The sequence below is a fragment of the Streptomyces sp. NPDC048603 genome, from assembly GCF_043199475.1.
Lineage (GTDB): Bacteria > Actinomycetota > Actinomycetes > Streptomycetales > Streptomycetaceae > Streptomyces.
Map to the genome: position 1 here is coordinate 392,462 of NZ_JBICVY010000003.1, position 55,773 is coordinate 448,234.

The following is a 55,773-nucleotide window of genomic DNA, read 5'->3' on the forward strand; positions in this document are numbered from 1 at the left end:
GAGGGCACCGTTGGGGTGATCCGGGCAGCCCGTGTAGCTCTTGGCCGGGGCCAGCCCCGCGGCGGTCCGGAACGCCGCGTACAGCGCGTCGGCCACACCCTCGTACTCGCTCGGGTGCGCTCCGTCGTACAGGTCTTTCACCTGGTCGCCGAGGGCGCCCAGGCCCGCCTGGAGCTCCTTGAGGGCGTACGGGCGACCGGTCGGGACGGAGTATCCCCGGCTGTGCTGCTGCTCCTGTGGACTCATACCTACGAGCGTCCCATGGATGACTGACAACCGTGACCGACGGCTGTGGCCGGACCCCCGGTACGGAGGGGTCCGGCCACAGCCTCGTACGTACGCCGCGTACGGACGCGGGTCCGCCGACCGTCTAGAAGACGGCCTCGTCGAGCTCCATCAGGGAGTTGTCGACGGCCTCGGCGAGCTGCCGCGCGACCGCGACGCCCGGCAGGACCTGGGAGGCGAAGAACTTCGCCGCCGCGATCTTGCCCTGGTAGAACGCCACGTCCTTGCCGGCGGCGCCGGCCGCGAGCTTCTCGCCGGCCACGGCGGCACCGCGGAGCAGCAGGTAGCCGGTCACGACGTCGCCGGAGGCCATCAGCAGGCGGGTGGTGTTCTGGCCGACCTTGTAGATGTTCTTGACGTCCTCGCCGGTGGCGGTGAGGTCGGTGATCATCTGGCCGACGATGGCCTCCAGGTCCACGGCGGCCTTGGCGAGCGCGTCGCGGGCGCCGGCCAGCTCCTCGCCGCCCTCGGCGGTGGCGAGGAACTTCTTGATCTCCTCGGAGAGGAGGTTCAGGGAGGCGCCCTGGTCGCGGACGATCTTCCGGAAGAAGAAGTCCTGGCCCTGGATGGCGGTGGTGCCCTCGTACAGGGTGTCGATCTTCGCGTCGCGGATGTACTGCTCGATCGGGTACTCCTGCAGGTAGCCGGAGCCGCCGAAGATCTGCAGGGACTCGGCGAGCAGCGCGTAGGAGCGCTCCGAGCCGTAGCCCTTCACGATCGGCAGGAGCAGGTCGTTCAGGCCGATCTCGGCGGAGGCGTCCTCGCCGGCCGCCTCCTTGAGGGCGATGGAGTCCTGGACGGCCGCGGTGTAGAGCACCAGGGAGCGCATGCCCTCGGCGTACGCCTTCTGCGTCATCAGCGAGCGGCGCACGTCGGGGTGGTGCGTGATGGTGACCTTGGGCGCGGTCTTGTCCATGAAGTTCGCCAGGTCCGGGCCCTGCACGCGCTCCTTGGCGTACTCCAGCGCGTTGAGGTAGCCGGTGGAGAGGGTGGCGATGGCCTTCGTGCCGACCATCATGCGGGCGAACTCGATGATCATGAACATCTGGCGGATGCCGTCGTGCTTGTCACCGATCAGCCAGCCCTTGGCGGGGTGCTGGTCGCCGAAGGTCATCTCGCACGTGTTGGAGGCCTTCAGGCCCATCTTGTGCTCGACGTTGGTGGCGTAGACGCCGTTGCGCTCGCCCAGCTCGCCGGTCTCCCAGTCGAAGTGGAACTTCGGGACGAGGAAGAGCGACAGGCCCTTGGTGCCCGGGCCGTGGCCCTCGGGGCGCGCGAGGACGTAGTGGAGGATGTTCTCCTCCATGTCGTGCTCACCGGAGGTGATGAAGCGCTTCACGCCCTCGATGTGCCAGGAGCCGTCCTCCTGCTGGACCGCCTTGGTGCGGCCGGCGCCGACGTCCGAGCCCGCGTCCGGCTCGGTGAGGACCATGGTGGAGCCCCAGCGCTTCTCGACGGCTATCTGCGCGATGCGCTTCTGCGTCTCGTTGCCCTCGGCGTGGAGGATGCCGGCGAACGCCGGGCCGGAGGAGTACATCCAGACGGCCGGGTTCGAGCCGAGCAGCAGCTCCGCGTAGGCCCAGATCAGGGAGCGGGGCGAGGTGGTGCCGCCGATCTCCTCCGGCAGGCCGAGGCGCCAGTACTCCGAGTCCATGAAGGCCTCGTAGCTCTTCTTGAAGGAGGCCGGCACCGGGGCGGTGTTGGTCTCCGGGTCGAAGACCGGCGGGTTGCGGTCGGCGTCGGCGAAGGACTCGGCCAGCTCGTTCTCGGCGAGGCGGGCGATCTCGGAGAGGATGCTCTTCGCGGTCTCCGCGTCCATCTCCTCGAACGGGCCGGTGCCGTACAGCTTGTCGCGGCCGAGCACCTCGAAGAGGTTGAACTCGATGTCGCGGAGATTCGACTTGTAGTGCCCCATGGCGACGGCTCCGTTAAGCGCTCGGGAGACAGGTTCCTCGTACGTACCAATCGGTAACGTCATTTTGCTACCCACCAGTAATAAGAATCAACCCCTGCCTGTGGACTGTGACCAGCATCGCCAGGCGCGGTCGGTAGTCTTTTCCCATGTACGGCTACGACCAGCAGCAGCAGTACGCCGCCCCGCAACAGCAGCAGATGCCGGGCGGGTACGCCGAGCAGCCGCTCTACCCCGAGCCCTCGCCGCCGTCACTGGCCGACGCGGTCCGGGCCTTCACCACGGGCTCGCTGTCCGCCGAGGACTTCCAGCAGATCTTCGCGACCTCCCGGGTCTTCTGCCCGCGCGGTGACACCCCGGGCTTCCTGGCGCTGCACAACACCCAGCAGCCGGTGATCCCGATGTTCAGCACGCTGAAGGAGCTGCGCCGGTACGCCGGCAAGGAGTCCAAGTACTTCGTCATCACCGGCGCCGAAGTCATCGACCTGCTGCCGACGGGGTACGGCTTCGTGCTGGACATGGAGGGCGACCACCGCATGGTCTTCGACGCGAAGGCCGTGGAGCAGATGGTCGACTACGCCATGCGCCGCATGTACGGCTAGACGCCGCCGCAAGGCGGGCGAGCGCACCGACCGGCTCGGGGCGTTCGCCCGGCGGGTCGTCGCCGGCCCGCTAGCCCGTCGCGGTGGAGAGGGTGCCGCGGTGGGTCCACGCGGCGTACGCGCACCAGATCGCGGCCGCGAGCACGACCGCGGCGGCGCCGGCCGCGACGACGCCCGGTCCCGGATCGAAGCCCACCGCCAGCCGGGCGCCGAAGGACACGAGGACGAAGCCGACGCGGCCGGGGCCGTAGACGGGGATGCGGGCGGCGGTCGCCCGCAGTGCCGCGACCGCCACCAGGCCCACGGCCGCGCACACGCCGAGCATCGGCCAGAGGGAGCCGGGGGCGGCCCGCGGGATGCCGTACTCCTCGGGGCCCAGCCGGAAGGACGAGGCGACCCAGGCGAAGGCGATGGCGCCGGCGGTCACGCCCAGGACCCAGAGCGTGTGCCGCCACCACGGGCCGGGGCGGACCTCGCCCTCTTCCTCGCCGTCGGGGATGTCGCCGCTGTTGATGATCTCCATCATGACCGGTAGGACGCAGTGCGACCGGCAAAGGTTGGCCCCGGGAATGCCCCCGGGGCCTCTTCTGTTCTGCAGGTGTGGCAGAAAGTTCGAGTTTCAACTAAACTCGACGCAGAAGGAGGTCCGACCATGCCTGCTGTGACCGTGGAGAACCCGTTGACGCTCCCGCGCGTCGCCGAACCCCAGACGGCCGTGCCGCGCAAGGTGCTCGCCGTGACGACCGCGCCCGCCGGGTTCGAGGGCGAGGGATTCCCGGTGCGCCGGGCCTTCGCCGGGATCAACTACCAGTACCTCGACCCGTTCATCATGATGGACCAGATGGGCGAGGTGGAGTATCAGCCAGGGGAACCGAAGGGGACCCCGTGGCACCCGCACCGCGGCTTCGAGACCGTCACGTACATCATCGACGGGATCTTCGACCACCATGACTCCAACGGCGGTGGCGGCACCATCACCAACGGCGACACCCAGTGGATGACCGCCGGCTCGGGCCTGCTCCACATCGAGGCCCCGCCGGAGCACTTGGTGGTGTCGGGTGGACTCTTCCACGGCCTCCAGCTGTGGGTGAACCTGCCGGCCAAGGACAAGATGATGGCGCCGCGCTACCAGGACATCCGCGGCGGCAACGTCCAGCTGCTGACGTCCCCCGACGGCGGCGCGCTGCTCCGCGTCATCGCCGGCGAGCTGGACGGCCACCAGGGCCCCGGCATCACGCACACGCCGATCACGATGATCCACGCGACGCTGGCGCCGGGCGCGGAGATCACCCTGCCGTGGCGGGAGGACTTCAACGGCCTGGCGTACGTCCTGGCGGGCCGCGGCTCGGTGGGTGCCGAGCGCCGTCCGATCCACCTTGGCCAGACCGCCGTCTTCGGCACCGGTTCCTCGCTCACCGTCCGAGCGGACGAGAAGCAGGACTCCCACGCACCGGACCTGGAGGTCGTGCTGCTCGGTGGGCAGCCGATTCGTGAGCCCATGGCCCACTACGGTCCGTTCGTCATGAACAGCCAGGCCGAACTTCAGCAGGCGTTCGAGGACTTCCAGAAGGGCCGGCTGGGCACGATTCCGGCCGTGCACGGGATGTCCGAGGGCGGAATGTAGGACTCGCGCCGGTCCATGTACGGACGAGTCCGGTCCGGAGCCCTCGTGCACGAGGGCTCCGCGTGTGACCTGAGGGGGATTTCCCCGCCCCTATTGCCAGCCGTCGAGGGAAACCTCTGCTCCCCCGCGAGGTAGCGGTGTAGGGCGCTGGCGGTGGTGTCGACGAAGGCATCGGGAATGGCGTTTGCCGCCGCCTCCACTGGCCCAGGAGGGGATCAGACCACTATGGCGAGCTCCTCTTCGCGCCCGGGAAGTCTCAGTTCCATCGCTTCGATCTCCTCCTCCTCGGTCAGCTCCGGCTGTACGAACTCGACCGTTGCGCGTTGCTCCACCGGCGTCGACTTCCCCGCCCCGCCCGCCTTCGTGACCGTGATCCGGCGGACGAACAGCTTCACGAAGTCCCGGCGCTCCTGCGTCGTTGCGGTCTCCCACCACGATCCCTCGCCCACCGGGTCCACGTCTCTCGCACCCACTGGCAGCCACAGGTGGATCGGGAGCGTGGGTGTCGCCGCCTCCTCCAGTTCGGCAAGCCGTGCCTCCGCCCGCTCCATGCGGCCGAGGAGCCGTTCGCGGCGCTCGCGGAAGCGCCGACGGCCGACCGGATCGTCGTAGTCGCCGGACTCCTCACGGTCGTACAGCTCCTCCAGCGCGTGCTTGGCGTCGGCGCGCTCGGAGACGAGGCTGCGCTGTTCGCCCACGATCTCGGGCTGCTCGGTCCGGGCCGCGTACCGGCGTGCCGCCTCGGCGAGGATGATCGCCGTGTCCGGGTCGTCCTCGACGGTCTGGATCAGAGCGAAGATCCGTCGAGCCACGTACAGGTCCAGGGTCTTCATGCTGACGGTGCACTCGCCCTCGTGCTGGCCCGGCAGTGCCTTCCGGCGGCGGCACCGGTAGGCGGCTTTGTTCGGGGTGGGCGCCCGGTGTGAGGTCATGACCGCGCCGCAGTCGCAGAACAGGACGTCCAAAGCGGAGAGGACGGCGTGCCCGCGCGACAGGCCCTTGCCTTGGCCCCGGCCGTCGAGCCACTCCTGGAGTTCGTGCCACTCGGCGGGCGGGATGATCGGCGGGTAGACCGCGACCGGTTCCATCGTCCCGGGATCGCGCTCGATGCGGTAGCTCTCGATGGTGCTGGTCAGCTTGCCGTCCTCGCGGCGCTTGTAGACCGGGGTGGCGGCGTACCCCGCGATGCGCGGGTCCCGGAGGATGCGCATGGCCGTCTTCGGGTCCCAGACGCTGTCCTTCGTCTTCTTGCCGACCTTCTGGCCCTTGGTCGGCACCCCGTCGGCGGTCATCTGGGCACAGATGCCCGTCAGCGATCCGAGGTGCCGGCGTCCGGCCCCCGGCGTGTACGGCATGTCTCGGTGCTTCTTGATCCGCGCCCACATGTCCCGGATCACCGGCACCTCGTCGGGATCGTGCTCCAGCACCTGAATGACGACGGGCCTGCGTTCGAGCGTTAGGCGCGTCTCGGGGACCATGCGGAAGCCGTACGGCGGCTTGCCGCCCAGATATCCGCCGAGCTCGGCGGCGGTCTTCTTGGCGGCCCGCACGGCGTCGCTCTTGTTCTTGCTCTCGCTGTGGGCCGCGTCGAGCCGCAGGATCAGATGGATCAGGTCCATCAGGTTGCCCTTGCGGAACTCGCCCTCGGTGAGGCTGACGATCGTCACGCCGAGGTTGAGCAGCTCCGTGACGATGGGGATGGCGTCCAGTGGGTCCATCCGCGACAGGTCCCCGTCACACGCAGGCCCCCTGCCCGGTTCGACCGGGAAGGGGGCCTGTGCCTGCTTTCGGGGCCGCGCCCTCAGCCCTGCGGCGCGGGCTCGGCCCCCGGGCCGGCGTCGGGTGTGGTCCCCGGCCCGGTCCCGGCCTCGGGCAGGGGAGCCGCGTAGCGGGCCCGGAGTTCCGACAGAACGCCGAAGGCCGCCGCCGTCAGCGGTACGGCGAGCAGCATGCCCAGGATCCCGGCGATGCTCGCGCCCGCGGTGATCGTGAGCATGACCGCGGCCGGGTGCATCTGCACGGTCCGGCTCTGCACCACCGGCTGCAGTATGTTCCCCTCGATGACCTGCACGGCCAGGACCACGCCCAGCGCCCACAGGCCGACCGTCCAGCCGCCGTCGGCGAAGGCCACCAGGACCGCGACGGCGCCGGAGAGGAAGGCGCCGAGGTAGGGGATGTACGCGGTCACGAAGACCAGCGCGCCCAGGCCCACCGCTCCGGGCACCTTGAGCACGAGCAGGCCCACGGTGATGAGGACGGCGTCGATCAGGGCGATGAAGGTGGTGCCGCGCATGAAGCCCTCGACGGCCTCGTAGGCCCGGCGGCCCATCGCCTCGATCATGTCCCCGGAGTGGCTGGGCACCATGGAGCGCAGGGTTCCCGCCGCCCGGTGCGAGTCGCGCAGGAAGAAGAAGACCAGGATCATCGCCAGCAGCGCCGTCGCCAGCATCTGGCCGACCACGCTGAGCCCGGTGATCACGCCGGAGGCGGCGGTGCCGCCGAACTTCGAGAGCAGGTCCTTGGAGTTCTTGGCGAGGTCCTCCAGCGAGGTGCCGGCCGCCCCGAAGTGCTCGGCGATGTCCCGGCCGGCCTTGCGCAGCGAGTCGACGATCTCGTCGCCCGTCTGGACCAGCGCGAGCCCCACGGCGTACGTGGCGCCGCCGACCAGGGCGACGACGGCGAGGCAGGTCAGCGCGGCGGCGAGGGAACGGTTCACCCGCATCCGGATGAGCCGCCGGTGCATCGGCCCGAGCAGGGCCGTGCCGAGCAGCGCGAGCAGCGCGGGCGTGACGGCGGCCTTGAAGGTGATGCACAGCCAGATCAGCACCGCCGCCACGCCGGTGACGAGGAGGAAGACGGCGCACCAGGCGGCGAGCCGCCGGACCGGTTCGGGGAGAAGGGAGATCGACACGGCGTCATCCAACCACGTGCCCGGCCGGGTCCGGCCGGGTCCAGCCGGGTCCGGCCGAGTCCGGCGGTGTCCGGCCGGGTGCGGACACGGGCAGGTCAGCCGGCCGCCGGCCCCGGCTTCGCCTGCTCGTACAGCTCGAACCAGATGGACTTGCCCGCGCCACGCGGGTCCACGCCCCAGCTGTCGGCGAGCATCTCCATCAGCAGCACCCCGCGTCCGCTGGAGGCCGTCTCGCCCGGGTGCCGCTTGTGCGGCAGTTCATCGCTGGAGTCGGCGACCTCGACCCGGAACCGGCGCTCGCCGAGCTCGCCGACCGCCTCCGCGACCAGCAGGGCGTCCCCGTCGGTGTGCATCAGCACGTTGGCGAGCATCTCGGAGACCAGCAGCACCGCCGAGTCGACCTGGTCGGCGTCCGCCCAGTCGTGCAGCAGCTCGCGCACCTGGCGGCGGGCGCCCGCGATGCGCTGGGGCTCGGCCTGCGCCACCGTCAGCATGGTGCGGCGGGCCGGCCGTACGGGGTGGGCGAGCGCGTCGCCGCAGCCGCGGCCCGGGCCCTCCCGGCAGAGCAGCACCACCGCTATGTCGTCCTCGCGGCGGTCCGCCAGCGGGCCGGTGGTGTGGTGCGAGGACGGGCCGTGCACGGCGGAGACCAGCAGGTCGGCGAGCTTCTCCAGGTCCACCGCGTCGTGCGACCGGTCCTCCAGGATGGCCCGCAGCCGGGCCCAGCCGGTGTCCAGGTCGTGTCCGCCGGTCTCGATGAGCCCGTCCGTGCACAGCATCATCGTCTCGCCCGGTTCGAGGGTGAACCGGGTCGTCGGGTAGTCGGTGTCGGGGACGATGCCCAGGGGGAGCCCGCCCGCCGTGGGGCGCATCAGCACCGTCCCGTCGGCCATCCGGACCACCGGGTCGGGATGGCCGGCCCGGGCCACCTCCAGCGTGCCGGTCTCCGGGTCGCACTCGACGTACAGGCAGGTGGCGAAGCGGGGGCCGGACGCCTCCTCGTCCCCGTCCGCGCCGTCCGCCCCGTCTTTCCCGGGCCCGCCGTACGCGCCGTAGGAGTCGGTCAGTCCGGCGAGGAAGCGGGAGGCGCGGGAGAGCACCGCGTCCGGCCGGTGGCCTTCCGAGGCGTACGCGCGCACCGCGATCCGGAGCTGGCCCATCAGCCCGGCCGCCCGTACGTCGTGGCCCTGTACGTCGCCGATGACCAGCGCGAACCGGCCCGACGGCAGCGGGATCATGTCGTACCAGTCGCCGCCTACCTGGAGGCCTCCGCCGGTGGGCACGTAGCGTGCGGCCACCGTCATCCCGGGGATCTCCGGGCCGAGGGTGGGCATCATCGACCGCTGCAGGCCGGTGGTGAGCTCCCGCTCGGACTCGGCCACCCCGGCCCGCTGGAGGGCCTGGGCGAGCATCCGGGCCACGGTGGTCAGCACGGACCGCTCGTCGGGGGAGAAGGACACCGGGTGCCGGAAGGCGGCCATCCAGGCGCCCATGGTCCGCCCGGCCACGATCAGCGGAACGAAGGCCCAGGACGCCCGGCCGAAGCGGCGGGCGAGCGGCCAGGCGGCCGGATAGCGGCGCTCGTACTCCTCCGGGCTGGGCAGGTAGATCGCGCGGCCGGTGCGGACGACCTCCGCGGCCGGGTAGTCCGTCTCCACCAGCATCTCGGTGAACGGGCCCTCGTCCCCCGGATTGTGCCCGTGGTGCCCGATGATCGACAGCCGGTCGCCGGCCGAACCGAACACCGCGAGTCCGTCCGGGGTGAAGCCCGGCATGGACAGCGAGGCCGCGACCCGCAGCACCTCGGCGGTGGACCGGGCCTCGGCCAGCGCGCGTCCGGCGTCCAGCAGGAAGGCCTCCCGGGAGCGCCGCCAGTCGCCGGTGATCGCGGTGTGCGCGGCGACGGCGAGGTTCACGATGCCGTTGATCTCGTTCCAGTCCACCGGATGGAAGCGGGAGCGCACGGCGACCTCGGGCAGGTCGACGCGGGCGGCGGGCAGGCCGAGCAGCCGGGCGGCCTCGCCGTCGAGGGTCACGATCCCGGAGGCGTTGTCCCAGCGCCACATGCCCGTCGCCGTGGCGGCCAGGACGTCCTCGGGTGCGCATTACGTCATCTTTACAGGCCGTCGGCGGGAGCGGCCTGTCCGAGAGCGGTTGTCCACAGGGCAGGTACGTCGGCGGTCCCGTCCCGACCCGGACGGTAACCTTGGTGGGGTTGTATCCCACCTGCTATCGCGAAGAACTGGATGAATGATGCATCGGTACAGGTCCCACACCTGCGGCGAGCTCCGTGCCTCTGACGTCGGCGCCGACGTCCGGCTGAGCGGCTGGCTGCACAATCGTCGAGACCTGGGCGGCATCCTCTTCATCGATCTGCGCGACCACTACGGCATCACGCAGCTCGTCGCCCGTCCCGGCACCGCCGCCGCCGACGTCCTGGACAAGCTCTCCAAGGAGACCGTGGTCCGGGTCGACGGCAAGGTCGTCTCCCGTGGCGCGGAGAACATCAACTCCGAGCTGCCCACCGGCGAGATCGAGATCGAGGCCGCCGAGGTCGAGGTGCTCGGTGCGGCCGCCCCGCTGCCCTTCACGATCAACACCGACGACGGTGTGAACGAGGAGCGCCGCCTGGAGTACCGCTTCCTCGACCTGCGCCGCGAGCGCATGCACCGCAACATCATGCTGCGCTCGGCCGTGATCGCCGCGATCCGCCACAAGATGGTGGCCCTCGGCTTCAACGAGATGGCGACCCCGATCCTGACCGCGACCTCCCCCGAGGGCGCGCGTGACTTCGTGGTGCCGTCCCGCCTGAACCCGGGCAAGTTCTACGCGCTGCCGCAGGCTCCGCAGCAGTTCAAGCAGCTGCTGATGATCTCCGGCTTCGACCGCTACTTCCAGATCGCGCCCTGCTTCCGCGACGAGGACGCCCGCGCCGACCGTTCGCCGGGCGAGTTCTACCAGCTCGACGTGGAGATGTCCTTCGTCGAGCAGGAGGACGTGTTCCAGCCGATCGAGAAGCTGATGACCGAGCTCTTCACCGAGTTCGGCAACGGCCGTGAGGTCACCTCCCCGTTCCCGCGGATCCCGTTCCGCGAGTCGATGCTCAAGTACGGCAACGACAAGCCGGACCTGCGCGCCAAGCTGGAGCTCGTCGACATCACCGACGTCTTCGAGGGCTCGGAGTTCAAGGCGTTCGCCGGCAAGCACGTCCGCGCCCTGCCGGTGCCGGACACCGCCGCCCAGCCGCGCAAGTTCTTCGACGGCCTCGGCGACTACGCGGTCTCCCTCGGCGCGAAGGGCCTGGCCTGGGTCCGCGTCGGCGAGGACGGCTCGCTGACCGGCCCGATCGCCAAGTTCCTCACCGAGGAGAACGTCAAGGTCCTCACCGAGCGTCTGGGCCTGGTGGCGGGCCACGCCGTCTTCTTCGGCGCGGGCGAGTTCGACGAGGTCTCCAAGATCATGGGCCCGGTCCGGGTCGAGGCCGCCAAGCGCGCCGGCCACTTCGAGGAGAACGTCTTCCGGTTCTGCTGGATCGTCGACTTCCCGATGTACGAGCGGGACGAGGAGACCGGCAGGATCGACTTCTCCCACAACCCGTTCTCCATGCCGCAGGGCGGCATGAAGGACCTGGAGGAGAAGGACCCGCTGGACATCCTGGCGTGGCAGTACGACATCGTCTGCAACGGCATCGAGCTGTCCTCCGGCGCCATCCGGAACCACGAGCCGGACGTCATGCTGAAGGCCTTCGAGATCGCCGGTTACGAGGCGGAGACCGTGGAGCGCGAGTTCGCGGGCATGCTGCGCGCGTTCCGCCTCGGCGCCCCGCCGCACGGTGGCATCGCCCCGGGCGTCGACCGCATCGTGATGCTGCTGGCCGACGAGCCGAACATCCGCGAGACCATCGCCTTCCCGCTGAACGGCAACGCCCAGGACCTGATGATGGGCGCGCCGACGGTGCTGGAGGAGGCCCGCCTGCGCGAGCTGAACATCGCCCTGCGCAAGCCGGCCGAGGTCAAGGCGGCGGACGCGAAGCCGGCCGACGCGAAGCCGGTCGCCGAGGCGGTCCACCCGGACGCGGCGCGCTGAGCGGACTGAACATGCCGGAAGGGCCCGGGATCCATGGGATCCCGGGCCCTTCCGGCATATGGGCGCCCGGCTCGGTGGAGGTCATCCGCTGAGGCGCGGGCCCGTGCCGGGGGCGACGGCGGCCGGGTCGGGCGCGGTGTACTCCGGCCCGTCATGGCCGTGGCCGTAGCCGCTGTTGTAGGCGTCGCCCTTGCGGACCTCTTCCGAGTACGCGTCGTTCAGCGCCCAGAACGCCCAGCCGGCCATCAGGACCGGCACCACGACGGCCAGGGTGCCGAGCGCGATACCGGCCCTGGCCGGACCGGCGGCAGGGGCGAGACCGCGCCGGGTGCGGGAGCGGGCGACGATCCCGCACACGACCGCGGCGATGCCGGGCAGCGGGGCGAGCAGCGCCAGGGGCATCAGCACCGGGTGGACCAGGGGCGCCGTCAGCGCCGTCAGCCCAGCCCCGCCGAGCACCACCGCGGCGGTGCCGGCTCCCGTTCCCTTGTTCTCGTTGGCGTCCATGCCCGGCACGCTATGTGCCGGGCGGACTCCGCCGCGTCGGGCCGGATACTCAAACCGGTCTGAGTACGGCCCCATCTGCCCCGCCGTACCCCCTAGTACCCGCCGAGGACGCCCTTGAGCAGGGCGGCCGAGGTCAGTTCGGCCGGGGCGGGGCCGGCGTGGAAGAAGCCGGCGTTCGGGGCGTCCAGCTTCCTGAGGAAGTCGAACGCCTTGTTGTCGGTGTCGCCGAAGGCGACGAACTGCCAGTGGATGTCGTGCCCGGCCGCGTCGGCGAGCGCCTGCTTGGCCGGCTGGCGGTTGTCGGGCGCGCCGTCCGTCTGGAACACGACGTAGGCCGGGCCCTCGTACTGCGACTTCTCGTAGTGCTCGACGACGGCCTCGACGGCGCGGTGGTAGCTGGTGCGGCCCATGCGCCCGAGTTCGGCGTGGGTGCGCTCCACCCAGCCCTCGCTGTTGTCGAGGGTGAGGTCGGCGGTGCCGTCGATGTCCGTCGAGAAGAACACGGTGTGGACGGTGGCGTCCTCGTCGAGGTGCGCGGCGAGGGCGAGCGCGTGGTCGGCGAGGTGCTGGGCGCTGCCGTCCTTGTAGAACGGGCGCATGGAGCCGGACCGGTCGAGCACGAGGTACACCTTGGCCCGGGTCCCGGCGCGGCCCTTGCCGCGCAGCACCTGCCCGGCGGCCTTGTACGCCCCGGCGACCTCAGGCGCCCGCCGCTTCACCGCGGCAAGCGCCACCGCCGGCCCGACCTCGGCCGGAGCGTCCTCCGCCGGGGCGTCTTCCGGCGCCACGGCGACGGGCTCGGCGGCGGTCTCCGGCTCGGCCGGGCTGTCCTCGGTCTGCGCGGCGACGGGCTCGGGAGCGGTCTCCGGCTCGGCCTCGACGGCCGGGGCTTCGGCCTGCGGCTCGGCGGGAGCCTCCTCCGCCCGGGCGGCGACCGGCTCGTCGGCCACGGGCTCCGTCACGGGCTCGGCCTGCACCTCGGTGACCGAGGGCTCCGCCGCCGTCTCGGCAACGGGCTCGGCAACGGCCTCGACCGGCGCCTCGGCCGCCTCGGCGGCGACGGGCTCCACCTCGGTGGCCCGCGGCTCCGGCACGGCCTCGGCGGCGGGAGCCTCGGGCTCGGGCCCGGACTCGGCCGCGTCGGCGGCCACCGGCTCGGCGGGGGCGTCCTCCGCCTGCACGGCGACCGGCCCGGCAACCTCGGGCTGTTCCTCGGCCGCCTCGGCGTTGACCGCGGCAACCTCGGGCTCCGCCGGAGCCTCCGGCTCGGCCGCTGCGGCGGCGACGGGCTCCACCGCGGGCGCGGCCTCGCCGGCCACCGGCTCCGCAGCCGTCTCGACGGTGTCCGCGGTATCGGCCTCGGCCCTGGCCGCCTCGGCGGCCACCGGCTTCGGTGCCGCCTCGGCCGCGTCAGCGGCCTTCGGGGCCGGAGCCGCCTCGCGGCGGGCCTCCGGGACCGTCGGGTCCGCGGCGGGGGCGGGGGCGGTCAGAAGGGTGCCGCGGTCGCGCGGAGCGGACTGCGGCGGGACGGTCGGGCTGTCGAAGGACGCGGCCACCAACGCTTCCGCCGCGTCCAGCGGCGTCCGCTCGGCTGCCTGCGCCGGAAGGGCGGGCTGCTGGGTGGCAGTGGGATCGGTGGAGGTCTCCGGAGCCGCCTCCGAAGAGCGTCCGAACACCTTGCGCAACAAGCTCCGAATACCCATGGGCGAGCCTTTCGCATGATTAGCGTGCGTCATTTGTCCGTCCTGCGCGGAAGATCCCTGCCCACAGTGGACACGTAAGGTTATCGGCCCCTTGGCTGGATCTTCGGGAGGGGCGCCCTTTCGGGGTGCCTGCCGTAAGGGCCCGGAGCCACGGGAGTGAACTCCCGCTCTGACCTATCGCGTTCATGCAGTGTTCATCCACGTGCTGCCGTAGTGGCGCAACGCCCACTTACCGTCACCGCTGGATTCGTTCCGACACGGTGTCGGCGCAGGGGGCGTCGCCGTGTACCTACCCGGAGGACGTCGTCGTGCGCAAGCTGCTGCCCCTTTTGTCCAACAATCACGGGGGCAACCGTTCTGCCCTCACCTGCCGTTACCGCTGCGGTGACGCCTGCTTCCACGAGGTTCCCAACACCAGCGACAACGAGTACGCCGGCGACGTCATAGCCAAGGCCTACTCCCGCCGTTCCATGATGCGCGCCGCCGCCGTGGTCACCGTCGCCGGTGCCGTCGGCAGCTCCGTCGCGCTGAGCCAGAGCGGTGGCACCGCCGTTGCCGCCGAGGGCGACGCGGCCGCCGCCGGCGCCGAGTCGGCCGGCCAGGCCGCCCGTGGCCTCCGCTTCGCCCCGGTCGCCCCCAACACCGCCGACCAGGTCACCATCCCCGAGGGCTACGCGCAGAACGTGGTCATCAAGTGGGGCGACCCGATCCTCCGCGGTGCCCCCGGCTTCAACGCCGACAAGCAGACCGCCGCCGCCCAGGCCGGTCAGTTCGGCTACAACAACGACTTCCTGAGCCTGCTCCCGCTCGGTGGCGGCTACGAGCGCCAGCAGCTGCTCGTCGCCAACCACGAGTACACGGACGAAGTCCTGATGTTCAAGGGCTACGACGCGGCCAACCCGACCAAGGAGCAGGTCGAGATCGCCTGGGCCGCACACGGCCTGTCCGTGGTCGTCGTCCAGGAGGACCACCGCAGCGGCAAGCTGACGGCCGTCAGCCGCCACCAGCTCAACCGCCGCCTCCACACGACCAGCGAGTTCCGCATGACCGGCCCGGCCGCCGGCAGCGCCCTGCTGAAGACCTCCGTGGACCCGTCCGGCACCAAGGTGCTCGGCACCCTCAACAACTGCGCCGGCGGCACCACCCCGTGGGGCACCACCCTCCACGGCGAGGAGAACTTCAACCAGTACTTCGCCAACGGCGGCTCCGTCACCGAGCCCGTCCAGGCCGCCCGCCTCAAGCGCTACGGCATCACCGGTGCCGCCTCCGAGCGCAAGTGGGAGCGTTTCGACAAGCGCTTCGACGTCGCCCAGGAGCCCAACGAGGCCAACCGCTTCGGCTGGGTCGTCGAGCTCGACCCGTACGACCCGAACTCCGTGCCGCGCAAGCGCACCGCGCTGGGCCGCTTCAAGCACGAGGCCGCGCAGCCCCGCCTCACCGAGGACGGCCGTCCGGTCGTCTACATGGGCGACGACGAGCGCTTCGACTACTTCTACAAGTTCGTCTCCAGCAAGCGGATGATGAAGGGCAACACCCGCGCCGCGAAGGAGCACAACCTCACGCTCCTCGACGAGGGCACCCTCTACGTCGCCAAGCTGACCGGCGACTCCCCGGCCGACCAGATCGACGGCAGCGGCAAGTACCCCTCGGACGGCCAGTTCGACGGCACCGGCCAGTGGATCCCGCTCGCCACCGGCAACGTCTCGCACGTCGAGGGCTTCACCGCCGAGGAGGTGTACATCTTCACGCGCCAGGCCGCCGACAAGGTGGGCGCCACCAAGATGGACCGCCCCGAGGACGTCGAGCCGTCGCCGCGCACCGGCCGCGTGTACGTCGCGCTGACCAACAACACCAAGCGCGGCACCGCCGGCTCGCCGGCCGCCGACGAGGCCAACCCGCGCAACGCCAACAAGCACGGCCAGATCCTGGAGCTCGCCGAGAGCTTCGACGACCCGGCCGGCGACGCCTTCGCCTGGCGCCTGTTCCTGGTCGCCGGTGACCCGAACGACCCGGCCACCTACTTCGCGGGCTTCCCGAAGGACAAGGTCAGCCCGATCTCCTGCCCGGACAACGTGGCCTTCGACCCGCACGGCAACCTGTGGATCTCCACCGACGGCAACCAGCTCGGCTCGCACGACGGCCTGTTCGGCGTCGCGGTCAGCGGTGAGCGCCGCGGTGAGCTCAAGCAGTTCCTGACGGTCCCGCGCGGTGCCGAGACCTGCGGCCCGCTGATCCAGGACAAGCGCGTCCTGGTGGCCGTCCAGCACCCCGGTGAGCTCGACGGCGCCTCCGTCGAGAACCCGCAGTCGGTGTGGCCCGACGGCCCGGGCAAGATCGTCCGCCCGGCGGTCGTGAGCGTCTGGCGCAAGGACGGCCGCAACATCGGCGTCTGAGACGTCTGAGACGTCTGGCGGTTCACTCTCCCTCGTCGGGGCGTGAGATCCCTTCGTCGATGGGCAGGACGAGTTTCGTCAGCGCGCCGCCGTCCGGCGCGTTGGCGAAACCCAGTCCGATCTTCAGCACGGCGGCCTGGCCCACCACGATGGTCAGGCCCAGTCCGTGACCCCGGCCCCGCCCCGGATCCCCGGTGCGGAACCGCCGCGGGCCGCGTTCGATCAGTTCGGCCGGATAGCCCGGCCCGTGGTCACGGACCGCGACCTCCGGCCCGTCCACGGTCACCTCGACCGGTGGACGGCCGTGCCGGTCGGCGTTGACCAGCAGGTTCGCCAGGATCCGGTCCAGCCGGCGGCGGTCGGTGAGCACCACCGCGTCCCGTACGACGGTGACCTCGGCGGTGGTGACGCCGGCGGCCGTTCCCGCCGCGACGATCCGGCGTACCGCCGGGCCCAGTTCGAGGGGTTCCAGGTCGGCGTGCTCCACCCCGGAGTCGAGCCGGGAGATCTCCAGCAGGTCCTCGGTCAGCAGGTGCAGTGCCCGCAGCCGGTCGTTGATCATCTCTTTGGGCCGGCCCTCGGGCAGCAGCGATGCCGCGGCGAGCGACCCGGTCAGCGGGGTGCGCAACTCGTGCGCCACGTCCGCGGTGAAGCGCTTCTCCGCCTCCAGCCGGGACTGCAGGGACTCGGCCATGGTGTCCAGGGCGACGGCCACGTCGCGGACCTCGTCCCGGTGACCGCGGCCGTCGCGGGTGTCCTCGGCCGGGAAGCCGACGCGGGCGTCGAGGTCCCCCGCGCTGATCCGGCGGGCCACGGCGGCGGTGGTGGCCAGCCGGCGGCTGATCCGGCCGGCGAGGAACAGACCGGCCAGCGTGACCAGGGCGGCGGCCAGCGCGGAGCACGCGAGGATCGCCGCGTCGAGGTCCCGGAGCCGGCGGCGCGTCTCCTCGTACGGCGCCCAGACCGCGAGCGGTCTGCCGTCGGCGGGGCCGGCCGCCCACATCACCGGCTTGCCGTCGCGGTCGCCGGTCATGCTGCCGGTGTCGCCGCGGGCGACGAGGCGGCGCAGCGGTGCGGGCAGGCCGGGCGGGTCCAGAGCACCCCTCCCGTCGTCGAGCACGGTGCCGTACTCGTACGAGGCGAGCGCGTGGTCCAGTTCGGTGCGCAGCTCCTTGCGGACCTCGCCGACGACCTGCCGCGCCACCACGTTGTGCACGAGGATGCCGAGGACGGCGGCGACGGTGCAGCACACGGCGGTGGTGATGGCCGCGATCTTCCACCGCAGACTGCCCATGTGCCCGCCCCCGTCAGATCTCGCCCTGGGGGCAGGGCTCGGAGTCCTGCCCGCGTTCGGGGCAGTCGTCGAGGCTGAGCTGGGCCAGCTCCATGGTCCCTGCGTCCGGGTCCCAGACGTAGTCGGAGACCGCGACGAGACCTCGGTCGGAGGTGGGCTCGCGGACCGCGAGGTGCTCGGCGGCGACCTCGACGCCCTCCAGGACGGCCCGGCGGGACAGGACCCGGGTGATCCGGCCGTTCCGCACGCTGTAGACGCGCAGTTCGCTGAGCCTGCCGTCCAGGTCCAGGGCGGTGATCAGGTCCTCCTTGCCGTCCCCGGTGAGGTCGTGCAGCACGGCCGGGCGCACGGGGCACCCGGCGCCGGCCTTGCCGCCGCTGTCCACAGCCTGTGTACAGAGCGCGAGCCGCCGCAGGGCACGGGGGTCGACGAGCCGGCCGGTGCCGCCGTCCCGGCGGGCGGCGGCGGTGATGTCCGCGCGGACGACGGCGAGGGGGTCGACCCCGCGCATGCTGCCCGAGGGCACCGCCGGAAGGCCGGGGACGGCGGCGGGCACGCCCGGGTCGTCCCCGGGCGGCGGCGGTGACGGCCGCAGGCCCTTCCACAGCGTGAGCGGGGCGTGGGCCTCGCCGAGGTCGCCGTCGCTCTGCAGACCCTCGATGTCGGCACAGCCGGCCGTCGCCGCGAGGAGGGCGCTGAGGGCTGCGAGGGCCGGGCGGTGCCGCATGCTCCGATGCTCTCCTGCCCCGGCGGGACCGGCCCGGTCCGGCAGCCGTCCGGGGGACACTGCGGCTGCCGGACCGGGCGCTCCGGTCAGGACGGGGACGTGATGGCGCGGGCGGCGGCGACCTCCTGGCGGAGGGGGGAGAGGACGCCCGGTTCGTGGGTGTCCAGGGCGGCCTGGACCGCGTAGGGCTCGGAGCTGTTGCGGATGCCGTCGGCGAGGCCGTGCAGCTCGGACACGACGGCCGTGACCTCGTCGGCCGCCGGCGCCGGCGCGCCGTGGTTGACGCGGACCCGGGCCGCGGTGGTCGCGTCCACGATCCGCTCCACCGCCACCACCAGCGGCCACCACGCGGCCGCCCGCGCCCCCGTCGGCGGCGGCTCCGTCAGCGCCCGCTGGAACTCGCAGCGGACCGACGACAGATCGCGGTAGATGCGGCGCCGGGCCTGGAGCCGGGCCGTGCGGGCCGCCCGTACGGCCGCCTCCGGGTCCGCCCCGGCGCCCGGCGGCAGCGGCCCGAAGGCCCGCTCCACGTACCGCGCCGCGTCGTCCACCGCGTCCGCCAGCCGGTCGCCGATCCGGGTGTGCCAGCTCTCCGGCCACAGCAGGTAGCCGGCGACGAGCACGATCCCGCAGCCGATCAGGCTGTCCAGCAGCCGCGGGAGGATCAGGTCGAAGCCGGCGTGGTTCAGCAGGTCGGACAACAGCAGGATCACCGGGGTGATCGCCGCGGTCTGGAAGGCGTACCCCTTCACCGAGAAGGCCGGGATCAGCGCCCCCAGCACCAGCATCACCGGCACGTCCCACCAGCCGCGCGGCACCTCGCCGAGCACCGCCGCCGCGATCACCAGCCCGCCCGCCGTGCCCAGCGCGCGCAGCACCGCGCGGGAGAAGACCGACCCGAAGTCGGGTTTGAGGACGAAGGTGACGGTCAGCGGCACCCAGTACGAGTGCTCGACCTCGACCACCGACACCAGCGCCTGGGCGATCCCGATGCACAGGGCCAGGCGCAGGCCGTAGCGCCAGGAAGCGCCCGAGAGGAGCACCCCGCGGGCGGCCCGGCGCACCCGGATCCGCAGGGCCGCGGGCCGGCCGAGCCGGTCGTCGATGTTGTGCCGGTAGGGGTCCCGTTCCGTGATGACCTCGGCCGCGTGCCGCAGCCCGGTGTCGATGGCCCGCGCGGACTGCACGCCCGCCGGCGGCTCGGGCAGTTCCAGGACCACCCGCCCGGCCCGCCCCGACTCCACGGCGTCGGCGAGCCGCCGTACCGCCGCGGGGATCTCCGGCGGCAGCGGCCGACGCCGCAGGTGGGCCGCGGGTGCCGCCTCGACCAGCGGGATGACGGCGTTGAGCCGGGCCAGCATCCGCGACAGCGACGGGTTCTGCCCGTGCACCCGGGCCCGCCGCCCCAGCAGCAGGTCGTACGCCTGGTCCAGCGCCTGGGTGACGGCGTGCCGGTGCTCCTCGTACGCGGCGGGGGGCCCGCCCGCCGCCTCCAGCAGCCCGGCCAGCGAGCGGTACGTCGCCGCCACCGCGGCCCGCTCGGGCTGCCGCCCGCGCAGCGGCCAGCCCAGCAGGGTGAGCAGCAGGACGAACAGGCCGCCGGCGGCGAGCAGCACGGGCGCGGTCCACCAGGGCTCCGGCATCGGGAGCCCGGCCCCGACCACGGCGTTGATCAGGAGCAGCAGTCCCGCCACGGAGGCGACCGTACCGATCGTGGAGATCATTCCGGAGACCAGCGCGACCAGGGTGAGCGCGCCGACGGCGAGCCAGCCACGGCCGTAGACGAGGGCGCCGAGGGCCACGCCGACCGCGCCGAACAGCTGTGGCACGGCGATGTTCAGGATCCGCATCCGGTACGCGTCGGCGGTGTCGCCGATCACCCCGGACAGGGCGCCCATGGAGACGAGCGCGCCGTACTCGGGCTCGTCCACCGCGAAACCGGCGGCGAGCGGCGCGGACAGGGCGATACCGGCGCGCACCACGGCGGCCCAGGGCACGGGCGCGGAGCTCGGGCGCAGTCCCTTGAGCAGCCAGCCGGGCGGGGCGAGCGCACTCCGGCGGTGCCGGTCCGGGCCGGCCGCCGAGGCCCCGGCCCCGGGCGGAGGTGGCGGAGGCGGTATCCGTTCCGTGTTCATGCCTTTCCGTGCCGTTTCCTGGCTGTTTGGACGCCATCGCTCGTGAAGCGGTTCTTCTGTCCCTTCTGCGGATGATCCGAGCTTATGGGGTGTCCGGGCGGCTGCGGGTGTGGCCGGTGGTGCGGCGCAGGCGGCCCGTCAGCCAGGCGGCGAGTGCCACGGCGAGCCCGACCGCCAGCACCACCCAGGCGGTGGTGCGCAGGAACGCGGTCAGCGCGTCGTACACGGCCTCGGCCGCCGGGCGGTCCACGTCGGGCGGCAGGTCGCGCAGGACCATCCGGCGGCAGACGAGCACCGCGATCCACAGCAGTCCCGCCCCCGCGGCCAGGCCCAGACCCGTCGCCAGGACCGCGCGCCGCCGGCGGACGGCGACCGCCACCGCCCCGGCGGCGAGCAGCAGGGTCAGGACGGGCAGCCAGACGCCGGCGATCTGCAGCATGCGGAAGACCCTCCGGAGGGCGCCGAGGTTGTCGTACTCGACGACCTCGATCTCGGTGTGGGTGACGGGGATGTGGTCGGCGAAGGGCACCCCGTCGGCCACCAGCTCCCGCTTGATCTGCTGCACGACCGGGGCGAGGTCGAGGGTGACGGCGTTGCCCTCCCCGGTGGTCAGCGCCTTGAGGAAGGCGGCGTGCGCGGCCCGGTTCGCGGTGTCCCAGGCGGTCCGGTAGGCGGGGGTGCCGGTGAAGGAGCCCAGGGCCTCCGCGAGCAGGGTCTCCACCCCGCCCTGGAACGGTCCGGCGTCGATCTGTCCGGAGATCGCCCTGGTCGCCTGGGTGACGACCACGCCCTGGACGGCGGGGTCCCCGGCGAGCGGGGACATGGCGGCGGTGTAGCGGTTGACGTCGCCCAGCTCGCGGTCGGCCCAGTACGCGACGGCGCTCAGCGGTACGAGGAGCGCCATGAGCGCGATGAGGACGGCCGAGACGAAGGTGCGCACGGCACCAGGGAACGACAGGGGCCGGGCGTGCCGCGACCGGGCGTGCTGCGTGCGGGTGCCCGACACGGGCGAGAGGGCTTGATCGCAGTAATCTGGATATGTAATATCCAGATTATGAAGATGAGCGAGGGCGTCGAGTGGGCCCTGCACAGCTGCGTGAACCTGGCCTGGAGCGGGGACCGGGCGGTCTCGGCGGCCCGCCTGGCCGCCTGGCACGAGCTGCCCCCGGCCTACCTGAACAAGCAGCTGCAGGCACTGGCCCGGGCGGGGATCGTCACGTCCACCCCGGGTCCGAAGGGCGGCTTCCGGCTCGCCCGCCCGCTCGACCGCATCTCGCTCATGGACGTGGTCGCCGCGGTCGAGGGCGCCGAGGAGGCCTTCCGCTGCGCCGAGATCCGGCAGCAGGGCCCGGGCGGCGGCCCGGCCGCCTCCTACACGGCCGACTGCGCGATCGCGCACGCGATGAACCGGGCCGAACTGGCCTGGCGCCGCGAACTGGCGGCGCAGACCCTCGACCAGATCCGGCAGCAGGCCGAACAGCAGGCCCCCGAGGCCCCCGAACGACTGCGGGCCTGGCTCGCCGCCGGCCGGTAACGACACCTACGGAAGACATGAGGAGTTCGCAATGACGCGCAGCATCATCAACCCGGCCGGTCTCCACAACCCCACCGGCTTCGGCTACAGCCACGTGGTCTCCGCCCCCGGCGAGCAGGTCTTCATAGCCGGGCAGTACGGCTCGGACGCCGAGGGCCACGTGGTCTCCGAGGACTTCGAGGCGCAGGTCGAGCAGACCTTCGCGAACCTGCGCACCGCCCTGGAGGCGGCCGGCCTCGGCCCGTCCGACGTGGTCCGCATCGGCACGTACATCGTCGAGCACGACCTGGGGAAGCTGGAGGTGCTCCTCAAGCACCTGCACGCCACCTGGGGCACCGAACTGCCCGCGCAGACCCTGATCGGCGTGGCCTCCCTGGCCCTGCCCGGGATGCTCTTCGAGATGGACGCCGTCGCCGTGCGCGGCTGATCAGCCTCGATCGGCCCCCGATCGGGCTGATCGGCCGCGCTCCGCACCGCGTTGATCCAAGTTGCCCGGGGCGGGTGCCGGGTGTGCCCTGGATGACGGGGGAGAGGGAAGGAGCCCCGTCATGGCACAAGCGGTACCCACCGCCCCGCGGCGGCACGCGGCGGAGCGGGAGCACCTCAGAACGAGCGCGTACGTCGGCCCCCTGCTGCTGGGACTCGTCTACGGGATCTACGCGGCCTTCATGCAGCGCCAGATGGGCCCGGTCGACGCGGCCAACGTCTTCTACGGGATCCTGTGCGGTGTGATCTTCGCGGGTGCGCTGTTCGCCCTGGACCGGATGGGCAGGCGGGTGCCGCAGGAACTGCGCGCCACCTCCTACGGCGCCTTCGCCGGCATCGCCATGGGGTACCTGTACAGCCTCACCGGCGACAGCATCCTGCGGTCGGCCGTGATCGGACTGCTGACCGGCGCGTTCGTGGGCGTCGTGGCCTTCTACCGCTACCACGTCCGGGAGCCCTGATCCTCGGGCGGCGGGCGCGGGGCGCCGGTTCCCGGTCACGGCACGGGAACCGGCGCCTTCGGTCAGTGCGTTTCCCGGGCCGGTACCGCCGGCTCCGGATCCGCCTGCAGTGGCGCCTCCTGTGGCGCCTGCCCCGGCGCCTGCGCCGGCGTCTCCTGCTGCGCCTCCTGCGGCGCCGCCTGCCGCGACGGCTGGGTCTGCGGTGACGAGGCGGACGGGGAGGCGGGCGGGGGCGGGGGCGGGGAGAAGCGCGCGGCTTCGGCGCGGATCATGGCGTTCAGGGCCGCGAAGGGGTCGATGGGCATGACGGCACCTCGGGGTGTCGGCGGGTGTGAGGGGTGGTTCTCCGCTGCTCGGCGCCGTCAGCAGCGCAGCACCACACTCCGTACCGCCGTCCACCGGGCTCCGCCCGGCTCACCGCGGGTGTCGCGTCCGCACGGGAAGTACCGGACGGCCGGGTCCGTGCCCGCCCGCCCGCCGGGTACGGACGGCTGCCCGACCGGCGTCCCGCGGGCGGCCGTCCGTACCGCTGCCCGCGGTTCCGGATCCGCGGACGGATCGGGTTCGGCGGGGGCGGGGGCGGGGGCGGAGGAGGCGGACCGCGGCTCCGCCGCTCCGGCGACGGCCGCGGAGGCGGCACCGGCGCCGGGGGCGAAAAGGGCGAGCAGCACCACGCAGGCCACCGTCAGGGCCTTCGTCAGTGCGTACCGCGGACCGCTCATGCGGGGGCTGTGCCCCGACACGCCGGGAGGATCTCCATCGGGTCCGCAGAAGCCCCCGGGCGGCGGATGGAAACGCCCCGGGTGGCCGTACCGCCGGCCGGGTGAGGGGTACCCCGTCAGCCGTCAGCCGTCAGCCGCCCGCAAGCCGTCAGCCCGTCAGACCGTCACCAACGCCACCGCCGCCGCGCCGAGGAGCGCGGCGGCGGTGTGCACGGCAGGGTGGCCGTAGTCCCCGGACCAGTAATGCCGGAACAGTCCGCCGAGGGCGGCCATGGCCGTGATGACGGCGATCTGCGCGGGCAGCGGCCCGCTGGTGAAGGGGATCAGGGCCAGCATCCCCGTGTTCAGCCAGAGAGGGCCGGCCCCGGTCCAGCCGCGCCACTGCCAGATCGCCGCACGCGTCATGTCCCGGCCCCCGCCCCGCCGTCGGGCCGACGTCAATTCGTCGGCTGCACCGCCTCCTTGACAGCTTCACGGGAGGCGGCCGCGGGGACAAGCAGGCGTTCGGCAAGAGCTCCGAAGACCAGGCCGAAAGTCGCCCACAGGGTCGCCTGGATCGCCAGGGACACCAGCCGGAACTGCCAGATGAGGGTGGCGGGGAAGTCGGAGGGGACCTCGTCGATGCCGGGCAGGAAGACGTACGCGAGGGCGACCGCGGCGACGAAGGCCCCACCGCCCGCCACGCTCGCGTTCCAGTGGCCGAGGGCGGGCGCCAGCCGCCGGCCCAGGATCACCGCGCCGGCCGCCAGCAGCACGCTCAGCGCGATCATCAGCAGGTAGAGGGCGGTACGGCGGCCCGCGGTGTCGGGGTCCCCGACCGCCGGCGGGTTCGCCGGGTACTTGAAGAACGGCACGAGGGTCACCGTCACGAACAGCGCGCCCGTGGTGAGGGCGGCCGTCGCGCGCGGCGAGAACCGGCCGATACGGCCCAGCGCGAAGGCGAAGACGAGCGCGGCGATGCCGCCGAGCGCGACCCCGTAGAGCAGCACGCCGGTGCCGAGCCCGGCCGTGGCCTGGAGGGCCCGGCTGACCGGGGCCTCCTCGCCGTGGTCGTGGCCGTGGGCGGCGGCCTCCTCGATGGCGATGGCCGCGTCCACCTTCGACTCACCGATCAGGTAGGCGACGAGGAAGGCGGCCGCACCGGCCAGCAGGCCGGCGAGCATGCCCCGGATCAGCAGAGCGCGGGGTGAGATGGCGTTCACAGTGGTTCCCCTTGGTTCCGGAAGCTCAGGGGCTCAGTGGCAGGGGAAGCCGAGGAGGTGGCGGCCGTCGTGGAGCCACTCGTGGATGGTCTCGCCCTCGAAGACGGCGGTGGCGCCCTGCTCGGCGCCGACGAAGTAGAGCAGGACCAGCATCAGGACGCCGGTGAACACGGCCCAGGGAGCGAGGGCCTTGAGCGAGATGGGGGCGACGATCACGGGGGATTCGGTCGTCGCGGGCACGGCGGAGTGAGCCATGGCAATACCTCCAGGGGAACACGCGTCCCGGTCAGTGGTGCACTTCCGACGGAGAGCGGGTCTGACTTTCACAGTGGCGCGACCGTGCCGGATTCTCACCGGTACTTCCGCCGTTCCGTCGTCTTGTGTTGTTGTCGTCCGAGACCGTACCGCGCTTACGCTGCCTTTATGAACCCCTCTTCGGTACGAGTTCTGCTGGTCACCCCGCCTCTTGACGCCGCCATGAGGGAACACCGGTTCGGCCCGGAGTACGGGGAGTGGGCGGGCCGGACCCTGGACGAGGTCGCCGCCGAGGACCCCGGGGCCGTCCGGAGCTGGCTCACCGACCCGGCGTACGCGCCGCCCGGCGGGGAGTCCGTGCTCGACCTCGTCGGGCGCGCGGGCCGCTGGCTGGACGGGCTGGCCCCCGGCACCCACCGGATCACCGCCGCGCAGTCCTTCGTACGGGCGGCCGTGGTGCACGCCCTCGGGCTGCCGGCCGCCGCCTTCTGGCGGCTGGACGCGAAACCCCGCACGCTCACCGAACTCAGTGGGCGTGCGGGGCGGTGGAACCTGCGGCTGGGCGGGCCCTGCGGGGAGGCAGAGGAACCCGGAGCCGTGGCCGTTCGCGGGGAGGCTTAGGCCACGATCCAGTCGCTGGTCGCAATCACGGGCTGGACACCGTCACGGTGGATGGTGCCCTCGATCAGACCGTACGGGCGGTCCGCGGCGAAGTAGACCTCGTTGTCGTTCTTGAGGCCGAAGGGCTCCAGGTCGACGAGGAAGTGGTGCTTGTTGGGGAGGTTCAGGCGGACCTCGTTGACCTTCGGGCAGTTGTCCAGCACCCGCTCGGCCATCTGGTTCAGGGTCTGCTGCAGCGAGAGGGAGTAGGTCTCGGCGAAGGCCTCCAGCAGGTGCTTCCTGACCTTCTTGTAGGAGCCGTCCCAGTCGTAGTCGGCGTCGTCGGCGGCGAGGGCCGAATGCGCCCAGCGCGAGGTGACCTTGGTGGCCAGGATGCGGTCGTACGCCTCCTGCAGGGTCGTGTACTTGTCCTTGATGTAGCCGTGGAACTCGGAGTTGGTCGAGTTCATCACGGTCAGGTCCTTCAGACCCGAGATGACCTGCAGGCCGGTGGACTCGCTGTAGGTGATCTGCGCGGTGCGCACCTCCTGGCCCTTGCGGACGAAGGAGTGCTGCTCCTTGCGGGTCGGGACCGGGATCCGCTCCCAGGCGAACTCCTCGACGCGGATCTGCGCCTCGCGGATCGGGGTCTGGGAGGAGACGAAGTGCTTGGCGAGGTGGATGGCGAAGGCCTCGGGGGAGGAGACACCGTGCTCCTTGCCGAACGCGTACACCGTGTTCTTGGTGGTGTCGGTCGGCAGGCAGTTGGTGTTGTCGCCGGTCAGGTGGACGTCGCGGAACTCGCCGCGCAGCGCCACGGAGACGTTCAGGTCGCGGATCTCGTGCCAGGAGCCGTCACTGCCCTTGCGGGAGACGACGACGATACGGTTCTCGGCCTTGCCGTACTGGTTCTGGCCCAGGACGTGCTTGCTCATGCCTGACTTCCTTCGGGTACACGGGTCCGGGTGACTGGATCCGTACGCCCGGCGTCCGGCGACGCGCCCCGGAGCCCAATCCTGGCGTGCCGCCCCCCGCCGTTCGGTCCCGAGGCTCGTCGTCGCGAACCAGGACCGCCCCGGGACTGACGTGCATCCCGGTCCGTAGGTGCTGCTTCGGATTGCAGCATGTTTACGTCCCGTTAGGAATGGGACGAAACCTCCGAGAGCGGCACCGCGGAACTGGACCAAACGCCATGCCGTGTCAGTCCATATGGGCGTCTGCGACGGTGAGGGCCTCGTCGAGGATCTCCAGACCCCTGGCCACGTCGGCCGCGCCGATGGTGCACGGGGGTGCGACGTGCAGCCGGTTCCCGGCCGCCAGGGGCCACAGGCCGCCCTTCTTGCAGGCCTCGGCGAAGGCGGCCATCGGGGCGTTGTCGGCGCCGGAGGCCGCGTACGGGACGAGCGGCTCGCGCGTCTGCCGGTTCCGTACGAGCTCCAGCGCCCAGAAGGTGCCCAGGCCCCGCACCTCGCCGACCGACGGGTGCCGCTCGGCCAGTTCGCGCAGGCCCGGGCCGAGCAGTTCCGCGCCGGTGCGTGCGGACTGCTCGACGATGCCCTCCTCGGCCATGGTGTTGATCGTCGCCACGGCGGCGGCGCAGGCCAGCACGTGCCCGGAGTACGTGAGGCCGCCGGGGTAGGGGCGGCGGGCGAAGGTGTCGGCGATGGCGTCGGAGATCGCCACGCCGCCGAGCGGCACGTAGCCGCTGTTCACGCCCTTGGCGAAGCAGAGCAGGTCGGGGGTGACGTCCCAGTGCTCGGCGGCGAACCACTTTCCGGTCCGGCCGAAGCCCACCATGACCTCGTCGAGGATGAACACGATGCCGTAGCGGTCGCAGAGCTCCCGGACGCCGGGGAGGTAGCCCGCCGGGGGCACCAGTACGCCGGCGGCACCGACCACCGGCTCCAGGAGGATCGCGGCGATGGACTGCGGGCCCTCGAAGACGATGGTGTCCTCGAGGTGGCGCAGGGCGCGCTCGCACTCCTCGGCCTCGGTGCCGGCGTGGAACGGGGAGCGGTAGAGGAACGGCCCCCAGAAGTGCACGACGCCCGCGGTGGCCGAGTCGTTGCCGAAGCGCCGGGAGTCGCCGGTGAGGTTGATGGCCGCGGCGGTGGCGCCGTGGTACGAGCGGTAGGCGCTCAGCACCTTGGGGCGGCCGGTGTGCAGACGGGCCATGCGGACGGCGTTCTCCACGGCCTCGGCGCCGCCGTTGGTGAAGAAGATCTTGTCGAGGTCGCCGGGGGTGCGCTCGGCGATCAGCCGGGCGGCCTCGGAACGGACGTCGACCGCGAACCCGGGCGCCACCGTGCACATTTTCGCGGCCTGCTCCTGGACCGCCGCGACGACCTTGGGGTGCTGGTAGCCGATGTTGGTGTAGACGAGGGCGCTGCTGAAGTCCAGGTAGCGGTTGCCCTCGTAGTCCCAGAAGTACGAGCCCTCGGCCCCGGCCACGGGGAGCGGGGCGATGAGCTCCTGTGCGGACCAGGAGTGGAAGACATGCTTCCGGTCTGCCGTTCTGACGGTCTCGACATCTGCGTTCATGAATCGAGAGTAAGCGTCCGCGATGTGGACACCGAGAAGTCCTGCCCGACGTTGTCAGTCCGGCCGTGCCGCGTATGAGGTTCTTGCGGTTCTCGCCGGTCTTGTGGTGATTGCCCGCGGGGCTCGCGGGTAGGCGCGCAGCTGACGACACGCACGCGGGGGACGGGAGCGGGGCTGGAGGTCGTGGTGGGTAAGGAGATGTGGGCATACGCCGACAGCGGCGGCAGCGGCAGCGGCCATGTGGCGGGCGCGGATCTCGCCGGCTTCCGGGTGGACGCGGAGGACGGGCACATCGGCCACATCGACAAGCACTCTCTCGGGGCCGCCCGCGCGTACATCGTGGTCGACACCGGTCCGTGGATCCTGGGGCGGCGGAAGCTGATCCCGGCGGGGCTGGTGAAGGACGTCGACCTGGTGAACGAGACGGTGCACGTCGCCGCGACGAAGGAACGGATCAAGGCGAGCCCGGACTTCGAGTCCGGGCAGTACGAGGACGAGGACCTGGCCTCCATCCGGATCACCGAGCAGCACCACGCGTACTGGCACAGCTGACGGCGACTGCCGGTGCGGCCGATCGGGGCGGCCCGGGTGCAGGGGTGTGAGGCAGAGGCGATCGGGGGTGAGGGGAGTGGACGTGAGGGGCGTGGAGCAGACCCGGCGGCTGCTGCTGGGCGGATCCACCGCGGGCGTGGTCGGGCGTTGCCGGGACTTCACCCGGCAGGCGCTGGCCGACTGGCACTGGACGTACGCGGGGACGTACGCCGAGGGGTATGCCGAGGAGGGCGCCGAGGGGTGCGCCGACCCGGATCGGGAGGAGGCCGCCGAGGACGTGTTGCTGCTGGTGTCCGAGGTGGTGACCAACGCCTGTATCCACGCAGGCGGCCCCAGGGAGCTGGTGCTCCGCTGTACCGCCGAACGGCTGCGGATCGAGGTCACCGACGGGAACCCCGAGCCCCCGCGGAAGCGCCGGGGCACCGGCCCCGCCGGGGCGGGAGGGCCGGAAGGGCGGGGAGGGCCGGGAGGACACGGGCTGATCGTCCTGCAGCGGCTGTCCCGGAGCTGGGGCACGGCGCCGAGCGACGACCCGCGCGGCGGGAAGACGGTGTGGGCGGAGGTGCCGTGTCCGGCGGGTCCCCGGGGCTCGTGGAGGGCGTGGGGGGCGCAGGGTCCGCCGACGGCTCGGGATCGGTCAGAAGCCCGCTCCGGAGCCTCGTGAGCGTACGGGTGAGCAGCCGGGACACGTGCATCTGGGACAGGCCGAGCACATGGCCGATCTCGGACTGGGTCAGCTCGCCGCCGAACCGCAGGGACAGCAGGGTGCGCTCCCGTTCGGGCAGCTCGGCCAGGAGCGGCTTGAGCGCCTCCATGCACTCGATCCGGTCGTAGGCGGCCTCCTCCTCGCCGAGCGAGGGCGTGGTGGCGTACGCGTCGCCGTCCTCCTGCACCGGGGCGTCCAGGGAGCGGGTCGAGTACGCGTGGGCGGCCTTGCGGCCTTCCGCGATCTCCTCCTCCGGCAGGCCGAGGCGTTCGGCGAGCTCGGCGTCGGTGGGGCCGCGGCCCAGGATCTGCTCCAGCTCGTCGTAGGCCTTGGCCGTGTCGATGCGCAGTTCCTGCAGGTGGCGGGGCACCTTCACGGCCCAGCTGGTGTCCCGGAAGAAGCGCTTGATCTCACCCGTCACCGTGGGCATGGCGAAGGTCGTGAACTCGACCCCGCGCTCCGGATCGAACCGGTTGATCGCCTTGATCAGGCCGATCGTGCCCACCTGGATGATGTCCTCGGCCGGCTCGCTGCGGTTGCGGAACCGCCGGGCGGCGTACTTCACCAGGCTGAGGTTGAGCTCCACGAGGGTGTTGCGGACGTACGAGTACTCCGGGCTGCCCTCCTCCAGGGCCTTCAGCCGGCGGAACAGGGCCACCGAGAGGGTGCGGGCCTCCGCGGTGCTGGCCCGCAGGGGCTCCTCCGGGATCTCCGGCATCCCGGGCATCTCCGGCGCCGCGGGATTCCCGGCGGCCCCGGGGGTCTCAGGGGTCTCGGTGGTCCCAGGGGTCTCGGGAGCCCTGGCGGCCTTCTCGCAAGCGCGGTCCGTGTCCATCTGCGATCGCTCCTCCGACGGTGGGGGTCACGCCGCGCGCGGCGCGGCGAGGCCGTCGTGAGCCGTTCCTTTTGGATGTACCCCAGGGCAGCGCGGGTACCCCGTGACGTGGCCCGTCACGGAGCGCGCTGCCCTGGCTTGGCGCACACGGTCATTTTAGGCGGATCCGGGTCGGTATGCGGAGTGGCCGAGGGCAGGGGCGGGCCCGGGCCGCCGCCGTCGGCGCGGTTCCGGGGCGTCGGACGCGGGTGTCGTCACGGGACGGCGATAGGGTCTGTCACGATTCGGGTGTTACGGTCAAAACGGATCTCGAAGGGTGTCGTGATCGATGTTCGCCAGGCTGAGCACGTACCAGGGGTCACCGGTTCCGGCGGAGGGGGACGTCACCGGCAATTCGGCGGCGATCGTCCAGCAGGTCCGGGGTGTCCCCGGTTTCCGGGGCGTGTACTACCTCGTCGACCGGGCGTCCGGGAAGGCCAAGTCACTGACCCTGTGGGACACCGAGCAGGCCATGCGGGACAGCGAGGAGCTGGCCTCCCGCATCCGCGGGGAATCCGCTCAGCGGGAGGGCCAGCGCATCGTGTCGGTCGAGCACTTCGAGGTGGGCTTCAGTCACATGGAGCAGTGACCGCTGCCGGGCGGCGGTCTCAGTGGCCGTGCGCGTCCCCGCCGTGTCCCTGCTCCTGCTCCTTCTCCCGGCCCTGCCCCTTCACGGGGGCGGGCGCGGAGGAGGGCGTGCCGGTGCCGGTCGGGCCGGCGGCCGGACCGGTGCCCGGAGCGCCGGCGGGGGCGGAGGAGGCGGGGGCCGCCGGACCGTGCTGGTGCCCGCCGCTCTCGGCAGGGCCGGCGGACGCCGCGACCTGGCGCAGCCCCAGGAAGGCGAGCGCCGCGATCACGAGCACGGCCGCCCCCACCGGGCCGAAGACGCGCCGCCACGAGGTGTCCGCGTCCTTCAGGACGAAGGCGACGAAGGACACGACCAGCCCGAGCGGCACGAGGACGGCCCCGCGCGCGGGGAAGTCCTCGAAGTGCTGGAGTCCGCCACTGAGCATGCCGATCCCGAAGGACAGCATCAGCGAGGCGCCGATGACCGTGCACGCGCGGCGCAGCCCGGGCCGTTCACGGCTGATGACGAACTCGTTGAGGACGGTGGCGGCGAGGAAGACCAGGACGCCGTAGCCGGCGATCCGGGTGTAGCGGGCGGGGTCGAGCGGGTGGTGCACGACCGCGCCGCTGATCAGGCCGGCGCCGACGAAGTAGCCGACGTAGCCGAGGTAGCGGGCGGGCAGGGAGAGCCGCCGGGCCCGGCTGTTGCGGGCCCGGCGCAGGGCGGCCCGGGTGGGCGAGGGGTGGCCCGGGGAGGGGGAGGGGCCGGGGCGGTCGATCAGGTGCTGCGTGGACAAGGGAGGGAACTCCTCGGTCGGCGCATGGCGGAGCGGCCGGACGGCGCGTCACGCCACGTCAGGAAGAAGGCATGGAAGGGAATGACTTCGTGCTTCGACCGGCGGACCTAGATCCGCTGCACCACTGAACGTGCGGAGTAGTCACCCGGCGGGAGGGCGGCGGGCAGCTCCGGGCCCGGCACGGGCGCGGCCGTACGGTCTTCCGGGCGGTGGCAGGCCCAGGCGAGCAGGACCGGCGCCGGGATCTCGGCCCCGGCCGCTTCCGGCGGCTGCCCGGACACGCACGTACCGGCCGGATGCGAGCCGCCACCCCGCCCGTCTTCGTCCCCGCCCTCGTCCTGACCCTGGCGGTTGCCCTCACCCCGGTCTTCGTGACCGTGCGGGGCGGCGTCCGCGGCCGCCGCCCGGTGGTCCGTCACCACGACGGCGTGGCCGGCCAGATGGCTCGCCGTGGTCTCGGCGTTCACGCCGTGCGTGTAGAGGAAGCCGAACAGCAGCAGCGCCGGCCACAGCAGCCGCAGCGAACGCGGCAGGGGCCGCGCTCCCGCCGGCCGGCGGGACCGCGCCCTGCCGGGTGACGTGCGGAGCGTGGCCATGCCGGCGAGCGTATCGCCCGCCGGCATGGCCACGGGCACCGCCTCCGCGGCGGGACCGATCCGCAGTCCTTGGTTGGGCACCGGCCTCTCCGGGAGGACGGCGGAGCTATGCCCGGTCGGGTCCCGTCCCCTGTTCGCGCGCCTCGGTCAGCAGGGCGAGAACCTCGCCGATCCGCTCGCGGACCTGCGGATCGGCGATGAGTCCGTCCGCGCCGACCATCCGGGAGGCCACCGGAATCCTGGCGCAGGCCGGCTCCACCACGGCGGCGCCGGTGTAGCCGAGTACGAGGCGCAGCGTGGCCTCCGCACCCTGACCACGGCCGGGGGCGGCTGCGTTCACCCAGGCCACGGGCTTGTCGCAGATCTCGGTGCCGCCGACCGTCCAGTCCAGCAGGTTCTTGAACGAGCCGGGCAGGGTGCCGGCGTACTCCGGAGCGCAGATCAGCACCGCGGCCGCCTCGCCGATCGCCGCCCGCAGCCCGGCCACAGGGGCGGGCAGCGGATCGGTGTCATGGTCGGGGTTGAAGTGCGGAAGCGCGGCCAGCCCCTCGTACAGGTGAGTGCGCACCCGCGGGGTGGCCATCGCCTGCGCGGTGCGCAGCACCGCCTCGTTGGACGAACCGGCCCGAAGGCTTCCGGACAGCAGGAGGATCAGAGGTTGCTCGGACATCTCGTCACCCTACTCACCCCGTCCTCACCGTCCTCGAGCGCGAGCTGACCGATACCCGCCCCCGGGCCGGCCGTACCGTCACCCGCCCGGGGGCATCCGGGTGGATCGAGGGCTGGCGCAACGTACGAAGGACGCACCGCCGGCTCGGCTGCCGGGCACGTGCCGGTATCGCGCCGAGCTGCGAGGTCCGCCCGTCGCGCCGATGGTGTCCGTCGAAGCGGAACCAGATCCCTCGTAGAAACACACGAGTCACACTGGCCTCAGGCGCATCAGGTTTCATGCTTTCAACGCCTGCCCGAAACACGCCTGTTGGCGATGTACTCCTGGAGCAAGCCGAACAAAACGAACGGGGAAAACCTTGTCCGAGAAGCTGTCCGGACGTCAGATCGAGATCTCGTGGGCCGACTTAGGCATCACCGTCACCGCTGACCTCGACGACCGCAACCCGGCACTCGCCGACGCCCTCTGGGAGTCGCTGCCCTACCAGAGCCTCCAGGGACACGCCCTCATCGCGGGCGAGCACCTCTACCACGTGGCTCCGATACCCACCCTGCTGCACACCCCCCACGCCACCCGGATCCCCGACCGGCGTGAGGCCCCCAACGGCACCGTGTTCTGCTCCGGTCTGCAGCACCTGGGCATCAAGTACGGCACCCTGACCGAGCCGATGCCCGCCACCCCCGTCGGCCGTGTCCGTGAGGCGGACATGCCCGCGCTGCTGGAAGCCGGGGCCGCGATCTGGGACGCCGTCTACTCCACGAAGAAGCAGATCCGCGCCGAAGTCCGCCGCGCGGGCGAACCGGGCGGCCACCGCATCCCGGTGCTCCGGGCCGCCGACACGGCCGCGGCCGCGCTGATCGCCGACATCCACGCCGAGACCGAGAAGATCTGGCTCGCGCCCCCGGTCGAACTGGACGACCTCCACCGGGGCATCATCCCGTCCCAGGCGGGCAACTTCGGGACCGTCCTGCCCACCCTGCTGTTCGTCAACGGGGAGACCCGGCCGCTGGGTTACGCGGCCTACGGCGGACTCGTCCGCGCCGCCGTCCAGGACATGCCCATGGACTCCCTCGTCCACATGACCCGCCTCCTGGTCGGCGTACCCGCCGAGTTCCTGGGCTACTGCGGCCTGGAGAAGCTGTGGGCGTTCACCCAGCGCTTCCTCGCCGTCCTGGACGACCTCGACCGTGACGACTTCTACGCCGTCACCAGCCAGATGGCCCTCTACGTCAACTGCCTCGGCGGCTGGAACCTCCAGCTGTACCCGTGGGAGACCGGAGACCACCTGCGCCAGCAGGGCGCCACGCGCACCGCGTAGCCAGGCCCGGAGCGGAGTCCGCCGGGGAGATGGCGACACCGGCGCTCCGCCCGGCCACCGGAACCCCCACACCACAGGAGAGGCAAGACCTTGAGCGCCTTACCGGCCCGCGCCTTACCCGCCCGCGCCGACGCCGTCGTCATCGGCGGGGGAGTGATCGGCACCTCCGCCGCCTACCACCTCGCCGAAGCCGGCGTGGACACCGTGCTGCTGGAACGAGGAGGCCTCGGCGGAGGGGCGTCCGCGCACACCGCGGGCATGGTCCGCACCTACTTCCCCGGCAATCCCCACACCGGGCAACTGGCCGTGCGCAGCCTGAACGCCTACCACGACTTCGCCCGCCACACCGGAGCCCCCCTCGCCCTGAAGCGGCTCGGGTTCCTGGCGCTGTTCACCGACCACCAGCAGATCGCCGAATTCGAGGCCACCCATCAGGCCCAGCGGGCCGCCGGCGTCGAAGTCGACCTGATCAGTGCCCGCGAAGCGGCCGTACTCAACCCGCTGGTCAACGAGCATGCCGTCCTGGCCGCGGCCTGGTCTCCGCAGGCGTACCACGTGGACGGCCTCGACATCGTCCGGGGCTACGCCGCCGGCGCCCGCAATCACGGCGCCCGTCTGTTCACCCACACGCCCGTCACGCGCATCGACGACGACAACACCGTCCACACCCCGCAGGGCAGCATCAAGGCGGACAGCATCGTGTGCACGGCCGGGCCCTGGTCCGGCGAGGTGGCGTCCATGGCATCGGTCGATCTGCCGATGGCGCCCCACACGATGGAGATGCTGTTCACCGACGTCCCGCCCTCCCCGCACCCTGATCTGCCCATGACGATGCACGCCGCGTCCGGCCTGCGGATCCGTTGGTGGAAGGACCGCATCCTCCTCGCCATGGGCGCACCCAAGGCCGGGGAGGCGCGCGAGGCCTGGCTCGGCCGTATCGCCGGCCATCTCGGCACGCTGTTCCCCGCCCTGGACGGCATCGGCCTGCATCGCGCGTGGACCGGCGACTTCGACGCCAGCCCGAACAACACCGCCTTCATCGGCGAACACCCCACCCGCCGCTTCCTGTACGCGGCCGGATTCACGGGCGCGGGCCTGTGCCAGGCGCCCGCCGCCGGGGAGAAGCTCCGCGACCTGCTGATCGTCAAGTAGCCCCATAACAGGAAAGAATCCCGTGATCGTTCTCGGATGTAATGGTTTCAGCCGGGTGTCGGAGTTCTTCTCCGAACGCTTCGGTGCGACCGGCATCAACAAGCACTACCTCCTGGGCCACGACGCCGCCGCCGCGCTCCTGATCGACGGCCGTCTGGTCGCCGCGGTGGAGGAGGAGCGCCTCAACCGGGAGAAGAAGACCACCGACTTCCCCGCCAACGCGATCGACTGGTGCCTGAAGGAAGCCGGGATCACGTTCGACGACGTCGACCTGTTCGCCTTCCCCTGGAACTGGTCCGACCGGGTCCTGGACGAGATCCTGGACGGCATCCGCACCTCCTCGGCGCCGGAGGCCGTGAAGACCGCCCTCATGGGCAACATGGCCGATCTGTTCGACCAGGTCGTCAGCCACGAGGCGATCCTCGCGGACTTCGAGGCCCGCACCGGACACCGCCCCGACCCGGCCAAGGTCCGCTTCGTCCCGCACCACCTGGCCCACGCCACGACCGGCTATTACCTCGCCGGCATGAAGGACGCCGCGTTCCTCGTCAGCGACGGCCGTGCCGAACGCTTCTCGACCCTGACGGGCGAGATCCGCGACGGCCGGATCACCGTCTTCGACGACACCGTCACCGGCGCCCACTACTCCATCGGCACCCTGTTCTCCTCCATCACCCGCTTCCTCGGCTTCGTCCCCAACAACGACGAGTACAAGGTGATGGGCCTGGCCGGATACGCCGAGCCCCCGACCCCGAACCCGTTCGTCGAGAACCTCCTGAGGCTGCACGACGACGGCCGCTACACCTTCGCCAAGCCCCTGGAGACCGACAACCTCCACAGCCACGACGCCCTGTTCGAGGAGTACTTCGGGCCCTTCGAGGACACCCTCGAATACACCTCCCGCGTCGCAGCCGCCGCGCAGCAGATGCTGAACGTCGCCACCGCCCACCAGGTCCGCCACCTGGAGAAGCGGACGGACCTCGACCGGCTGTTGTTCGAGGGCGGCGTGGCCCTGAACTGCCTGAACAACACGCCGATGTTCGAAGGCTCCCGCTTCGAGGACATGCAGGTCAGCTTCGGGGCCTCCGACACCGGCATCACCATCGGAGCCGCGGCCCACGCCTGGCTGGGCGACCCCGGCACCGGTCCCGAGCAGATCCGCGCCGCCTCCGCGCCCGTCTCCCCCTACCTCGGCCCCTCCTACGACGAGGCCGCGATCGAGGACGCCCTGGAGGCGTTTGCCGACCGCGTCGTCGTCACGCGCCTGGGGGGCGACGACGAGGTCGTCGACCACGTGGCGAACTTGCTGACGGAGAAGGTCGTCATCGGCTGGTTCGAGGGCCGCGTCGAGCACGGGCCGCGCGCCCTGGGGCACCGCAGCATCCTCGCCAACCCCGGGTTCACGGACATCAAGGACATCATCAACACCCGGGTCAAGCACCGCGAACCCTTCCGCCCGTTCGCTCCCCTCGTCCTCGAGGAACAGGCACCGAAGATCTTCGACATGGGGCGCAAGACCAGTTCCCCGTACATGACGTTCGTCTTCCCGGTCCGCGACGAGTACAAGGACCGCATCCCCGGCGCCGTGCACGTGGACGGCACCTCCCGGATCCAGACCCTGACGGACGAGGGAACGCCCCGGCTCACGGCACTGCTGCGGAAGTTCACCGAACTCACCGACACGCCCTGCCTGATCAACACCTCGTTCAACGTCGCCGGCGAACCCATCGTCTGCACGCCGACCGACGCCCTCAACTGCTTCATGGGCACCGAGATCGACTACCTGGTCCTCGGGAACCACCTCATCGCCAAGCGATGACCGTCAGCCACCGCAAGAAGGAGCACTCCGTGCCGATCCAGCGCAAGCACACCATGTACCACTCCACCGTCCTCGACGCCGACCCGGACACCGTGTGGGCGACCGTCCGCGACGCCATGCAGATCCTGGACATCGTGTCCCCCGGCGACCTGGACATCCACCGTGACGTCAGCTGGGTGGAGGGCGGCTCGGTCGACACGGTCCCGGCCCGTTACGACTTCAAGCTCACGCTCAACGGCCGCCTCGTCCAGCAGGAGATCGCCGCCCGCGACGAGATCAACAAGACCCAGTCCTACCGGGCCGTCGCCCCCACCAGCGGAGTCGCCAAGTACGAGGCCACCATCCGCGTCTTCCCCATCACCAACGACCCGGCCCGCAGCTTCTTCGACTGGTCGCGGACCCTGGACATCGCCGAGGACGCCGACCTGGACGTGGTCGAGCGCATCATCGACGTCATGGAGAAGCAGACCGACGCCGTACGCGACCACTTCGCCAAGACCGCGGAGTGAGTGCGGAGTGAGTGACGTGACGACGCTCGTACTGCTGCGGCACGGCGAGACCCTGCTCACCCCCGGGCGGCGGATCTCCGGCAGCGGAGGGTCCAACCCGGGACTCTCACCGGCCGGACGCGGCCAGGCCCGGGCGACAGCGGACGCCCTCGCGCACCGCGGCGGCATCGAGGCGGTCGTCACCTCACCGATGCGGCGCTGCCAGGAGACCGCCCGGTCCGTGGCCGAGCGCCTCGGCCTGGGCGTCCAGGTCGAGGAGGACCTTCGGGAAGCGGACTTCGGCGCCTGGGAGGGCCTGACCTTCGCCGAAGTCCGCGAACGCCACCCGGACGACCTGGACGCATGGCTCGCCTCGCCCGAGAGTCCGCCCACGGGCGCGGGCGAGACCATGCAGCAGGTCACCCGCCGCACCGCCGCCGTACGGGACGGCCTGCTGGCCCGGTACGCAGGCGCCACGGTGCTGCTCGTCTCCCACGTGGTACCGGTCAGGACCTTGCTCCGGCTGGCCCTCCAGGCCCCGCCGCACACCCTGTTCCGCATGGAGGTCGCGGCGGCCTCCCTGTCGACGGTGACGTACGACGAGGACGGCACCGCCACGGTGCGGACCCTCAACGACACCCACCATCTGAACTGAACCGCACACAAAGCCCCAGGTCGCCGACCTGGGGCTTTGTCCGGGTTGCGCGTCAGCCCAGTCTGCCCTGGATGTCGGCTGTGCATCGCATGAACGTGACGTCCTTCTCGAGGGTGGTACCGAAGACATCGTTGATGCGCGCGGCACCAGCCTGTGTCAGCGCAAAGTTCGTGCTTCCGACGCTGACATCGAAGGTGGTCAGGCCCGTGGGACGGCCACCGACGCTTCCGGGCACCGTGGGGTAGGCGACCTCGGCTCGTGGTCCTGCCTGTGGAGCCTGCCCGGGACGGGTCGTTTCCGGGGTCGCGCTGATGGCGCCCAGCGGGGTTTCGCCGGACAGCTTCATTACGTCGAGCCGTGTCCCGTCCGTGCCGACCAGAGAGATGCCGCCCTCCATGTCCAGCTTGCCGTGAAAGATCGAGTCCATCGAGCCGGACAGCTCATCGAAGCGGACTCCACCGTCGGGAAGGGAGTCGGCAGGGGCCGCGGCCCCGATGCGCGCACCCCGTTCGTTCAGTGCGGCTGTCATGGCATCGGTGGGGAAGCAGTCGACGTGTCCGCCCGTGACGCTGCCGATCTGCACGTCGGCGGCAACAGCGTATGTAGTCGCACTTACCGTGAGTAGGGCACAGGCCAAAGAGATCGCATAACGGCGACGCAAGGGGGCTCCGATCGTCGAATGGGGGTTGGCCATCAGAATAGGAGATCGATGCCTTGCTTATGGGGAGCAAACGAGTGAATCCATTTTCAATGGACTGCCTTTGAGTGTTCGGTGCGCGGCGACATCCGTTGCCGGATCGGTCTCGTAACGGAGTCGAAGAGGCCGCCGCCCCCACCCCGTATAGGGCGGGTGGCGTATTGATTGCTGCTCCCGCGCTCTCGGTAACGGTGTTCTTCCGGCGGACTGCCCGTCTGGCCTGGTGGTGATCACGGGGCGTCGCGCGGCTGTGTCACTCATTGGAGTGGCACGCAGCCGATCGGCGGCGAGTCGCGTGCCGATGGACGCATGGTCCGGCAAGGGTCGAGGACCACCCGGCCGGCGGAGTTTGCGATGCGTGACGCCCGGCAGGCTGCGCGGCGGTTCCGGTGGCCCGCCCCTCTGCCGGACGCGTAGCGCCACGGCCATCCTCTTACGGCAGGCTTCATTGCGTGATCACATGAGAAGGATATTTTGTGTCGCATTCTCCAACCAGCTCTGCTGTCCTGCCGGCGGTCGATGACGATTCATTTCGAATCGGCCTGCAACTGGTGGAGAGGCATGGCGAGGGAACGAAGCCTCGGCAGTTTGAGATGGCCGGGCTCCAGTGGCAGCTCCTTCCCCAGGTATTCGCTCCGACCCACACCGAGTCCACTGCGCTGTTCACTGAGTGGCTGCCGTTTCCCGTGGGCGGAACCTTCCTGGAGGTGGGCTGCGGCGCTGGAGTGACGGCGGTAATGGCCGCACTGCGAGGGTGCTCGCGGGTCACCGCCGTTGACATCAATCCCACGGCGGTGCAAAACACCGCGCTCAATGCGGCCCGCCATGGTGTGGCCGATCGAATGCAGGTACTGTGCAGCGACCTCTACGGCGCTGTGGCCGCCGGCGAGAAGTTCGACCTGGTGTTCTGGAACTCCAATGTCATCTTCGCTCCGGAGGATTTCGTCTACACCCGCCAGGTACAGCACGCGATCTTCGACCGCGGCTACGCCACGCACCACCGGTATCTCCGCGAGGGTCTGGGGCGACTGACGTCAGCGGGTCGGATGCTCCTGGGTTTCAACAGTCTCGGTGATGCCGACCGGCTGAACGAGCTGGTCGCCGCATCCGGTGCGCGGATCACCGAACGGCGGCGGGCGATCCGCCACGCGGGAGGTGTCCCCGTCACGTTCCAGCTGCTTGAGGTGACGGATGGGTCCGGCGGCGGGAAGGCCGCGTGATTCCCATGTACGCAGCACCGGTTGCCACATCGATCAGTGCCCGGCCGAGGATCGTCAGCTACCTCAGGCTCGGCAAGGCGCGGATGTACCACTACCTCTACGGATGGGCTCTGGGGCTGCTGCTCCTGCGATCGGAGGGCTTCCTCAGCGGCGCAAGCCGGGAGGACATGCTCGTCCTGGCCTGCGTGCTGGTCGGCACCCTGGCGGCCCAGTGGAGTGCGGCGGCCGCCGACGACATCACCGGGTACCTGAACGGCAGCGATGCACACAACTACCGGGGCCGGCCTCCGGTGACGATGGCCAGAAAACCTTTGATCACCGGTGAGCTGTCCCTGCCGCAGGCTGTTGGATTCGCCCTTGTCACCGGGATCGTCGGCGTCTTCGCCGTTCCGGCGGTGGCCGGCATCCTGGGCTGGCGGGTTCCCGCTCCGGCGATCGTGGTCGCGCTCGTCGTACCGGCCCTGGCAGTCCAGTACTCGTGCGGCATCAAGCTGAGCTACCGGCCGTTGGGGCTCGAATCGGTGATCCTGGTCACCGGCGCCTACACCGTGATCATGCCCTACTGGTTCGTCGCGGGAGCGATCAGCCGCGAGACACTGCTGGTGGGCGCGCTGTTCGGACTGTGGCTGCTGGTGGTCGTGTCATACGGCAACGCCTCCGACAGGTCGGGCGACGCCGCCGTGGGCCGCAGGACCCTCGCCGTCGTGCTGCCCCCGCTGTGGTTCGCGGTTGGGCTCCACGCGCTGGTCGCGGTGCATGCGGTGCTGCTGGCAGTGCTGTTCGGCACGACGTCGCTGAGGCCCGGCTCTCTCGTGTTCGCCGCTCCGGTCGTCATCATGCACCTGATCCAACTGTGGTACGGGGTGTACAAGGAGAGATTGCGTACGGCCCGGTTCCTGGTGCTGCTCTCCATCGACCTTGGCTCCGCCGGCCTCGCCGCGGCGCTGATCGTGGGGAGCCCCTCATGACCGGACCGGTCGGCGACCGGGCCGTCGTCGTCGGCGGCAGCATCAGCGGCACGCTCGCAGCCAGGGTGCTGTCCGACTTCTACCGCGAGGTCATCGTCGTCGAACGCGACCAGGTCGTCGGCGTGCGGCACCTGCGGCGCGGAACCCCCCATGCCGGTCACGCCCATGGGCTGCACTCCCGCGGCTGCCTGATTCTCGAGGAACTGTTCCCCGGCATCCTGGACGAGCTCCGACGCGCGCAGTTCCCGATGGGAGACCTGGGCGAGCAGCACTGGTACTTCAACGGCAAGAGGTTCCGGCCCGCACGCACCGGCCTGCCGACCGTGACCACGCAGCGCCCCGTGCTGGAGGAATACGTCCGCAGCAAGGTGGCCGCGCAGTCGGGCGTCACCTTCCTGGAGCGGACCGAGCTGGTCGGCCTGGAGTCCACCACATGCGGCGCTCGGGTGACCGGTGTCCGGCTGCGGTCGACAGCCGCGGACACCACCGGCGAATACAGCCTCGGCGCCGACCTCGTCATCGACACCTGCGGCCGCGGGTCGCGCACACCGGTGTGGCTGGAGCAGCTGGGCTACGAACGGCCGCCCGAGGAGCGCATGGCCATCGGCCTCGCATACGTCACACGTCTGTACCGAAGCCCGAAGCCTCTCAACGGCGCGCAGTTCCTCACCTGTCTGGCCTCACGCACCAACCCACGGGGGGCGGTCTTCGGCCGAGCCGGCGACGACGACACCTACTATTTGTCGCTCACGGGCATTCTCGGTGACCATCCGCCCACCGACCCGGACGGATACCTCCAGTTCTGCAGGTCGTTGCCCGTCGCGGACGTGTACGAACGCATCCGCGATGCCACACCGCTGACGGATCCGATCGCCTTCCGCATCCCGGCGAGCGTACGCAGACGCTACGAGCGGCTGCCCCGCCTTCCCGAGCGTCTGCTCGTGCTCGGGGATGCCGTGTGCAGCCTCAACCCCAGCTACAGCCAGGGCATGACCGTAGCCGCGATGGAAGTCATGGCCTTGCGAACCCATCTCAGACGCGGCACCAACCCGAGCGCTCCGGCCTTCATGCGCGACGTCGGAAAGATCATCAACCGCCCATGGTTCCTGTCGACCACAAGGGACGTGCAGTACACCGGAGGCAAGGGACTGCGCACGCTCACCGCCCGCCTGGGCAACGCATACGTGACCCGGCTGCACGGCGCAGCACAGCACGACTCCGCTGCCACGGACGCCCTGATCCGCGTGGCAGGCCTCAGCGACCCGCCCACCACACTCATCCGCCCACGCGTCGTCCTCGCAGCGCTCAAACGGCAGGGCTTTCGAGATCTCAGCAGCCAAGCACCTCAGTGAAGGTGTCTGGACAACGACGAAGGCCCAGGTCGCCGACCTGGGCCTTCGTGGAAGAGCGGATGACGGGAATCGAACCCGCGCTATAAGCTTGGGAATCCTGCACCCTCGCGCCGCTGAGCCGTGTTGACCTGCGAAAACAGGCTCGAGTGGGTGGTCCGGAGGGCGACCTCTTGACCGCTGTTTACCTTCGCTGCCCGGTGCATGTGGTGCGCTCGTGGTGCGAGAGTCCGACTGGATGGCTCACCAGCTGGAGGGACCTGCGAGCCAACACTCGTCCTCGATCAGCAGGCGACCTCTACACGCCCTCGGCCTTGTCTTGGGTGGTCAACTGTTCCTCACTGGGGGCGTCCTTCCATGCCCGAAGTGAGTTCAACATCTCGTCGGATGGTGGGGCCCATCCGAAGGCAGCAGACAGCACATGCATGGCCAAGCGAGGAGGAACGGCATTGCCGATCTGCTGAGCGATATCACGACCAGACCACGGGTAGTCAGTCGGGAAGGTTTGAAGCCGGCCAGCTTCGGAAGAAGTGAAGCGGGCCAGCTCCTCACCGTGCATCCCCACAACACGGTTACGTGAGATCTTTCCTGTGACGGTGGCAGAGGGCTCCCACGAGCCGCGACGGCCGCGAGCTTTCGGGTCTCCACCGGTTCCGTAATTGGAGATAACGAGGAAACCGGAGTCGCGGTCAAGGACCTCGCCCATGGTGACCCACGGCTTCAGCTCAGCGTCCCCTGACTCGCGCGGAACTCCTTTTCGGTATGTGCGATGGGTAGGAGAAGGGAGCTGTACTGATCCCGATCCCATTCGCGCGATCAGTACAGCCCGCTTACGTGTCTGTGGGACGCCGAATGCCTCGGTGCGCAATAGACCACAATCGACCGAGTAGCCTTCGCCCTGGAAAGCCTTGGCATACGCTTCCCATACCGGCAGCACCGCGGGAACCTGTTCCAGGACAATGGCACGGTATGGCTTGTCCTGCTTGTCGATCGCTTCGAGTGCCCAGCGCAGAGGCTCCAAGACCAGACCGGTCCGCTCGTCTTCCAGCTTGGAGAGATCCTTCGCGACTTCCTCCGGATCCTCCCTAGCGACCATTCGATCAACGAAGGTGAGGACTTCATCCAATGCCCGTCGTCCGGCGCCAGCTCCAGCGACGGTGAAGGTCTGGCAAGGAGGCCCGCCCGCAAGCACGTCCGCGTTGGGGAAAGCGGACGGGCCGTAGAGACGTACGTCACCCTCCCATGTCGCAAGGCCAGCGGCGCGACGTGTGGTGCACGCTGCCGGGTCCCACTCGACACCAGCCGTCGCGATGCCGAGCTTTTCGGCAGCTACGTCCAGGCCGCCGGGGCCAGCAAAGAGGTCCACGATCTGGACGGGATGCACTCGATCTCCAGTGGTTGCCACGAGGGGTGAAGGGGCCTACCGCAACGTTCTGCGCGGTTGTCTGGCACGTCCGACAGGGCCCTCCAGGGTATCGCGCCCCACTGACACGCTTCTTGGGACGATGCTCAGGAAGCTTCTGAGTCCGAGCCAATCAGGGGCGCCTCGATGCAGGCATCACCTTCCTGCCAGAGCCCGTACCGCTGGCCACCGATGACTGTCGACTGTCGGTCGTCGCCATCCGCAACCAAGGTGAGCTTGGCTGACACCCAAGAGCCCTTATCGGGAATCGGTAGCCCCAGATCCGAAGCGACCTGGGGGGCCGGCTTCAGGTGTCCCAGCACCACGAACCCCTCAGACCTGAGGTGCTTACGGGCGTCGCGTACTCGCTTGGGGCCATCGTCCTGTCGAGCTACGGTCACCACGGTCGTTCGGTCCACGAGTAGTCCAGGCACCTTCTCGAAGAGCGCGTTGACCCTTCGCTGGCCGCCATTTCCGGACCCCTTGTATCCATCGGATGCCGCTAGGATCTCCTTGACCTGTTGGGCATTCTCTTTCTCAAGAGTCAGCAGGAAATTCTTGGGCAGAGTCCCATCTTCGATGATCCAGCGGATCTGCTTCTTCTCCGCAGCGGAAATCGTTCGCTTGCTGTCCCCGTTTTCGCCTGCGTTCAAGAGTTCCTGAGTGATACGAACCAGGCCGACCTTGAAGTGCCTGGTTCGGTCATCTGCATGCATGACAAGGCAGATGTGGCCCATGGCCTCTTTGGGGATGGTCCATGTGTTCCCGATGGTCCACTTGGCGTCCACTTCAATTCCAGATATGGAGTAGTCCATATCCTCGCCATAGCCGAGATCAAACTCCTCTCTGGCTACGATCTCGACCTTGGTCCCCAGGTAGGTCTTCTCGGTCTTCTCGACGCGCCTCTCTCCCTCCTTTATGTAGAGGTCGTACCGGCCGGTTCGCTGCCCATCCAAGACTTCATCGATGGACTTCCGGAAGATCTCACCGAAGCGCTGCACGTAGTTCCGCTGGGTGCGGAACCAGGAGTAAATCTGCTCCAGTTCTGTGTCTTGCTGTCCATCGGCGCCAGCCTGGCGCTGCTCCGGCAGTGTCAATTCCAGCGATTCCTGAGTCAATCCCGCCCCCTCGAGTCGTCAACTCCCGACTGCGCCCGGCGCGCGGTCTGGAAGATCATCTTCGCGCCGAGGGTAGCCGTACGCTCGAAGTCGTGAGCGTGCAATGGACGTTCTGAGGGTGGGTGTCTCGGCTACCGAGACGCGATGATCACTCCAGAAGGATTTCCTCGGGGCGCCGGTTGGTGACCACGGTGTCCTCGCTGGCGAGTATGTGCTCGATGCAGCTGGTGAGGTTGCCTCCGTGGTCATCGCGAGCCATGCCGCGCAGTTCACGGAGCAGATCCCTGCCGTTGACCAGAACAACGGGGTACTGGTCCTCGATCATCTCGGCCTGGGCGGGTTCCGAGTAGGCCCCCGTCGTGACGTACACCCCAATCCAACCTCGCCGGAGTCGTGCCACGACCCGCGCGATCTGCTCGGCAGAGACGAGGCTGTCGAGCTTCACACACTTGGCTTGGCCGAGCACGACCAGGCTGGTGCCGGCCAAGCCGCTGCCGAGATCGATACGGCCGACAAAGTCGGCGCCGCCATCGCCGGAACGCCGCGTGAGCCAGCCTTCGACATAGCTGTACCCCGACCCGCGCAGGACTCGGGCTGCGACCGTCGAAGCCAGTGCTTCGAAGTCGTGCTTCCGGCCGTCAAAATACTTGTAGATCAACTCCAGGTCGGCGTATTCAGCACTGCCAGGCTCCGGCCGCTGGTCTCGGACCTTGCTTACCTTCGCTCGTGCGACCCGGCGCCGCAGACGCGGAAGAGCGGAGTGGCCATGCTTGACCCACTCACGCCATGCCTTCGGCGCGAGGTCCAGGGATGCGGCGTCGCTGACGCCCTCCCCTCGACGCGCCTCTATCCATTCCCAGCGGACTTCTTCGTTCTCGGCAGTCAGGTCGAGCACCGCGATGTCATAGACGTAGTTGACGAACGTCGTGTGCTCCCGGCCACCCCACTGCACAAGCCGCTCGGCCCGCTCGATGACACCGACTCCGCAGAACTCGACGTGCCCCTTCGGCTGGCCATTCCGTGGCACGGAGCGAAACAGCAACAGTGGGGCCGCTGTCGCCCGATCTTCAGGCGTGCGCCCCTGATGGCCAGCGAACGCGTCCAGGAGCGTGGCGTTTCCCGTGGTGGTGCCCGGTGCCACTGTCATGCCAGCCTTGTGATCACCGAAGTAGCGGACATGGCCGTTGTTCAAGTCGAACACGTCGTGCCACGGTGTCTGCTCAGTGCCGGCCTTCCAGGGACTCGATCGAATGAAGACGGCTGGTCGACGCACGCCATCGGGGGCACTGACCTTGGCCATGCCGTTGATTCCGCGTTCCAGCAACGCTCGCTTCATGCCCGGCGAGTGGGTCACATAGTGGAAGTTGGGATACCCGCCCAGCTCCGGTGCCGTCTGGTCCTTGCCACTTGCGTAGCGATAGACCTGCCCCATTCGCAACGTACCGCCCACAGCGACTCCCTCACGCGAATTGAGTGATCTTGCTGAGGGTAGAGCCCCACACTGACAACCGTTCGGGTGTGGACCTACTCATCTCCGAGGACCGTCAGGTGGTCAGCAAAGGCACTAATGAGGCTCTGCAACACCAGCTGGCCCTTCTCTGCCGTGGCCAGCGAGGGGAATCCGATGACTCCGGACTTGGTGTACTCCTTCATGCCGAGCGTGAGCAGGAACGGGCGGTCGCTCGCGTCGTGGTCGGCTGCCTCGAAACCGGGGCGGATGAGGGCAGGCTCGGCGTGTAGCAGGATCGAGGTCTCGATCTCCCCAGCATGCATGTCGTCGTGGGCGCTGCTGGACAGGCCAGCGTGCTCACGTGCCCGGTTCCACTCTCGGCCTTGAGGGAAGAGGCTCATCCGCGGCTCGGTGAGGTTGCTCTCCTGCACGATGTTGGACAGCACGTAGTTGCCGCCGTGGGCGTTGACCAGCACGAGCTTCCGGACTCCGGATGCTTCCAGGGAAGCGGCGATGTCGCTGATCACGGCGTGGAGGGTTCGTGCGCTGATGCTGACTGTGCCCGGCCATGTCCCGTGCTCGTGGCTGCACGCGATGGTGATTGGGGGCAGGGAGAGAACGGGGTAGGCGTCGGCGAGTTCGCGTGCGATGACACACGCGATGGCCGTGTCCGTGATGAGGGGCAGGTGGGCGCCATGCTGCTCGTACGACCCGATCGGTAGCACGGCCACGCGCGGGTCCTGTTCCTGGACATCGACGGTGGTGATGGTGGGAAGCAGGTTCACGGCTCTCCTCTGGTCGAGTCAGCTGCCCTTCATACTGCCCAACAGCTGGTTGAGGTTGGCAATCTCAACCAGCTTCCGCCAACGGGTGAGGAGGGGTTGGAGCCGGAGCAGTTCGGCGAGGATGCGGGCGGATCCGGTGGACTGGGCGATCGCAGCTGCCTGCGATGCCGCACCGTAGGCGCCCTCTACGTCTTCAAGCTGGGCGTACGCGGTCGCGAGCCGGGCCAGGGCGAGGCCGCGGTCACGCTGCTGTTCGGCTGGCCACCGCGTCAGGCTCGCCTCCAGAGTTCGCACCGCCTCTTCGGGGCGGTGGAGCTGCAGGGCACATGTCGCGGCCTCCATGTCGATGTACGAGACGGAGCAGTACGGCGCCAGGCCCGCCGGGTCCGTGTCGCGGTCAGCGAAGGTTCGAGCCTCATCCAGTGCTCTGGCAGAGTCGTCGGCGTGCCCAAGCAGGGCTTGCGAGTAGGCGCGTGCCCGGAGAGCCACGGCGCGGACGTCCGGGGGTAACTTCTCCGCTTGCTTGAGCGCCGCGTTCGCCAGTCCGACGGCGTATCCGGCCTGCCCGGCTTCCGCCGCGATGTTGCTGCGACGCTGGAAGGCGTACGCGCTCAGGCTCGGATCATCCAGCTCGGACGCGTAGTCCAGCGCCCGGTTGGTCCAGAGCATCGCGGACTGCGAATCCCCTGTGTCTTGGTGGAGCCACCCGAGGAGTTCCGAGTATCGGGCGCCCACGCGGATCACGTCGTCCCGCAGCGGGCCTTGTGCCTCCTTGCACAGTTCCTCAATGAGCGGCATCTGGCTCTGGACGGCTGGCACGAGGAACCGCGGTCCCACAACAGGTTCCGCGTGCACGTGCTGGACGAACACGGACTGCAGATACGCGACCGCTTCGGGTGTGGCCTTGGGCGATGCCGTTCGCGGGGCGGGCAGCGAGGGGAGCCGGTCCAGCTGAGAGGGTGCCGATTCCACGGTGAATCCGAGTTCCTTGCGAGTGGCCTGGTAGACCTCGCAGAACAGGCTCTGATACTCGGGACCGGGGTCCCGCCGGCCGTTCTCGAACATCGAGACCTGCGTCTTCAGGCTGGCCCGGGAAGGGAGCTGGATGCCGAGTCGTAAGGCGGCATCCTCCATCTCGTCCATGAGCTCTGCCTGCGGCCACCCCCGAGCGGCCCGAGCTGCTTGCAGCTTCGTCTTCATCGCTCCCCCATGTCAGGTGACGCGGCAGGCCCACATGATGCCAATCGCGCCCCTGACGTGGGGAGTTAACAGGTAACAAGGGCTGACTGTTAACTCTGTCCACTGTGGATCGGCGCGAAGTGCGGCCTACTTGTTCTCGTCAGACGGGCCCGGGTGAACGGCTTCGAGCCGCTCGACCCGGTCCCGGAGGTCGGTGAGCTGGGAGGTGAGGAGCGCGACATGGTCCTGAAGTTCGCGAAGGCCGAGTACGGCGTCCTGGGCGGTCTGGCCGCCCTTCTCCGGATCCAGTACGTAGGTCCCGCTGCCCTGCCGGCCCACAACGAGGCCGTCCTCGGCCAACTGCTTGTAGGCGCTCTGAACGGTCATGAGCCCGACGCCAAGGTGCCTTGCCACTCCCTTGGCTCCGGGAAGCTGAGTTCCTGCCGGGTACGCGCCGTCGCCGATGTCCTGGCGGAACTTGGCGGCGATCTCCTTGGCGCTCGGGGGCTTCTCCGGGTTCCAGTCCATACGTAGAGCGTAACCAACCTAGGTCACTTCCACGGCTTGCCGCGAAGCGCTTGACCGCGCGCAAGCGACCTAGGTAACTTCATCTCAAGCAAGTTACCTAGGTAACTTGCTTCGGCTCCGGCTGGCCCCCGTGTTCCACGGGTTCCTTCTGGTTTCCGAGTCCCGCCGGGAGCCACTGCACCTTGAGAACTCAACAGAGTGCCGACCCAGCCACCTGCACACGGGTGGTCGATGGGTTTGAGAACCAGATCTTCTGCGGGCCATGCCCGCAGTGAGCACCAGTGCTCACGGTCCCTGGCACCGATCTGGTGCGAGGGAGCCGTGGCCGCTCGTGCCAATGAGAGGCCTTTCGTAAACGACGCAGCCCCGGCGGGCCAACGCCGGGGCTGCTGTTCGGTCCCGTTCCTGCTGAGAGGAGCAAGACCCAATGAAGTCCATCGCTGCACTTCAGAAGTGTGTTACCGCCCTGCCGGCCGATCTGGAGCCGACGGACGCGGAGCTGGACGCCATCGAGGCCGAGATGCCGGTGGTGCTGGCCGAGGTCGAGTTGCTGGACGCGCTGATCGCGCTGCTGGACCGGCCGGCGGTCGAGTTCGACGGCCGCCGTATCCGCCGCGCTCACCGGCGGGTGCTGGCGGCCCGCCGGGCCGCGGCGAACAAGACGCCCTCGGCCACCTCGGCGGTGGCGTGATGAGCCGCGCGCATCTGGTCTGCCGAGGCGGTCGGTGGCGCCTGTTCGTGCTGCTGCCCGGTGAGTCGGAGTGGCCGACGCACTACTTCCCGGGTGCGCTCGCACCGACCGTTGAGCAGCGCTCACGGGTCCTGGCCGCCCTGGGCTACACGCCTACGGATGGCAGCGAGTGGTCCTGGACCGAGGACAGCGAGCGGTTCGAGGACCCGGCGTCGCCGGTGCTTCTGATCGCCTGCATGCCGGTTGTTCCGAGCGTGGGTGGTGCGTCGTGAGCGATGCTCATCTGCGCTCATCGGAGCGCGCGTTGTCGTTCGGCACGTGGCTGATCGTGTGCGGGGCGATGCTCTTCTCCGTTCTCACGGTCACGCCGCTGATGGCCGCCCACACCCCTGATGAGTGGGACTGGACGGCCCCGATCCTGCCGCTGGTGGTCGATGCCGCGGTGCTCATCGTGGTCCGCCTCGACTCTGTCCTGGCCCGTCTGGGCGGGCAGGCCGGCGGGTGGCCGGTGGCCCTGCGCTGGATGACCGGGGCCATGACGCTGCTGCTGAACATCGGGGCATCCGCCCTGGCAGGCGACCTTGTCGGGGTCGCGATCCACTCGGTGGCGCCCCTGCTGCTGATCGTGACCGCGGAGGCCGGTCTGGCCTACCGCCGCGCGCTCACCGCCGCCGTTCTGGCCGCCGAGGACCGCAAGCAGGCCCGGCGGGACGCGGCAGCCAAAGCAGCTGCGGAGCGCGAGGAGAACCGGTTGCGGGCCGAGCGTGAGCAGCGTGACCACGAAGCTGCACTGGCCCGTGAGCAGCGTGAGCACGAAGCACGTCTGGCCCAGGACGCTGCTGAGCGGCAGGACCGGATCCGCCGCGAGGAAGCCGAACGGCAGGAGGCCCGTGAGCGGGCCGAGCAGGCCGAGCGTGAGCGCCGTGAGCACGAACGTGAGCAGGCTCAGGCCGACCGTGAGCGCCGTGAGCAGCAGGCCGCCCAGCAGCGCGCGGAGGAGCAGCGCCACCGTGAGGAGCGCGAGCGGCGTGAGCGCCAGGCCGCCCGCGATCGCGCCGAGCGTGAGCGTGCCGAACTCCTCGCGGCCGGCCCCGCGGTGGTCAAGCTCGGCGAGGAGCGGGCCCGGCAGGTCGTGCAGGCCGCGTACGCGGCCGGGATCCCGCAGCGGCAGGCCGCCGAGCTGACCGGCTGGTCTACCGGGTGGATCGCCGCCCGCTACCAGGAACTGCGCGAACTCACCGAAGCCCCCTCTCGCCCGGTTCTCGAAGGAGTCACGTCGTGAAGCTCTCCCCGAACACCGCCCCGGTCGAGCCGGGCAACCTGCTCATCCGCTTCCACAACGACCTCGGCGCCGCCGTGGACATCGTCGGCAACCGAGACATGTCTCAGTGGACCTGCCACGGCTGCGGCGATGTCGGACTTCGCGAGAACCTCTTCTTCGCGCGTCGCAACGCCAACGCCCACGCCGCCGAATGCCGGGCCGCCTACCACCACCTCGACCGGTGACCGCCCTGCCGGTCTACCGGTGGCGTCTGGCCCCGGACGGTCTGGCCACCCGCCGACAGCTCCGCGCCGCTGGCCTTCGCCCGGGTGGCCAGGACCCCACTGCCGAGCTGCAGCGGCCCCGCCGCAAGCGCGGCCCGCTGGTCGCCTACCTCTACCGGATCGACCTCGCCCTGCCCGTCCGGCCGATGACGCCGAGCCGGTGGGCGGCTCTGGACCGGGCGAACTCGGCCCGGCGCCGGTGTCCGGCGTGTGAGCGGGACGCGGGCTACGTCATCCCCGCCCACCTGGGCGTCTGCAACCCCTGCTCCGCCTGAACAACCCGCCCCACCAACGACGTTCGGGGCCCGGCCCTCACCTTCCACAGATCGGCCGGGCCCCTACCTCAAGGAGGCACGTTCAGCATGACCGAGACCCTCACACCACCGACAGCCCCACCCGACCAGGACACACCCCCGGCAGACCCGCCGGCCCCCAAGCAGCAGCGCGAATCGCAGGTCGAGCACACGGCGGGTGGTCTGCCCGTGCTGCCGCTGGGCCTGGCGGGGACGAACACGACCGCCGGGCTGGTCGGGGCGGCGGGCATGGCCGCCGGACCCGTAGCCGCGGCGGTCGCCATGACCGCCGCCGTCGTGCTCGGCACCCTGGCCACCCGCACCAAGCAGAACAAGCACAAGCCCGCCGGCCGCCGCCCCCGGCCGCCGGCCTCGACGGTCACCCCGAGTTCCGGCCGGTCGTCCCGCGCCGTGGGGTTGGTCCCCTCGCAGCCGCGCGGCAGTCACCGTGCTGCCCCCACCAGCGGTTCCGGCGGTGGCCGCCGCGCCGGTGCCAGCAGCAGTGGCCGCTCCGGGACTACCCCGCGAACGAAAGTCGGCGGCAGTCCACGCGGCTCTACGAATGCTCTGGGGAAGGCCAAGGTGTCACGGCGGACGGGTTCGGGTGTGCTGTCCCGACTGCCCGCTGGCGGCCGGGTTGGTCGGGTGGCGGAGCTGCGGCAGCAGGCCCGCCAGGACACCCCCACCCGGGCCGCCCGCCGCGCCGCCGACACAGGCGCCCGGCGACAGGTCGCCGACGCCCGCCGCGCCGCCAAAACCGCGGCACACACCACGATCGCACCCCAGACCGGCAAACGGGCTGGTCACGGCCCGGTCGGGCGTCTGGCTGCCAAGGCCGCGGGCAAGACGGCCGGGATACGGGACCGGGCCGTGGCCGGGGGCCGCAAGACCCGGGACCGGCACGCCGCCGGGCAGGTCCGGGCCGGTGAACACGCCGTCCGCCAGGCCGCCCGCGCCCGCCGGGTCGCCGCGGTGAAGGCCCCAGCCCAGAAAGCGGCCCGCAAGGCGCTGCGCCGGTCCGCTGCCCGCTACCAGGCCCGCCGGGCCGTGGCCGGCGTCCTCGGTGCCTTGCTGGGGACGGCCGGGATGCTCACCACTCCGCTGGGCCGCAAGCTCCGCGCGGCCTGGCTCATGAACCCCGGCCAGCGCCTGTTCCGGTGGCTGACCGGCCGGGCCCGCGCCGACCGCGAACAGGACGACGCCGAGATCCGGGCCCAGCTCGACCGCGACGAAGCCGGAGCGGAGGAGCAGGCCGCGGTCGAGGCCGAGCAGGACGAACAGCCGCTCGGGGACCGGGCTGCACGGCCCGGCAGTCCCGGCGCCACCGCACCGCCCGTCACGAGTGAGGGAGACACCGTGAGTATGTCCAGCAGCAGCGCGTCGGGGTTCCGGTTCGAGGAGCTCGCGGCGGAGATGGAGCAGGCCGCCCAGTCCTACGAGCCCGAGTCCGCCATGGAGATCCTCGCCATGGTCGACGGGCTCCCCGAGGCACTGGCGTCGATCGCGAACATCATGCAGATCCTCGCCGAGCGCTCCGATTCGGAGTTCCCGCTGGAGAAGGAAGTCGCCCAGGGCTTCGCCGACATCTACGGCGCCCTCAACAGTGCGACGGCGGTCGCCGACGACCTGTGCGGGATCTTCCGCATGGCCCACGAGCACGACATCGCCCGCCACGAGGACCCCCGCAACGGGCCCGAGGCCGAGAAGGGATGGAACGTCTGATCATGGCCGCCACCACCCCCAACCACACCGGGGTGGCCCTGGACTGGGCCGCCGGTCACGGACCCGTGACCGGCGCCCTGTCCGCCACCACCGGAGCCTTCGCCCTCTCCACCATCGGCGCCGCCACCCACATGCCCCCCACCTGGGCCCTCGCCTTCGGCACCGCCGGAGCCATCGGCCACACCGCCGCCGGCCTCCGCCAGAAACTGGCCGGCCGCACCCTCACCGCCCGCGCCACCTCCTGGCTCCTCTCCGGAGGCTGGACCACCTGGGCCATCACCACCACCCCCCTCTCGTGGACCGCCCTCGGCTCCCTCGCCACCCTCGGCATGGGCATGGCCGCCGCCACCCACTTCACCAGCCTCTACGAAGAGGCCCGCGAGAACGTCGCCCTGGAGGAAGCCGAACGGCAGGTCGCCCGGGAGCTCTCCGCCGAGCGCCGGGCGATCGCCGCGGAGTGGGTCGACCGCGTGCAGCGGGTCTGCGGGATCACCCTCCGCGTGGTCGCGGTGGAGATGTGGCCGACCGGGACCGGGTTCACCATCGACGCCGAACTCCCCGCCGGCGGCGTGCCGTGGGACCGGGTGGCCCAGCACAACACCCGCCTGTCCGCCGATGCCCGGCTCCCGCACGGCTGCACCGCCGCCGCATCCCCCGGCATCGACCAGGGCCGCGTCCTGATCGACGTCACCACCGTCAACGTCCTCGCCGAGGAGATCGGCTACCCCACCGACTACAGCCCCCTGTCGATCCTGACCGGCATGCCCTGGGGCGTCCGCACCGACGGCAGCCCCATCAACGTCTACCTGCGCGAGCAGTGCGCCCTCCTGGTCGGGCCCACCGGGTCGGGCAAGACCAACATGCTCCACACCGTCCTGGCCGGACTGGCCCGCGCCAACGACGTCCTGACCTGGGTCATCGACCTCAACGCCGGATCGGCCGGCCTGCCCTGGGTCCGCCCCGCCCTCACCGCCGAGGCCGGGCAGGCGGTCCGGCCCGGCGTGGACTGGCTCGCCTCCACCTTCGAGGAAGCCGAGCTGATGCTCGACGCGGCCCTGCGGGTCGGACTGCGCCGCAAGCAGGCGTATCAGGACCTGCTCGCCCAGGCGAACACCGACCTGCTGCCCATCAGCCCGCAGATCCCCCAGATCATGCTGGTGGTGGACGAGGGTGCGGAGATCCTGACCAGCACCGATGCGCAGATGCGGAAGCTGGCCAAGAAGATCCTGGAAGTGATCCGGATGCTCCGCTCGATGGGCATCCGCACGATCCTGACCGCGCTCGGGGCCACCGCCAGTGTGCTGGGCAACCTGATGATCCGCCGCGAGGGCAAGACCCGCGTGGCCCTGACCGGGGGCGAGACCGAGGGCATGGACCTGTCCAAGATGTTCCCCGGCAGCCGCGGCCTGAAGGTTGAGCAAGCCCCGTACAAGGGATCGGGGTTCATGGGCACTCCGGAGTCCCCGGCGGCCTTGTTCAAGTCCTGGCGGATCCTGCCCAACCAGATCCGCGACATCGTCATCGCCACCTCCGACCGGCACCCCCGCCTCGACGACATCTCCGCCAGGGCCGCCGGCCCCGACTACGCCCGTCGCTGGGACCACACCCGCACCGCCTGGATGAGCGCCGACATCAGCGCACCCGACCCCGAAGCCAGGGACGCGGCACAGGGCAAGACCGCATCGGTGGCGGGCGGCGGGCTGAACCTGAGCGCCCTCCGGGCCGCCGACAGGAACCCGGCCGCGGGGACGGACGAGGATCGGCTCGCCGAGGCGTTCCGGGCACAGATCGACGCCACCTTCGCCACTGCCCCCGGGGCGGAAGCGGAACCGGCCCGCACCGCGCATCCGGAGCCCAGCGGGCTGAACCTGTCCGCGCTGCGGGCCGATCAGGACAACGCCGCCCGGCAGGCCGCCCTCGCGGTCCTGGAAGCGGCAGGCCCGGAGGGAACCGGTGCTTCGGCGATTGCGCGGGCGCTGGCCGAGGCGCACGGCACGAACCGGCAGACGATCAGCGGATGGCTCCAGGAGTGGGCCGAGGACGGCACCGCCGTCCGCATCGGAGCCGGGACGAAGACCCGCTACGTCCACCGCAACCACACCCCGGACGTCTAACCCATCACCCGCTTGTCGCCCGCCCGGAACTTGTCGCGCACCGCCCCTCTCAGAGGCTCAAACCGGGCTCTGAACTGGGAGGCGGCAAGCGACAAGACAAGCGACAAGACAAGACAAGCGACAAGGCGCACGACAAGCCAGACGACAAGCACGCGACAAGCCGCGGCGGGCAGCACCCCCACGATCCGGGTGTTGCCCGCCGCCGGTTGAAGGGAGCCCCTTGTGCACGCTGAACCCCTCCACGCGAGCACCCCCGCCACCCGCTACGGCGACCCCATCTACCGCCCCACGCTGGTCCAGCCGACCGTGGTCCTTCCCGGCGAGGTACCGCCCGGCGTCGACTGGGTCACCCTCCCCAACGGCATCCGCACCCTCGCCTACACCCACCCCCAGCCCGGCCCGACCGCCCAACCGGAACCCGTTCGTTCGGAGCCGATCCCGCGTTGGGCCAAGACCACCGCCCTGCTCGCCCCGACCGTCGGCGGCGGAGTGGCCGCCGCCGGATTCGGCATCGCCTCCGCAGCCCCGGGACTGATCG

The 55,773-nt window shown here is 70.6% G+C and carries 56 protein-coding genes and 2 pseudogenes (2 of these 58 only partly in view); 27 read left to right on the forward strand and 31 right to left on the reverse strand.

All coding sequences use genetic code 11. The features are described 5' to 3' along the window. A protein-coding gene (locus ACGFQ9_RS08465; protein ID WP_393572503.1) for a hypothetical protein crosses the window boundary here: on the reverse strand, positions 1–246 show its beginning. Its footprint begins 483 nt before the window's first position; 246 of the gene's 729 nt are visible here — the first part of the coding sequence; the start codon lies at positions 244–246; the stop codon falls past the left edge of the window. A gap of 124 nt (positions 247–370) precedes the next feature. Continuing rightward, positions 371–2,200, reverse strand: coding sequence for an acyl-CoA dehydrogenase (locus ACGFQ9_RS08470; protein ID WP_393572505.1), 1,830 nt, complete (start codon positions 2,198–2,200; stop codon positions 371–373). A 146-nt stretch (positions 2,201–2,346) separates the two neighbouring features. Between ACGFQ9_RS08470 and ACGFQ9_RS08475 the strand changes: the two genes are divergently transcribed. Further along, positions 2,347–2,799: an SseB family protein gene (locus ACGFQ9_RS08475; RefSeq protein ID WP_393572507.1), complete on the forward strand. Its 453-nt coding sequence runs from the start codon at positions 2,347–2,349 to the stop codon at positions 2,797–2,799. 70 nt (positions 2,800–2,869) lie between these two features. Here the strand turns inward: ACGFQ9_RS08475 and ACGFQ9_RS08480 are convergent, their stop codons facing one another. Further along, complete coding sequence (locus ACGFQ9_RS08480) at positions 2,870–3,325, reverse strand: hypothetical protein (protein ID WP_393572509.1); 456 nt, start codon at positions 3,323–3,325, stop codon at positions 2,870–2,872. 126 nt (positions 3,326–3,451) lie between these two features. Here ACGFQ9_RS08480 and ACGFQ9_RS08485 point away from each other — a divergent pair, with 126 nt between their 5' ends. Continuing rightward, positions 3,452–4,423, forward strand: a complete 972-nt coding sequence (locus tag ACGFQ9_RS08485) for a pirin family protein (protein ID WP_393572511.1) — start codon at positions 3,452–3,454, stop codon at positions 4,421–4,423. Between the two features lie 90 nt (positions 4,424–4,513). On the opposite strand, the pseudogene ACGFQ9_RS08490 reads toward ACGFQ9_RS08485, so the two are convergent. From ACGFQ9_RS08490 to ACGFQ9_RS08505, 4 genes and pseudogenes are all read right to left on the reverse strand, one after another. Further along, a pseudogene (locus ACGFQ9_RS08490) lies at positions 4,514–4,611 on the reverse strand (DNA mismatch repair protein MutT); the annotation flags it as partial. Between the two features lie 27 nt (positions 4,612–4,638). Further along, positions 4,639–6,141 (reverse strand): recombinase family protein, encoded by a 1,503-nt coding sequence (locus ACGFQ9_RS08495; protein WP_393572513.1) that lies wholly within the window; start codon positions 6,139–6,141, stop codon positions 4,639–4,641. Between the two features lie 83 nt (positions 6,142–6,224). Continuing rightward, positions 6,225–7,328 carry an AI-2E family transporter gene (locus ACGFQ9_RS08500; protein WP_393573007.1) on the reverse strand — a complete coding sequence of 368 codons (1,104 nt, stop codon included), beginning with the start codon at positions 7,326–7,328 and terminating at the stop codon, positions 6,225–6,227. Positions 7,329–7,429: 101 nt separating this feature from the next. After that, positions 7,430–9,400 carry a SpoIIE family protein phosphatase gene (locus tag ACGFQ9_RS08505; RefSeq protein ID WP_393572515.1) on the reverse strand — a complete coding sequence of 657 codons (1,971 nt, stop codon included), beginning with the start codon at positions 9,398–9,400 and terminating at the stop codon, positions 7,430–7,432. Between the two features lie 187 nt (positions 9,401–9,587). Between ACGFQ9_RS08505 and aspS the strand changes: the two genes are divergently transcribed. Next, on the forward strand, positions 9,588–11,420 hold the full coding sequence (aspS, locus tag ACGFQ9_RS08510; protein WP_393573009.1) for an aspartate--tRNA ligase: 1,833 nt from the start codon (positions 9,588–9,590) through the stop codon (positions 11,418–11,420). An 81-nt stretch (positions 11,421–11,501) separates the two neighbouring features. On the opposite strand, the gene ACGFQ9_RS08515 is transcribed toward aspS, so the two are convergent. Together ACGFQ9_RS08515 and ACGFQ9_RS08520 are read right to left on the reverse strand one after the other, a co-directional pair. After that, on the reverse strand, positions 11,502–11,927 hold the full coding sequence (locus ACGFQ9_RS08515) for a hypothetical protein (protein ID WP_393572517.1): 426 nt from the start codon (positions 11,925–11,927) through the stop codon (positions 11,502–11,504). A 92-nt stretch (positions 11,928–12,019) separates the two neighbouring features. Further along, complete coding sequence (locus tag ACGFQ9_RS08520; protein ID WP_393572519.1) at positions 12,020–13,630, reverse strand: VWA domain-containing protein; 1,611 nt, start codon at positions 13,628–13,630, stop codon at positions 12,020–12,022. A gap of 308 nt (positions 13,631–13,938) precedes the next feature. Between ACGFQ9_RS08520 and ACGFQ9_RS08525 the strand changes: the two genes are divergently transcribed. Beyond that, complete coding sequence (locus tag ACGFQ9_RS08525) at positions 13,939–16,023, forward strand: PhoX family protein (protein ID WP_393572521.1); 2,085 nt, start codon at positions 13,939–13,941, stop codon at positions 16,021–16,023. A 22-nt stretch (positions 16,024–16,045) separates the two neighbouring features. On the opposite strand, the gene ACGFQ9_RS08530 is transcribed toward ACGFQ9_RS08525, so the two are convergent. From ACGFQ9_RS08530 to ACGFQ9_RS08545, 4 genes are all read right to left on the reverse strand, one after another. Further along, on the reverse strand, positions 16,046–17,317 hold the full coding sequence (locus ACGFQ9_RS08530) for an ATP-binding protein (RefSeq protein WP_393572523.1): 1,272 nt from the start codon (positions 17,315–17,317) through the stop codon (positions 16,046–16,048). A 13-nt stretch (positions 17,318–17,330) separates the two neighbouring features. After that, on the reverse strand, positions 17,331–18,044 hold the full coding sequence (locus tag ACGFQ9_RS08535) for a hypothetical protein (RefSeq protein WP_393572525.1): 714 nt from the start codon (positions 18,042–18,044) through the stop codon (positions 17,331–17,333). Between the two features lie 86 nt (positions 18,045–18,130). Beyond that, complete coding sequence (locus ACGFQ9_RS08540) at positions 18,131–20,179, reverse strand: FUSC family protein (protein ID WP_393572527.1); 2,049 nt, start codon at positions 20,177–20,179, stop codon at positions 18,131–18,133. Positions 20,180–20,261: 82 nt separating this feature from the next. Beyond that, positions 20,262–21,119: a hypothetical protein gene (locus ACGFQ9_RS08545; protein WP_393572529.1), complete on the reverse strand. Its 858-nt coding sequence runs from the start codon at positions 21,117–21,119 to the stop codon at positions 20,262–20,264. 120 nt (positions 21,120–21,239) lie between these two features. On the opposite strand from ACGFQ9_RS08545, the gene ACGFQ9_RS08550 reads away from it, so the two are divergent. The 3 genes from ACGFQ9_RS08550 to ACGFQ9_RS08560 all read left to right on the forward strand — a co-directional run bounded on the left by ACGFQ9_RS08550 (position 21,240) and on the right by ACGFQ9_RS08560 (position 22,660). Continuing rightward, positions 21,240–21,713: an RrF2 family transcriptional regulator gene (locus ACGFQ9_RS08550; RefSeq protein ID WP_393573011.1), complete on the forward strand. Its 474-nt coding sequence runs from the start codon at positions 21,240–21,242 to the stop codon at positions 21,711–21,713. Positions 21,714–21,744: 31 nt separating this feature from the next. Beyond that, positions 21,745–22,140 (forward strand): RidA family protein, encoded by a 396-nt coding sequence (locus tag ACGFQ9_RS08555; protein ID WP_393572531.1) that lies wholly within the window; start codon positions 21,745–21,747, stop codon positions 22,138–22,140. 121 nt (positions 22,141–22,261) lie between these two features. Continuing rightward, on the forward strand, positions 22,262–22,660 hold the full coding sequence (locus tag ACGFQ9_RS08560; RefSeq protein WP_393572533.1) for a hypothetical protein: 399 nt from the start codon (positions 22,262–22,264) through the stop codon (positions 22,658–22,660). A 62-nt stretch (positions 22,661–22,722) separates the two neighbouring features. On the opposite strand, the gene ACGFQ9_RS08565 is transcribed toward ACGFQ9_RS08560, so the two are convergent. The 5 genes from ACGFQ9_RS08565 to ACGFQ9_RS08585 form a co-directional block, all read right to left on the reverse strand. After that, entirely contained in the window at positions 22,723–22,965 is a 243-nt protein-coding gene (locus ACGFQ9_RS08565) for a hypothetical protein (RefSeq protein WP_393572535.1), read from the reverse strand. Positions 22,966–23,022: 57 nt separating this feature from the next. Beyond that, complete coding sequence (locus tag ACGFQ9_RS08570; protein ID WP_393572537.1) at positions 23,023–23,382, reverse strand: hypothetical protein; 360 nt, start codon at positions 23,380–23,382, stop codon at positions 23,023–23,025. 156 nt (positions 23,383–23,538) lie between these two features. Beyond that, entirely contained in the window at positions 23,539–23,787 is a 249-nt protein-coding gene (locus ACGFQ9_RS08575) for a hypothetical protein (RefSeq protein WP_393572539.1), read from the reverse strand. 32 nt (positions 23,788–23,819) lie between these two features. Then, on the reverse strand, positions 23,820–24,584 hold the full coding sequence (locus ACGFQ9_RS08580; protein ID WP_393572541.1) for a CbtA family protein: 765 nt from the start codon (positions 24,582–24,584) through the stop codon (positions 23,820–23,822). Positions 24,585–24,617: 33 nt separating this feature from the next. After that, on the reverse strand, positions 24,618–24,839 hold the full coding sequence (locus tag ACGFQ9_RS08585; RefSeq protein WP_393572543.1) for a CbtB-domain containing protein: 222 nt from the start codon (positions 24,837–24,839) through the stop codon (positions 24,618–24,620). Between the two features lie 168 nt (positions 24,840–25,007). Here ACGFQ9_RS08585 and ACGFQ9_RS08590 point away from each other — a divergent pair, with 168 nt between their 5' ends. Continuing rightward, positions 25,008–25,460, forward strand: a complete 453-nt coding sequence (locus tag ACGFQ9_RS08590; protein ID WP_393572545.1) for a histidine phosphatase family protein — start codon at positions 25,008–25,010, stop codon at positions 25,458–25,460. Here the strand turns inward: ACGFQ9_RS08590 and pucL are convergent. Beyond that, the gene (gene pucL, locus ACGFQ9_RS08595; RefSeq protein ID WP_393572547.1) at positions 25,457–26,374 is read right to left on the reverse strand and encodes a factor-independent urate hydroxylase; all 918 of its coding nucleotides are present in this window, start codon (positions 26,372–26,374) and stop codon (positions 25,457–25,459) included. The genes ACGFQ9_RS08590 and pucL overlap by 4 nt on opposite strands. Positions 26,375–26,639: 265 nt before the next feature. Continuing rightward, positions 26,640–27,980: an aspartate aminotransferase family protein gene (locus tag ACGFQ9_RS08600; protein ID WP_393572548.1), complete on the reverse strand. Its 1,341-nt coding sequence runs from the start codon at positions 27,978–27,980 to the stop codon at positions 26,640–26,642. 186 nt (positions 27,981–28,166) lie between these two features. Here ACGFQ9_RS08600 and ACGFQ9_RS08605 point away from each other — a divergent pair, with 186 nt between their 5' ends. Together ACGFQ9_RS08605 and ACGFQ9_RS08610 are read left to right on the forward strand one after the other, a co-directional pair. After that, positions 28,167–28,532 carry a PRC-barrel domain containing protein gene (locus ACGFQ9_RS08605; RefSeq protein ID WP_393572550.1) on the forward strand — a complete coding sequence of 122 codons (366 nt, stop codon included), beginning with the start codon at positions 28,167–28,169 and terminating at the stop codon, positions 28,530–28,532. Between the two features lie 301 nt (positions 28,533–28,833). Next, the gene (locus ACGFQ9_RS08610; protein WP_393573013.1) at positions 28,834–29,196 is read left to right on the forward strand and encodes an ATP-binding protein; all 363 of its coding nucleotides are present in this window, start codon (positions 28,834–28,836) and stop codon (positions 29,194–29,196) included. On the opposite strand, the pseudogene ACGFQ9_RS08615 reads toward ACGFQ9_RS08610, so the two are convergent. Next, a pseudogene (locus ACGFQ9_RS08615) lies at positions 29,165–29,965 on the reverse strand (SigB/SigF/SigG family RNA polymerase sigma factor); the annotation flags it as partial. The gene ACGFQ9_RS08610 and the pseudogene ACGFQ9_RS08615 sit on opposite strands and share 32 nt — an antisense overlap. Positions 29,966–30,401: 436 nt before the next feature. Here ACGFQ9_RS08615 and ACGFQ9_RS08620 point away from each other — a divergent pair. Beyond that, on the forward strand, positions 30,402–30,701 hold the full coding sequence (locus tag ACGFQ9_RS08620) for a hypothetical protein (protein WP_393572552.1): 300 nt from the start codon (positions 30,402–30,404) through the stop codon (positions 30,699–30,701). A 19-nt stretch (positions 30,702–30,720) separates the two neighbouring features. On the opposite strand, the gene ACGFQ9_RS08625 is transcribed toward ACGFQ9_RS08620, so the two are convergent. The 3 genes from ACGFQ9_RS08625 to ACGFQ9_RS08635 all read right to left on the reverse strand — a co-directional run bounded on the left by ACGFQ9_RS08625 (position 30,721) and on the right by ACGFQ9_RS08635 (position 32,742). Continuing rightward, a complete protein-coding gene (locus ACGFQ9_RS08625) occupies positions 30,721–31,476 on the reverse strand; it encodes a hypothetical protein (protein ID WP_393572554.1) in 756 nt (251 codons plus the stop codon). 107 nt (positions 31,477–31,583) lie between these two features. Beyond that, entirely contained in the window at positions 31,584–32,153 is a 570-nt protein-coding gene (locus tag ACGFQ9_RS08630) for a hypothetical protein (protein ID WP_393572556.1), read from the reverse strand. A 25-nt stretch (positions 32,154–32,178) separates the two neighbouring features. Further along, positions 32,179–32,742 (reverse strand): NADPH-dependent FMN reductase, encoded by a 564-nt coding sequence (locus ACGFQ9_RS08635; RefSeq protein ID WP_393572558.1) that lies wholly within the window; start codon positions 32,740–32,742, stop codon positions 32,179–32,181. 358 nt (positions 32,743–33,100) lie between these two features. Between ACGFQ9_RS08635 and ACGFQ9_RS08640 the strand changes: the two genes are divergently transcribed. The 5 genes from ACGFQ9_RS08640 (at position 33,101) to ACGFQ9_RS08660 (ending at position 38,174) form a co-directional block, all read left to right on the forward strand. Then, on the forward strand, positions 33,101–34,060 hold the full coding sequence (locus ACGFQ9_RS08640) for a hypothetical protein (protein ID WP_393572560.1): 960 nt from the start codon (positions 33,101–33,103) through the stop codon (positions 34,058–34,060). 90 nt (positions 34,061–34,150) lie between these two features. Continuing rightward, the gene (locus tag ACGFQ9_RS08645) at positions 34,151–35,212 is read left to right on the forward strand and encodes an NAD(P)/FAD-dependent oxidoreductase (protein WP_393572562.1); all 1,062 of its coding nucleotides are present in this window, start codon (positions 34,151–34,153) and stop codon (positions 35,210–35,212) included. 55 nt (positions 35,213–35,267) lie between these two features. Further along, positions 35,268–37,031 carry a carbamoyltransferase gene (locus ACGFQ9_RS08650; protein WP_393572564.1) on the forward strand — a complete coding sequence of 588 codons (1,764 nt, stop codon included), beginning with the start codon at positions 35,268–35,270 and terminating at the stop codon, positions 37,029–37,031. Further along, positions 37,028–37,540, forward strand: a complete 513-nt coding sequence (locus ACGFQ9_RS08655) for an SRPBCC family protein (protein ID WP_393572566.1) — start codon at positions 37,028–37,030, stop codon at positions 37,538–37,540. The genes ACGFQ9_RS08650 and ACGFQ9_RS08655 overlap by 4 nt, the downstream gene beginning before the upstream one ends. A gap of 16 nt (positions 37,541–37,556) precedes the next feature. Then, the gene (locus ACGFQ9_RS08660; protein ID WP_393572568.1) at positions 37,557–38,174 is read left to right on the forward strand and encodes a histidine phosphatase family protein; all 618 of its coding nucleotides are present in this window, start codon (positions 37,557–37,559) and stop codon (positions 38,172–38,174) included. Positions 38,175–38,226: 52 nt separating this feature from the next. Here the strand turns inward: ACGFQ9_RS08660 and ACGFQ9_RS08665 are convergent, their stop codons facing one another. Next, positions 38,227–38,757 (reverse strand): hypothetical protein, encoded by a 531-nt coding sequence (locus tag ACGFQ9_RS08665; RefSeq protein ID WP_393572570.1) that lies wholly within the window; start codon positions 38,755–38,757, stop codon positions 38,227–38,229. Between the two features lie 590 nt (positions 38,758–39,347). Between ACGFQ9_RS08665 and ACGFQ9_RS08670 the strand changes: the two genes are divergently transcribed. From ACGFQ9_RS08670 to ACGFQ9_RS08680, 3 genes are read left to right on the forward strand one after another with little or no spacing between them, the layout of a single operon-like run. Further along, complete coding sequence (locus ACGFQ9_RS08670) at positions 39,348–40,091, forward strand: methyltransferase (RefSeq protein WP_393572572.1); 744 nt, start codon at positions 39,348–39,350, stop codon at positions 40,089–40,091. A gap of 5 nt (positions 40,092–40,096) precedes the next feature. Beyond that, the gene (locus tag ACGFQ9_RS08675; protein WP_393572574.1) at positions 40,097–41,059 is read left to right on the forward strand and encodes a UbiA family prenyltransferase; all 963 of its coding nucleotides are present in this window, start codon (positions 40,097–40,099) and stop codon (positions 41,057–41,059) included. Further along, positions 41,056–42,411 carry an FAD-dependent oxidoreductase gene (locus ACGFQ9_RS08680; RefSeq protein WP_393572576.1) on the forward strand — a complete coding sequence of 452 codons (1,356 nt, stop codon included), beginning with the start codon at positions 41,056–41,058 and terminating at the stop codon, positions 42,409–42,411. The genes ACGFQ9_RS08675 and ACGFQ9_RS08680 overlap by 4 nt, the downstream gene beginning before the upstream one ends. Positions 42,412–42,706: 295 nt before the next feature. On the opposite strand, the gene ACGFQ9_RS08685 is transcribed toward ACGFQ9_RS08680, so the two are convergent. The 6 genes from ACGFQ9_RS08685 to ACGFQ9_RS08710 form a co-directional block, all read right to left on the reverse strand. Beyond that, positions 42,707–43,792: a DNA cytosine methyltransferase gene (locus ACGFQ9_RS08685; RefSeq protein WP_393572578.1), complete on the reverse strand. Its 1,086-nt coding sequence runs from the start codon at positions 43,790–43,792 to the stop codon at positions 42,707–42,709. A gap of 125 nt (positions 43,793–43,917) precedes the next feature. After that, positions 43,918–44,928 carry a NaeI family type II restriction endonuclease gene (locus ACGFQ9_RS08690; RefSeq protein WP_393572579.1) on the reverse strand — a complete coding sequence of 337 codons (1,011 nt, stop codon included), beginning with the start codon at positions 44,926–44,928 and terminating at the stop codon, positions 43,918–43,920. A 148-nt stretch (positions 44,929–45,076) separates the two neighbouring features. Continuing rightward, positions 45,077–46,378 (reverse strand): restriction endonuclease, encoded by a 1,302-nt coding sequence (locus ACGFQ9_RS08695; protein WP_393572581.1) that lies wholly within the window; start codon positions 46,376–46,378, stop codon positions 45,077–45,079. Between the two features lie 74 nt (positions 46,379–46,452). Then, positions 46,453–47,163 (reverse strand): creatininase family protein, encoded by a 711-nt coding sequence (locus ACGFQ9_RS08700; RefSeq protein ID WP_393572583.1) that lies wholly within the window; start codon positions 47,161–47,163, stop codon positions 46,453–46,455. 18 nt (positions 47,164–47,181) lie between these two features. After that, entirely contained in the window at positions 47,182–48,306 is a 1,125-nt protein-coding gene (locus tag ACGFQ9_RS08705) for a hypothetical protein (RefSeq protein ID WP_393572585.1), read from the reverse strand. Positions 48,307–48,489: 183 nt separating this feature from the next. Continuing rightward, the gene (locus tag ACGFQ9_RS08710; RefSeq protein ID WP_393572587.1) at positions 48,490–48,870 is read right to left on the reverse strand and encodes a GntR family transcriptional regulator; all 381 of its coding nucleotides are present in this window, start codon (positions 48,868–48,870) and stop codon (positions 48,490–48,492) included. A gap of 427 nt (positions 48,871–49,297) precedes the next feature. On the opposite strand from ACGFQ9_RS08710, the gene ACGFQ9_RS08715 reads away from it, so the two are divergent. The 8 genes from ACGFQ9_RS08715 to ACGFQ9_RS08750 all read left to right on the forward strand — a co-directional run. Then, positions 49,298–49,561, forward strand: a complete 264-nt coding sequence (locus ACGFQ9_RS08715; RefSeq protein ID WP_393572589.1) for a DUF6284 family protein — start codon at positions 49,298–49,300, stop codon at positions 49,559–49,561. Next, positions 49,561–49,833: a DUF6303 family protein gene (locus ACGFQ9_RS08720; protein WP_393572591.1), complete on the forward strand. Its 273-nt coding sequence runs from the start codon at positions 49,561–49,563 to the stop codon at positions 49,831–49,833. The genes ACGFQ9_RS08715 and ACGFQ9_RS08720 overlap by 1 nt, the downstream gene beginning before the upstream one ends. Beyond that, complete coding sequence (locus ACGFQ9_RS08725) at positions 49,830–50,843, forward strand: DUF2637 domain-containing protein (protein ID WP_393572593.1); 1,014 nt, start codon at positions 49,830–49,832, stop codon at positions 50,841–50,843. Before ACGFQ9_RS08720 ends, ACGFQ9_RS08725 begins: the two co-directional genes overlap by 4 nt. Further along, positions 50,840–51,067, forward strand: coding sequence for a hypothetical protein (locus tag ACGFQ9_RS08730; RefSeq protein WP_393572595.1), 228 nt, complete (start codon positions 50,840–50,842; stop codon positions 51,065–51,067). Before ACGFQ9_RS08725 ends, ACGFQ9_RS08730 begins: the two co-directional genes overlap by 4 nt. After that, complete coding sequence (locus ACGFQ9_RS08735) at positions 51,064–51,381, forward strand: RRQRL motif-containing zinc-binding protein (protein WP_393572597.1); 318 nt, start codon at positions 51,064–51,066, stop codon at positions 51,379–51,381. The genes ACGFQ9_RS08730 and ACGFQ9_RS08735 overlap by 4 nt, the downstream gene beginning before the upstream one ends. A gap of 87 nt (positions 51,382–51,468) precedes the next feature. Continuing rightward, entirely contained in the window at positions 51,469–53,121 is a 1,653-nt protein-coding gene (locus ACGFQ9_RS08740) for a hypothetical protein (RefSeq protein WP_393572599.1), read from the forward strand. Beyond that, positions 53,109–55,235, forward strand: coding sequence for a hypothetical protein (locus tag ACGFQ9_RS08745; protein ID WP_393572601.1), 2,127 nt, complete (start codon positions 53,109–53,111; stop codon positions 55,233–55,235). Before ACGFQ9_RS08740 ends, ACGFQ9_RS08745 begins: the two co-directional genes overlap by 13 nt. Before the next feature lie 222 nt (positions 55,236–55,457). Further along, positions 55,458–55,773, forward strand: the 5' portion of a protein-coding gene (locus ACGFQ9_RS08750; RefSeq protein ID WP_393572603.1) for a hypothetical protein. The gene runs 182 nt beyond the window's last position; only the first 316 of its 498 coding nucleotides appear in the window; its start codon is at positions 55,458–55,460; its stop codon lies off the right edge, out of view.

Coding starts and splice junctions, on each gene's coding strand:
- ACGFQ9_RS08740 (WP_393572599.1), top strand. CDS start 51,469: ATGACCGAGACCCTCACACCACCGACAGCCCCACCCGACCAGGACACA.
- ACGFQ9_RS08710 (WP_393572587.1), bottom strand. CDS start 48,870: ATGGACTGGAACCCGGAGAAGCCCCCGAGCGCCAAGGAGATCGCCGCC.
- ACGFQ9_RS08635 (WP_393572558.1), bottom strand. CDS start 32,742: ATGTCCGAGCAACCTCTGATCCTCCTGCTGTCCGGAAGCCTTCGGGCC.
- ACGFQ9_RS08575 (WP_393572539.1), bottom strand. CDS start 23,787: ATGACGCGTGCGGCGATCTGGCAGTGGCGCGGCTGGACCGGGGCCGGC.
- ACGFQ9_RS08560 (WP_393572533.1), top strand. CDS start 22,262: ATGGCACAAGCGGTACCCACCGCCCCGCGGCGGCACGCGGCGGAGCGG.
- ACGFQ9_RS08515 (WP_393572517.1), bottom strand. CDS start 11,927: ATGGACGCCAACGAGAACAAGGGAACGGGAGCCGGCACCGCCGCGGTG.
- ACGFQ9_RS08675 (WP_393572574.1), top strand. CDS start 40,097: ATGTACGCAGCACCGGTTGCCACATCGATCAGTGCCCGGCCGAGGATC.
- ACGFQ9_RS08540 (WP_393572527.1), bottom strand. CDS start 20,179: ATGAACACGGAACGGATACCGCCTCCGCCACCTCCGCCCGGGGCCGGG.
- ACGFQ9_RS08470 (WP_393572505.1), bottom strand. CDS start 2,200: ATGGGGCACTACAAGTCGAATCTCCGCGACATCGAGTTCAACCTCTTC.
- ACGFQ9_RS08495 (WP_393572513.1), bottom strand. CDS start 6,141: ATGGACCCACTGGACGCCATCCCCATCGTCACGGAGCTGCTCAACCTC.
- ACGFQ9_RS08720 (WP_393572591.1), top strand. CDS start 49,561: ATGAGCCGCGCGCATCTGGTCTGCCGAGGCGGTCGGTGGCGCCTGTTC.
- ACGFQ9_RS08485 (WP_393572511.1), top strand. CDS start 3,452: ATGCCTGCTGTGACCGTGGAGAACCCGTTGACGCTCCCGCGCGTCGCC.
- ACGFQ9_RS08570 (WP_393572537.1), bottom strand. CDS start 23,382: ATGAGCGGTCCGCGGTACGCACTGACGAAGGCCCTGACGGTGGCCTGC.
- aspS (WP_393573009.1), top strand. CDS start 9,588: ATGCATCGGTACAGGTCCCACACCTGCGGCGAGCTCCGTGCCTCTGAC.
- ACGFQ9_RS08715 (WP_393572589.1), top strand. CDS start 49,298: ATGAAGTCCATCGCTGCACTTCAGAAGTGTGTTACCGCCCTGCCGGCC.
- ACGFQ9_RS08680 (WP_393572576.1), top strand. CDS start 41,056: ATGACCGGACCGGTCGGCGACCGGGCCGTCGTCGTCGGCGGCAGCATC.
- ACGFQ9_RS08530 (WP_393572523.1), bottom strand. CDS start 17,317: ATGGGCAGTCTGCGGTGGAAGATCGCGGCCATCACCACCGCCGTGTGC.
- ACGFQ9_RS08535 (WP_393572525.1), bottom strand. CDS start 18,044: ATGCGGCACCGCCCGGCCCTCGCAGCCCTCAGCGCCCTCCTCGCGGCG.
- ACGFQ9_RS08705 (WP_393572585.1), bottom strand. CDS start 48,306: ATGGACGAGATGGAGGATGCCGCCTTACGACTCGGCATCCAGCTCCCT.
- ACGFQ9_RS08550 (WP_393573011.1), top strand. CDS start 21,240: ATGAGCGAGGGCGTCGAGTGGGCCCTGCACAGCTGCGTGAACCTGGCC.
- ACGFQ9_RS08600 (WP_393572548.1), bottom strand. CDS start 27,980: ATGAACGCAGATGTCGAGACCGTCAGAACGGCAGACCGGAAGCATGTC.
- ACGFQ9_RS08655 (WP_393572566.1), top strand. CDS start 37,028: ATGACCGTCAGCCACCGCAAGAAGGAGCACTCCGTGCCGATCCAGCGC.
- pucL (WP_393572547.1), bottom strand. CDS start 26,374: ATGAGCAAGCACGTCCTGGGCCAGAACCAGTACGGCAAGGCCGAGAAC.
- ACGFQ9_RS08565 (WP_393572535.1), bottom strand. CDS start 22,965: ATGCCCATCGACCCCTTCGCGGCCCTGAACGCCATGATCCGCGCCGAA.
- ACGFQ9_RS08475 (WP_393572507.1), top strand. CDS start 2,347: ATGTACGGCTACGACCAGCAGCAGCAGTACGCCGCCCCGCAACAGCAG.
- ACGFQ9_RS08520 (WP_393572519.1), bottom strand. CDS start 13,630: ATGGGTATTCGGAGCTTGTTGCGCAAGGTGTTCGGACGCTCTTCGGAG.
- ACGFQ9_RS08555 (WP_393572531.1), top strand. CDS start 21,745: ATGACGCGCAGCATCATCAACCCGGCCGGTCTCCACAACCCCACCGGC.
- ACGFQ9_RS08505 (WP_393572515.1), bottom strand. CDS start 9,400: ATGTGGCGCTGGGACAACGCCTCCGGGATCGTGACCCTCGACGGCGAG.
- ACGFQ9_RS08585 (WP_393572543.1), bottom strand. CDS start 24,839: ATGGCTCACTCCGCCGTGCCCGCGACGACCGAATCCCCCGTGATCGTC.
- ACGFQ9_RS08480 (WP_393572509.1), bottom strand. CDS start 3,325: ATGATGGAGATCATCAACAGCGGCGACATCCCCGACGGCGAGGAAGAG.
- ACGFQ9_RS08620 (WP_393572552.1), top strand. CDS start 30,402: ATGTTCGCCAGGCTGAGCACGTACCAGGGGTCACCGGTTCCGGCGGAG.
- ACGFQ9_RS08590 (WP_393572545.1), top strand. CDS start 25,008: ATGAACCCCTCTTCGGTACGAGTTCTGCTGGTCACCCCGCCTCTTGAC.
- ACGFQ9_RS08745 (WP_393572601.1), top strand. CDS start 53,109: ATGGAACGTCTGATCATGGCCGCCACCACCCCCAACCACACCGGGGTG.